The organism is Peptacetobacter sp. AB800 (assembly GCF_047807365.1).
In the GTDB taxonomy this organism is placed as follows: domain Bacteria; phylum Bacillota; class Clostridia; order Peptostreptococcales; family Peptostreptococcaceae; genus Peptacetobacter.
Window position 1 is genome coordinate 1 of the sequence record NZ_JBLOUI010000015.1, and the last position, 47,979, is coordinate 47,979.

Genomic DNA, 47,979 nt, shown 5'->3' on the forward strand with positions numbered 1-47,979 from the left:
TAATTGTGGAGCTAAATTTGAATACAAAAAAACTGACAACCGTTAGGTGTCAGTTAAAGGTACTGTCATAAGAACACCTTTTAAAGGTGTTCTATGGCAGTATTTTTTTATTGAATTTTATAGGAAAATATTTTCTTTTGTTAATTTTTTTCTTGCGTTAAGAAAGTATAAAGATAAAGTATAAATCTTGATACAATCTTAATCCTAAAGACACTATCTTTAATCCCGTTTTTATATATAAAAGTATAAAATTATATACATGATAAAGAAAAAGAAGATATTAAAAAATCTTCTAAAAAAGTAGGAGGTAATTGAAATGATGGATGTAATAATGATTATACGGCTTTTAGTTGGAATTATATCTATTAAACTATTTGCTGATTGGTGTGAAAAACAAATACAGAAATAATAAAATTTATGAAAAGTAACAATTAGTATTTTTAGATGGAGGGAGAAAAATGATACTTTTAGTAGTTGTAATAGTAGCCTTATTAGCATATTTACTTTATGCTTTAATAAACCCAGAGAAATTTTAACAGAGGACATTATAGATTAATTATTAGATTCTAACTTAGATAGAAAATAAAATATAGTGATTAAGATATTAAAACAGGAGGAAAAAATGTTACAGAATATATTATTTTTAATAGTGTTTATGATATTAGTAGTTCCTATGGGTAAATACTTATATCAGGTTGCCAATTGTGAAAAAGCATTTGGCGATAGAATATTTAACAAAGTAGATAATACTATCTATAAAATATTTAAAATAGATAAGGAAGAAATGAACTGGAAACAGTATGTTTTAGCTCTTATCATGACAAATGCAGTTATGATATTTGCAGGATATTTAATTCTTAGAATACAAGGAATAGGACTTTTTAATCCTAGTGAAATTGGAGGAATGGAAGAAAGTCTTTCATTTAACACAATAATAAGTTTCATGACTAATACAAACTTACAGCATTATTCAGGTGAATCTGGATTATCATATTTAGCTCAAATGCTAGTAATAATTTATATGATGTTTACATCAGCAGCTACTGGCTATGCAGCTTGTATGGCATTTATAAGAGGTCTTGCAGGAAAGAAAAAAACTTTGGGTAACTTCTACGTTGATATGGTTAGAATAACAACAAGAGTTTTAGTTCCACTTGCATTTATAGTAGGTGTTTTACTTATATCTCAAGGTGTGCCTCAAACACTTGGCGGAACAGAAACAGTAAGAACAATTGAAGGTAATTTACAAGATATAGCAAGAGGTCCAGTTGCAGCTCTTGAATCTATAAAACATGTTGGTACAAACGGTGGTGGATTCTTTGGAGCAAACTCTTCTCATCCATTTGAAAATCCAACAATTGTATCAAATATGATAGAAATGCTTTCAATGATGATACTTCCAGGAGCTTGTGTTATAGCTTTCGGATATATGATCGGAAATAAAAAACAGAGTAAAGCAGTATTTGGAGCTATGGGAATAATATTCTTAGTAGGTCTTTTAATATGCTGGACTTCTGAAAAAGCAGGTAACCCAGAATTAGCAGCAGCAGGATTAAGCCAAGCTATGGGTAATATGGAAGGTAAAGAGCTTAGATTTGGTATAGATCAATCGGCTTTATTTACAACAGTAACAACATCATTTACTACAGGTACAGTAAACAATATGCATGATACACTTACTCCACTTGGAGGACTTGTTCCAATGCTAAATATGATGTTAAATGTAGTATTCGGAGGAAAAGGTGTAGGGCTTATGAATATGTTAATGTATGCAATACTTACAGTATTCCTTTGTGGATTAATGGTTGGTAGAACACCAGAATTTTTATCAAAAAAACTAGAAGGTAGAGAAGTTAAGTTAGTTGCATTATCAATAATAGTTCATCCATTATTAATATTAGCATTTTCTGCATTAGCAGTTGCTATTCCGGCTGGACTTGAAGGTATAACAAATGGAGGATTCCATGGATTATCTCAGATTCTTTATGAATTCTCATCAGCATCAGCTAACAATGGTTCAGGCTTTGAAGGTTTAGCAGATAATACTTTATTCTGGAATATGACAACTGGAGCAGCAATGTTCTATGGAAGATATTTAGCAATAGTTATACAGTTAGCTGTTGTTGGATCACTAGCAAATAAAAAACCAGTAAATACTAGTGTAGGAACATTAAAAACAGATAACTTTACTTTCACAATACTTCTTGTTGCAATAGTTTTAATAATAGGAGCATTAACATTCTTGCCAGCTCTTGTATTAGGACCAATTGCAGAACACCTAACTATTTGGGCGTAATAAAATAGACGAATATGTAAGGAGAGTATAAAGGAGATATAGATAAAAATGAAAAACAATGGAAATAAATTTTTAACTAATGATATTCTTAAAAGCTCTATAGTAGAAGCTTTTAAGAAGTTGAATCCAAAATATATGATGAAAAATCCAGTTATGTTTGTCGTTGAAGTAGGTACTGTAGTAGCATTTTTACTTACATTAATGCCAAACTTATTTGGAAATGATGGTTCAGGAAACATAAGAATATATAATGCGGCGGTTACAATTATATTATTTATAACTATATTATTTGCAAACTTTGCCGAATCAGTAGCAGAAGGTAGAGGTAAAGCTCAGGCAGATACATTAAAGAAAACAAGAAAAGATACAATGGCTAGACTTATTGATGAAAATGGAAATGAAAAAATGATAAGTTCAAGCGAATTAAAAAAAGGTGATGTGGTTTTAGTTAATACAGGAGAAGTTATACCAAATGATGGAGAAGTTATAGAAGGTTTAGCTTCAGTTGATGAATCAGCAATAACAGGTGAATCTGCTCCAGTTGTTAGAGAATCAGGTGGAGATTTTGCATCAGTAACTGGTGGTACAACAGTTGTAAGTGACTGGTTAAAAATAAAAATAACTACAAATCCAGGGGAATCATTCTTAGATAAAATGATTTCTTTAGTTGAAGGTGCTTCAAGACAGAAAACTCCAAATGAAATAGCATTAAATACAGTATTAGTTAGTTTAACTTTAATATTTATGATAGTTTTAATAACTTTATACCCAATGGCTAATTACACAGGTGTTCAGATACCAGTATCAACAATGATTGCTCTTTTAGTTTGTTTAATACCTACTACAATAGGTGGACTACTTTCTGCTATAGGGATAGCAGGTATGGACAGAGTTACAAGATTTAATGTAATAGCAATGTCTGGTAAAGCAGTTGAATCTTGTGGTGACGTTGATACAATGATACTTGATAAAACAGGTACAATAACTTACGGAAATAGATTAGCAGCTGATTTTATCCCAGTGGCTAATATAGAAAAAGAAGAATTAATAAACTTTGCAACGTTAAGTTCACTAAAAGATGATACTCCTGAAGGAAAATCAACAGTAACTCTTGCAAAAGACATGAATTGCAATGTAGAAAAATTAGAAGAACTTGCAGAAGGTGCTGAATTTATAGAATTCTCAGCTCAGACAAGAATGAGTGGTCTTGACTTAACAAATGGTGTAAAAATAAGAAAAGGGGCTTTCGATAGTATAAAAGAATATGTTAGAAATTTAGGTGGAGAAATACCATCAGATCTTGATGAAAAAGTAAATGAAATAGCAAAACTTGGAGGTACTCCTCTAGTAGTTGTAGCAGATAATAAAATATACGGTTTAATATATTTAAAAGATACTGTTAAACCAGGGTTAGTAGAAAGATTTGAAAGACTAAGAGAAATTGGTATAAAAACTATAATGTGTACAGGTGATAACCCTCTTACAGCCGCTACAATAGCAAAAGAAGCAGGTGTAGATGGATTTATCGCTGAATGTAAACCAGAAGATAAAATAGAAGCAATTAAAAAAGAACAGTCTGAAGGTAAAATTGTTGCAATGACTGGTGATGGTACAAATGATGCTCCAGCACTTGCGCAGGCAGATGTTGGACTTGCAATGAACAGTGGTACAACATCAGCAAAAGAAGCAGCAAATATGGTAGATTTAGATTCAGACCCAACAAAAATACTAGAAGTTGTTGAAATAGGTAAACAGCTTTTAATAACAAGAGGTGCATTAACAACATTCAGTATAGCTAATGACGTTGCAAAATATTTTGCAATAATACCAGCTATATTTACAGTTGCAATACCTCAGATGGAAATGTTAGATATAATGAATTTAGCAACTCCATTTAGTGCAGTTTTATCAGCACTAATATTTAATGCGATAATAATTCCTTGCTTAATACCTTTAGCAATGAAAGGTGTTAAATATAGACCTATGTCTGCACAGAAATTACTTCTTAGAAATGTAATAGTATTCGGTGGTGGTGGAGTAATCGTCCCATTCATAGGTATAAAATTAATAGACTTATTAATAGCACCACTTTTAATGATGATAGGTCTTTAAAAAAGAAATTTATGGAGGAAAAAAATGAAAGGGTTAAAAAATATATTAAAAAATGCAATTTCATTAAGTTTAGTTTTAATACTAGTTTGTGGGATAGCTTATCCAATGGCTTTAACAGCCACTGGACAAGTGTTATTCAAAGATAAAGCAGAAGGAAGTTTTATAGAAGTAGATGGTGAAAAAGTAGGAGCAAAAAACATAGGGCAGCAATTTACAGAACCATATTTCTTTAAAGGAAGAGTGTCTTCTGTTAATTACAATACTTATACAGAAAAAGATAAAGAAGATGGAACATACGAAGGACCATCTTCAGGAAGTTTTAACTATGCTCCATCAAATCCTGAACTTAAAAAAAGAGTGGAAGCTAGTATTGATGAATTCTTAAAAAATAATCCAGAAGTAAATAGAGAAGATATACCAGCAGATTTAATGACAGCATCTGGTTCAGGATTAGATCCTAATATAAGTGTAAAATCAGCAGAAATTCAGGTTCCGGCTATATCAAAAGCAAGTGGAATATCAGAAGAAAAATTAAATAAAATGATAAAAGAAAATACAGACTCTAAATTTTTAGGAATATTTGGTGAAGAAAGAGTTAATGTATTAGAATTAAATATAGATGTTTATAAAAGTATGAATAAAAAATAAATAGAAAAAAACAATATTATATAATGATTGAAATACTCCATTTTATAAATAACACAATAATATATAAAATGGAGTATTTTTTTGTTTATATATAAAAAAATAAAATTAAATTAATTTATACTTAATAAAATATAATAAATATGAAAAATAACAGAATAGCTAAATTTTCTAATAATTAAGAAAGTGATTACAAAAAATATATTTTATATATTAATTGAAAATAACATTTGAAACACATTTAGAAATATGATATTTTAGATTAGGTGCGATTATTTAAATGGAGGGAGTATAAAGTAATGATTGATGTAAGTAAATTTTTAGTTAATGAAGCAAATGAATGTTTATTATGTAAAAAACCAAGTTGTAGAACAAACTGTCCAGTTCATACAGACATACCTGGCATAATAAACCTATTTAAAGAAGGTAAAATGGAAGAAGCAGGACAGATACTATTCGAAAACAACCCAATGTCAGCAATATGCGCAATGGTTTGTCCTCACGAAGATCAGTGTTTCGGTCACTGTATAAAAGGAATCAAAAAAGACCCAGTAGAATTCTATAAAATAGAAGAATTCATATCAAGAGAATATTTAAAAACTGGAAAAATAACTATAAAAGAAGAACCTAAAAACCAGAGAGTTGCAGTAGTTGGTTCAGGTCCAGCAGGTTTAACTATAGCTACAGAATTAGTTAAAAAAGGATACAAAGTAACTGTATTCGAAAAAAATGGTAGAGTTGGTGGTATATTAAGATACGGTATACCTGATTTCAGATTACCAAGAGAAATAGTTAAAGACATGATAAGAATATTAGAAGAAGCTGGAGTTGTTTTCAGAACAAATACTGCTATAGGTCAGGTTATAACTATAGATAAATTATTCTACGATGGATACGATGCTGTGTTCATAGGAACTGGTACTTGGAGTCCAAAGAGATTAGATATAAAAGGTGAAACATTAGGTAACTCACTATATGCAATAAACTACTTAAGATCACCAAAGAGATATAACTTAGGTAAAAAAGTTATAGTAATAGGTGCAGGAAACGTTGCGATGGACGCTGCAAGAAGTGCTAAACGTTACGGAGCAGATGAAGTAACAATAGCATACAGAAAAGACTTCTGCGATATGAAAGCTTGTAAAGCAGAAATAGAAGAAACTAAAGAAGATGGAGTAGTATTTGATACATATAAAGCTCCTATAGAAATAACTGAAGAAGGTGTAATATTCGCTGATACTCACAGAGTTAAAGGTGAAGACGGTAGAGAATCAGTTGTTATGATAGAAGGAAGCGAAAAATTATACGAATGTGATTCTGTGCTAATAGCTATAAGCCAGACTGCAAGAAATACAATCGTTAAAAACAACCCTGAGTTAGAAGTAAACAAATGGGGACTTTTAGTAACTGACGAATACGGTGAAACAACTAGAGAAGGTGTATTCTCTGGTGGGGACGTTACTTCAGGACCAAGTACAGTTATAGAAGCTGTTGTTAATTCTAAAAAAGCAGCTGAATCTATAGACAGATACTTAACTAGTAAAAGAAAATAAATTTGTAAAATAGAGGGACAAGAGTATAACTACTCTTTGCTCCAGGCTTCAGCGCCCCACACTGTTAGAGTAACACATTTAGCAGTTGTGGGGCGCTTGCAGTATTGTCGCTTTAGAGTAGTTATAACTCTTGTCCTTAGTTTATAAATTTGTTTGAAGCAAAAATGCTGCTGTTGAATATTTTGTAAAGAATGTTCGACAGTAGCTTTTTTACAATCAATTAGATATAAAATTTGTTAAATTTGAACACATATTAAATTATGATATAATAATAGTTGAAAGGAGTGGATACAATTTGAAGAGAGAAATTTTTGAAAGACTAGTAAAATGGAAAAATAAACCAGATGGTTCTAGAAATGTTTTAATGTTAAAAGGAGCTAGACAGGTAGGAAAGACATGGCTTCTTAAAGAACTAGGTGAAAAATGTTTTGAAGATTATGTATATATCAATCTAGAAAGATATGCAGATACACTAACAATTTTTGAAGAAACTCTAGATCCACACATAATAATAGAGCAATTAGGTCTTATATTTGAAAAGAAAATAATTCCTGGGAAAACTCTGATTATTTTAGATGAAATACAGAGTGTTCCAAGAGCATTGTTGCTTTTAAAATTCTTCAAAGAAGAAGCTCCAGAGTATCATGTATGTTGTGCGGGTTCCCTTCTAGGGGTTCGGCTACATAGTGGAATAAGTTATCCAACTGGATGCTTAGAAACTATTTATATTCGCCCTTTGAGTTTTAAGGAATTTTTGATTGCAAGTGGGAAAGAAGAAAATGTAAAATTTATAGAAACAGCATCTTTGGAAAAACTGGAAAGTATGTCATTTGAACACTTAGAGTATCTTCTAAGAGAATATATGTTCATTGGTGGTATGCCTGCAGCTGTTCAAACTTGGCTAGATACAAAAGATTATGTAGAAGTAAAGAATATTTTAGCAAATATAGAAGATGACTATAGATCTGATTTTTCTAAATATACAGATGCTATTACAAGTAAAAAAATAACAGAGGTTTGGGAAAATATTAGTAAACAGTTGAGTAAAGAAAATAAAAAATTTATTTTTGGATTGATTAGAAACAGTGCAAGAGCTAAAGATTATAGCTTGGCAATTCAATGGTTGACAGATTCTTCTGTTATACAGAAGGTAAATTGTATAAATACGCCTAAATTGCCTTTGAGTGCGTATAAAGAAACAGATGTATTTAAAATTTTTGTTAATGATATAGGATTGCTAACAGTTTTAAATCAAGTTTCACCAAAATTAATTTTAAAAGGAAATGAGTTATTCTCTGAATATAATGGAGCATTGACTGAGCAATTTGTGCTTCAAGAATTATATAAATTTGATGATGTAGCATATTGGGCAAAAGATAATCACGAAGTAGATTTTGTAATTCAAAATGATTTAGACATAATTCCTATTGAGGTAAAAGCTGGAACAACTGTACATACAAAATCTCTAAATTATTATAAGGATAAATATAATCCAAATTTAGCTGTAAAAACATCTTTAAGAGGGTTTAAATATCAAGATGGAGTGCTCAATATACCACTTTACATGATTTGGGCACTAAAAAATATATTAGATAAAATTCCAGATAATTCGATAAAAAAAGCAAATATATTATAAAAACAATGGCTGTTACAAAATTTTGTGGCAGTCTTTTTTATTATATATGTTATATACAAACAATGTTATAATAATATTACAATAAAGGCGGTGTTGAGATGTTAAATATTTACTTTGGAGATAAAGAGGGAAGCAAATATATTTATAATCCCGATTCATATTTTGACCATTGGTATGATCCAAATTGGCTGGTAAAAGATTTATCTAAGGAGATAATAAAGGCTGTAGATAAATCTGAAGTTATAGGACCGAATTTAATTCAAAGTCCTGTTTTTGGAGCGATGTCCCCAGATAGATTGTCTGGTGGTACAAAGACTTTGATATTAATAGATAATGATGATGAGCATATCTTCAATGCAGTGCATTGTGGAAATAACTGTGCTAAATATTTGTTAAAAATAGCAGAAAATAAGGATATCACAATTCTTTTAGAACATATAATTGATTTTGGGAAGAAATTTGAAATAAAGATACTTAACACTGGCAAAGTTGTTAATAATTTTGATGATTACTTCAGAGAAGCTAGAATTGCGTTAAACGGTGAATAAAAAATAATTGTAAAATATGATAAAATTTTAGTGTTTTCTATTCACATACAATTCAAATAGTGATATAATATTTTATACATATTATATAAAATAAGAAAGTATGAAATATAAAATTGCTAAGGAGTTGACAGTTATGTTAATGTTTTGCGAAAATCTAGACAGACAGACAGACAGACAGACAGACAGACAGACAGACAGACAGACAGACAGATAAGCCTGTAGTTTTATTATGCAATTTTTTAATAAATATATATAGAGGATACAGTTTTTGTTAGATACAATTACTGTATCCTTTTTTTGTTGTTCTTAGCGTTTTATGTTTCAAGGGAGGGTGTTTGTATGAATAAGAATAGAAATAAGATTGCAGCTATGATGATGGTTGCAGCAATTACAGTTAGCTCAGTTGCTATGCCTTCTGAGGCTTTAAATTTAAATGAAAGGGAAGATTTAAAAGTAGACTATAATTTTAATGATAGACAAAATAATGATTTAGTTGAAATTAATACAACAAACTTTCCAGATTATGAATTTAGAGAATATATAAAGGCTATAGCTGATAATGATAATGATGGTTTTTTATCTCAAGAGGAATTAAATGGAGTAACATCTATATGTCTATATAGTAATCAAGGACAAGATTTAACAGGTATAGAATATTTCCCAAATGTAGAAAGAATAGAAGTGAATGGACTTGGATTGACAGAACTAGATTTATCGAATAAGCAAAAATTAAAATATTTAGATTGTACTGGGAATAATCTAACATTACTAAATCTTAGTAATACGCCATTATTAGAAGAATTGTACTGTGGTGGGAATAATTTAACATCGTTAAATCTTAGTAATACACCATTATTGAAAGAATTATACTGCGGTGGAAATAATCTAACATCATTAGATATAACTAAATGTATAGAATTAACTAAGTTGGCTTCTTCACATAATACTTTTGAATCAATAGATTTATCAAAGAATATAAATCTTGTAGAGTTATCATTAAATGAAGACAATTTAAAGAGTATAGATATATCAAATAATAAAAGTTTAAAAGTATTAGAGTATGGTGTTATAGATGAACCGAATTCACTTGAGAGCATAAATTTTGGAAATATAAATTCATTGGAAACAATAACAATAAATAGAAGTTGGATAGAATCTCTGGATTTTAAAAATATGTCCAACCTAAAAGAATTAACTATAACAAGTAGTCCCATAAAAGAATTAGATTTAAGTGGATGCACTAGTTTAAAAGAAGCTTATATATATTATTGTGGTAGATTAGAAAGTTTGAATTGTGGAGCTAGTATTAACTTGACTAAATTAGATTGTTCAGCGAATAGAACTCTTAAAAATTTAGATGTAAGTAACAATATAAATTTAAAAGAATTAACTGTTGCGTACTCAGGAATTGAATATCTAAATTTAAAAAATCAAGCTACTCTAGAAAAAGTATATATAGACGGAAGTAAGGTAAGTAAAATAGATTTAAATCCAAATGTAAGTAATAGTGTAATAGATGGTGAATTAGCAAAACCAGATGGTGGAAATGGTGGAGGAACAACAAAACCAGACCAGAAACCAGAAGAAAAGCCTGATGAAAAACCAAATAAAAAGCATGAAAAAATAATTGGTTCTGACAGATATGAAACAGCTGCAAAAATAGCCGATAAAATGGGTTCATATAATACAGTGATACTAGTAAACTCAGATAAATCAATGGCTGATGGCTTATCAGCAGCATCATTATCTGGAAAGAAAAATGCGCCTATACTATTAGTAAAACAAGATAAAATACCAAAAGCTACAATGGATAGAATAAACAAAGCAAGTAATGTTTATATAATAGGTGGAGAAAATGCTATATCTAAAAATGTAGAAAAACAGTTAAAAGAAAGTGGTAAAAAAATAAATAGAATATCTGGAAAAGATAGATATGACACTTCTAAAAAAATAGCTGAATTATTAGGTGGATATGATAAAGCATTTATAGTTAATGGAGCAAAAGGTGAAGCTGATGCTATGTCTGTATCTGCAGTTGCAGCAAAATATGGTGCTCCAATACTATTAACTAATGGAAAAACTTCTATACATGATAAAAAATCAGGTGTTAAATACTATGCTATAGGTGGAACAGCAGTTATAGATAATAAATTAGAAGAAAAATATTCAGCTGAAAGAATGGCTGGAAGTGATAGATATGATACAAATTCAAGTGTTATAGATAAATTTTATAGAAAGTCAGAAAAAGTATACTTTGCAAAAGGAGATACTTTAGTGGATGCATTAACAGCGTCTGCACTAGCAAAAGATAATGGTATAGTCTTAGTGTCTAAAAATAGAAATCATTCAGAACTTGATGGAAAAGATACAGTACAAGTTGGTGGAATGAATTTTGAAATAGACTTCGAATAAAAAACAAACTAAAAAGTGCTACTATGATTAACCTCATGGTAGCATTTTTTTATTTGAAGCAATTTTAAAAAGTTCTCCAACCTTTGTATAATCGCTGTCGCAAGATGCTTTTTAATCAGCCGTATATTTTGTGTAATCACAAATTAATTTGCATCGACAATTCTGCAAACGCCTCGCAACTGCTAAATGTGTTACATAAAAGTGCGAGGCGCTGAAGCCTGGAGAGCAAATAATTGTGATTGCGCAAAATAGGCTGTTAAAAAGAAATTGTGATGACTTTTATTGACATATGTCATAAACAGAGTATAATTATAGTTGTAAGTGACATATGTCGATAACTTAGGAGGTGTTTTATGCCTAGACCAATTAAATGGAGAAATGTTTGCGGTCTTCCAGAAAATGAGAGATTTGGACCGATAGACGCTCCTGAATCAGAGAGAAAATTTATAACTATGACTGTAGATGAGTACGAAACAATAAGATTAATAGATCTTGAAGGTTTCAATCAGACTCAGTGTGCAGAGCAGATGAATATCGCGAGAACTACAGTACAGGGAATTTACACAAGTGCGAGAAAAAAACTTGCGGAATCTCTTGTAAATGGTAGTGTTTTAGTTATAAAAGGTGGGGAGTACGTCCTTACAGAAGGCTCAGGAATGGGCTGTATGCGAGGATGTAAGAAATGTAGAAAGAGAAAGATGATGGAAAAAGAACATCAAGAAAAATAAAATAAAGGACGTGTAAAATTATGAGAATAGCTATACCAGTAGACGAAAAAAATATAGATTCAGAGGTTTGTATATCATTTGGACGTACACCATACTTCCTAATATACGATACAGAAAACGGAAACGAAGAAATTTTAGACAATAGTGCAATAGCAGAATCAGCAGGTGCAGGAATTAAGGCATCTCAGACAATAGTAGATGCTGAGGTTGAAGTTTTATTAACTCCAAGATGTGGTGAAAATGCAGCCGAAGTTCTTGAAGCTGGAGAAGTTAAGATGTATAGAACATTTAAAGGAACTGCAAGAGAAAATATAGAAGCTTTTAAAGAAGGAAAATTAGAGGAATTAACTGAAATCCACGCTGGATTCCACGGACATGGTGCAAACTAGTATGAATATAGCAGTACTTAGTGGAAAGGGTGGAACAGGAAAAACCCTTCTTTCAGTAAATATGGCTGCAGCATCAAAATCAGCTACTTATATAGATTGCGATGTTGAGGAGCCAAATGGATATTTGTTCTTTAAGCCAGAAGAAATTGTAGAAGAAAATGTATCTGTAAAAATTCCTGAGGTCGATAAAGAACTTTGTAGTGGTTGTAGAAAATGCGTGGATTTCTGCAAATTTAATGCACTTGCATTTATAAAAAAGGCACCGATTGTGTTTGGAGATATTTGCCATTCGTGTGGAGGGTGCTCGCTACTATGTCCAGAAAATGCAATTACTGAAAAAGATAAAGTAATAGGAAAAATAGAAAAAGGAAAATCTCAGGGAATTGATGTTTATACAGGAATTTTGAATACTGGCGAGGTGTCAGGAGTTCCTATAATAGAGAAATTGCTTGAGGAAAATCGTGCAACAGATAATGAAAAACTTTCTATTATAGACTGCCCTCCAGGAAGTGCGTGCATAGTAATGGAAAGTATAAAAGATGCTGATTTTTGTGTGCTAGTTGCTGAGCCGACAGCATTTGGAGCACATAACTTAGAAATGGTATATGAGCTAGTTAGTTTATTTGGTAAACCATTTGGGGTAGTGCTAAATAAATGCTTAGATGGAGAAAATCCTTCAGAAGAATTTTGCAAAGAAAAGGGAATAAAAATTCTTGGAAGAGTTCCTTTTGAAAAAGAACTTGGAGAGCTAAATTCAAATGCAAAAATAGCAGCAAGAGAGAGCGAAAAATACAATAATTTGTTTAAAGATATACTTGAAACAGTGAAAGGAGAGGTGCAACGTGAAACAGCTTCTTATACTGAGCGGTAAGGGTGGAACTGGGAAAACTACTGTAGCTAGCTCATTTATAAAGCTTTCAAATACAAAAGCTTATGCTGATTGTGATGTGGATGCTCCAAACCTTCACCTTGTAGCAGGTAAAAAAACTGAGCCTAAGAAGGAAGCGTACTATGGACTTCCAAAGGCAGTAATAGATCAAGATAAATGCATCCAATGTGGGAAATGTATGGAAAACTGTAAATTTGACTCTATAATGGAGAAAGATGGAGAGTTTTCTGTAAAGATATTTGGCTGTGAGGGATGTGGTGTGTGTGAATACGTATGTCCTTCAAATGCAATAAGTATGGAGAAATCTCCTGCAGGAGATACTATGCTTTATAAAGATGAAGATAGAGTATTTTCAACAGCCAAGTTGTACATGGGAAGTGGTACATCTGGAAAACTTGTTACAGAAGTTAAGAAAAATATGAGAGATAATGCAGCTGACGATGTAGAAATTGCCGTTATCGACGGATCTCCAGGAATTGGATGTCCTGTAATAGCTTCTTTAAACGGTGTGGATGCACTTCTGATAGTTGCAGAGCCTTCTATTTCTGGGATGAGCGATATGGAGAGAATTATAACAACTGCAGCGAGATTTAGAGTAAAAACTGCTGTATGTGTAAATAAATTCGATACTAATATAGAAAATACAAATAAAATAGAAGAATTCTGTAAAGAAAATAATATTTCTTTAGTAGGGAAAATTCCTTATGATACAGAGGCAGTTAAGGCGATAAACAGTGGAAAAACTATAGTTGAGGTAGATTGCCCTTCTGGAAATGCTGTTAGAGAGGTATATAAAAAGGTTGTTGATATGCTTTCTGAAGAAACGGAAAAAGTTTCTAAAGGGAAGGATTACGAAAACGTAATAACATTATAAAGTATTAATTGTAGTATATTATGAAATATTAATAATATAAAATATTTTGGGAAAAGAGATGTTAAACTATGATAATAAAAACACTTTGCGAGAACACATCTGTAAATGAAGATATAAAGGCTGAGCATGGGCTTAGTTTTTATCTTGAGTTAAATAATGGAAGAAAGCTTATGATAGACACAGGTCAGACAGACTTATTCTATGAAAACGCTGAAAAAATGGGAGTAGATGTATCTGATGTGGAATGTCTTGTGATTTCACATGGGCATTACGACCACGTTGGAGGATTGAACAAATTCCTTGAAGTGAATAAAAAAGCAAAGGTTTATGTGCACGAGCTTGGATTTGACGATTATTTTTCTAAGAGTAGCGGAGAAATAAAATACATTGGAATGGATAAAAATCTTGAAGAAAATACTAAAATTGTAAAAACTAAAGGTATATTTGAAGTTGATGAAGATATTAAATTATTCTCAGATGTAACACATGAAACTCCATTACCTGCTTCAAATTCAGGTCTTTTTATGAAAGAAAATGGAGAAATAGTTCAGGATAAGTTTTTACATGAGCAAAATACAATTATAAAAGAGGATGGGAAGTACGTCCTATTTACAGGATGTTCACACAATGGAATAGTTAATATACTAAAACAGTTCTACAAAAATGAAGGAAGATACCCAGATTTCGTGATAGGAGGATTCCATTTTTCTTGGAAAAATGCAGATGCAGATGCTGATTTTAGCTATGTAGATGAAGTAGGAAAATTCCTATTAGAAACAGGAGCTAAGTTCTACACAGGTCATTGCACAGGAATTCCAGCATATGAAAGACTTAAAGAAATCATGGGAGATAAGATTGATTATTTAGCCTCAGGATCTGTTGAGACTTTATAAATAAATAAATAATTTAAATTCAGTCGCAATTTTACGACGTTATTATATGGAGGTATTAAGATGTTAAAAATAGCAGTAGCAAGTGAAGAAAAAATGGTAGCAGGACACTTTGGTCATTGCTCAAACTTCAATATATTTGATATTGAAGACGGAAAAATAGTTAAAGAAGAATCAATAGCAAATCCAGGACATAAACCAGGATTTTTACCTAATTTCTTAAATGATATGGGTGTTAAAGTTGTTATATCTGGTGGTATGGGCGGTGGCGCCATAGAAATATTCAACGAAAAGAATATAGAAGTTATAACTGGTGCAACTGGTGAAGCTAAAGCTGCAGTAGAAGCTTATGTAGCTGGAAACTTAAAATCAACTGGAAGCGTATGTAACAAACATGAACATCATGGAGAATGCGGAAATCATTAATGAGAGAGAGGCTGTTGCAAGGATTTGCAGCAGCCTTTTTTGAGGGCTTTGAACAACATATTAATTCCCTTCCAGGCTTCGGCGTGGTGTGTGATATATAGTTTGTTGAAAAACAATCTCACGCCTGCAGATTGTCAGTGGAATTTAATATGTTATTCAAAAGCCCAAAAGGTTACTTGCAAAATCCTTGCTAACAGCCATCATCTTATTTGCTGATTTCTAATATAAAGAATAAGTTTATAAATGGTATAATTAGGGTATATAATGAGTATGTTAATGAAATAGTAAATTTATGAAATTTGTTTTATATGGAGGGATACGATATGTTAGAAGTAGGTACTAAGGCACCAGATTTTACATTGCCAGATCAGAATGGGGATATGCATAGTTTAGCGGATTATAGAGGTAAGAAGGTTCTTTTATATTTCTATCCAAAGGATAATACACCTGGTTGTACTAAACAGGCTTGTGGTTATAGTGAGAGAGCACCTAAGTTTGAGGAAAATGGTGTTGTTGTTCTTGGAATTAGCAAGGATAGTGTTGCATCACATAAGAGATTTGAAGAAAAACAGGGACTTTCTTTTACAATTCTTTCAGATACAGAGTTAGAAGCAATACAGGCTTATGATGTTTGGAAAGAAAAGAAGAATTTTGGCAAGGTTTCAATGGGTGTTGTGAGAACTACTTATCTTATAGATGAGGAAGGGGTAATCGTTGAAGCGAATGGCAAGGTAAAAGCTGCTGAAGACCCAGAAAAGATGCTAAATTTAGTAGAAAATATGTAATTAGATAAAAATATTGTAAGTAAATATACGATAAATTAAAACACTTCACAAATTTGTGAGGTGTTTTTATGTGTATATGGATATATTAAAAGTAGAAGGATAATAGAAGTGATAATTTTTGATTTTAACTTAAAAAATTGACTTTTAACATTTGTTAAGTTAAAATGAAATAAATTAAGTTAAAAGGAGTGGATTGGTATGATTACTAGTTTATTTGGAATTGATGTAAGTTATGAAAATTGGGATAAAGAAGACTTATTACCTCTATATATTGCAGGAAGTTATATGTTTTGGAAGGCGTCTATATATGATATACGTTTCATTATAATTGAGCCAAAGGAAGATTTAGTAACCCTTCCAGCATTAAAAAAACAAATATTAAAAATACAAGAGATAGATAATGTGCCAGTTGTTTTGAAGATGAAATCAGTATCTAATTATAGAAGAAAAAGTTTAATAGAGAGTAAGATTCCATTTATTACTGACAGACAAGTATTTTTGCCGTTTATAGGAACTTTGCTAGTTGATGATAAAATAATTGAAAAGCCAATTGAAAAGATTGATAAGTTTGTTTTTTCAACACAATTATTATTTTTATTTTATACTTATAATAGAAATAAAAAGATGTATATTTCTGAAGCAGCAAAAATACTTCCATTTACAGCAATGACATTGACAAGAGCTGTAAAACAATTAGAATCAACAGGTATGTTTATAACGTCGAAGGATGGTGTGAATAAGATAATTGAATCAAAATATGAGAGAATTGATTTATTTAAAAATGGTAAAAAATATTTATTAAATCCAGTTATAAAGTCAGGTTATATTGATAAAGAAAATATAACAGATGATATGGTTTACGCAAGTGAAACAGCATTATCAGAGAAGACAATGTTAAATCCAAGCAAAGTTGTAACTTATGCAATAGAAGGAAAGAAGTTTGATAAAAAGAGGTTAATGGATGAATTAATAGATCCACAAAAGCAAGTAAAACTTGAATTGTGGGCATATAATCCAAAGCTATTTTCTAATGATGAAACAGTCGATAATTTATCACTTATATTATCTTTTGAGGAAAATAATGATGAAAGAATCGAAGAAGCAATAGAAGAGATATTAGAAAGAGAGCTGAAAGAATAATGGTTAATGGATTTACAAAGTTTAAAGAAGCGTTTCAAGGATTTGAAAAAGAATATGTAGTAATTGGTGGTACAGCATGTGATTTGATTATGGAAAATGAAGCTCTTCCATTTCGTGCAACAAAAGATATTGATATTGTTTTAATTGTAGAAGCAATTACTGTAGAATTTGGTAAAAAATTTTGGGAGTATGTAAAAGAGGCTGAATATGAGCATATAAATAAAAGTTCAGGAAAAGCACAATTTTATCGTTTCACATCTCCAAAAGCAAAAGAATACCCTTATATGATAGAAATATTCTCAAGAAATCCAAATTATATAGTTCTTCCAGAAGAAACAAAACTTACACCAATTCCATTTGATGATGAGGTATCAAGTTTGTCAGCGATTCTTCTTAATAAATCGTATTATGAACTTTTAAAGAATGGGCAAATGATTTTAGATGGAATACCAGTACTTAAACCAACATGCCTTATTCCGTTTAAAGCAAAAGCATGGTTAGATTTAAGTGAGCGTAAACTAAAAGGTGAAAAGGTTGATAGTAAAAATATAAGGAAGCATAAAAATGACGTATTTAGGCTTGCACAGCTAATAACAAAGAATACAAAACAAGAACTAGAGAAAGAGATTGCAGATGATATGAAGCAATTTTTACATAAAATGATGAATGAAGATGTAGATTTGAAAAGTATTGGAGTTAGAGGAGTGAATAAAGATACAATTATTCAGATTTTGTATGATTGCTTTGGGTTATAAAATAATTAAATAAAATGTATAAAAAAGGAACAAGAGAAGTAACTGTATAAGCCATTCTATTGTTCCTTTTTATATTATTCTATTTCTTTAAATCCGTTTCCTAATACTTCGTGTACGTCTGTCACGATTAAGAAAGCTTTTGGATCTATTCTTTTTACTAATTTTTTAAGTCCATTTTCCTGTCTTTTATTATTAAGCACAACAAGGAATAAGTCTTTATTCTGGTTAGTGTATCCACCTCTTGCATTTATTATAGTTAACCCTCTATCAAGTTCACTAGTTATTGCAGATCTTAGTTCTTCTTCTTTTTCGCTTATTATGAAGAATGCTTTTGAACTTTCAAATCCTTCCATTACTATGTCGGCGATTTTAACTATTATGAAAAGTGCTAATCCTGAATAAAGAGCAGTTTCTATACTTCTGTTTACTATACCAGCTGAGATAACTACCATACCATCAAGGCAGCTCATAAACTGAGTTGGTTTTAGGTTAGGGAATTTTTTACTAAGTATAAGTGCTATTAAATCCGTTCCTCCAGTTGAAGCATCAACTTTGAACATTATACCTAGTGCAAGTCCGATAAGTACAGCACCTGCTATAGCTGATAGTAGTGCGTCGTGTGTTAAATTCATACGAGATAGTCCATCAGTAGCCTGAACCATAAATGAGAACAGTAAAGTACCGAAAAGAGTTTTCATTGAGTTTTTAACACCCATTATTTTGAAAGTAAGTAGAACAAGTGGTACACCTATGATAAGCATTATCACAGATACTGGTATTCCAGTAACTTTGTTTAAAACTACTGATAGCCCACTTAATCCACCGGGAGCTATTGTATGAGGTTTAAGGAATGCGTTTATCCCAACACTCATTGATATACATCCTAAAATAAGACCGAAAAATTCTAGTATTGCTGATTTTTTACTTTCTTGCATTTTCTTCCTCCTAAATATTAAATTTTCTCTTAAATAACAATATCATTATAACATAAATGTCAGAATAATAACATTCTAAAATTAAAATATTATGGCTAATTTTTATAAAAAAATAAAGTGATTATCAGTATACACTTATTATTTAAAAATAGAAATAAATTAGAAAATTTAAAATTTATATATATTTATAGTAAAATTATATTGATAGCAAATTAAAATAATAAAAATATAAATAAAAAATTAAAAATATGATACAAAAGAAAATTTGTGGGTATAAAAATAAACAAGTATCGATATAGATTACATCGATAATATTATAGAAAAAAAGTATTTAAAACTTCACTCAAAATAGCAATTATGGTATAATATTTGAGTAAAGTTGTTTAGGACATACCTCGGTGGGTATTAATAGACTACAGACAATTAATAATTGAAAGGGGATTAACACAAAATGAAAATAACAGTTCCAGAAACAGCAGCGGAAACTTTAAAATCTATATTAGCAGAAAATCCAAATCAGCCAGATAACATAAGAGTATTCTTCCAGGGAGTATCTTGAAGTGGTCCATCTTTTGGTCTAGCTTTAGATCAGGTAGAAGATAACGACTTAACTTACGAACATGAAGATTTAAAATTCGTAATGAGTAAGGAAGAACACGAAGCTTACGGAGATATAGTAATAGAAGATACAGGATTTGGATTCAAAGTAATACCAGAATCAATGGTAGGACAGGGATGCAGCTGCGATAGTGGTTGTGGTGGATGTTGCGAATAATATTTCGCACAATGCCAACTTATGCATATAGAAATATTTGTATAAGTAAATAGAGAAAAACTATAAATAAAGCGCGAATTATAGAAAGATGTCTTTTTTACAAAGGCATCTTTTTTTATTTTTGAAAAAGTATTAATATATGGTATAGAGTGTAATTCTAAAAAATAACTATTTTGGAGGTAACAAAAATGAAAATAACAGTTCCAGATACAGCAATAGAAACTTTAAAATCTATATTAGCTGAAAATACTGATAAACCACAGAATATAAGAGTATATTTCCAGGGAGTTGCTTGTAGTGGTCCATCTTTCGGATTAGCTTTAGATGAAATGGAAGAAGGAGATGTTTCTACAGAAGTAGACGGATTAACTTTTGTAATGGCTCCTAATGAATATGAAGTTTACGGAGATATAGTAATAGAAGATACAGGATTTGGATTCAGAGTAATACCAGAATCAATGGTAGGACAGAGCTGCAGCTGCGACGGTGGTTGCGGTGGATGCTGCGGAGAATAATCTGTAGACAATTAAATAGTGTAGTTTATTTTGCAAGAAATATAACTATATATCCTAGTTTGAGATACCTTGATAGAAGAGATTTTATCAAGGTATCTTTTTTATTGTGTTTAATATATAAGATATAAATTAAAAGCAATACTTTAATTTGTATTTTAGTTTTAATAATTATGATATAATAGAAAAGATAAATACGATTAAAATTGGAGGAGTATAGATGAGAAGAAGAAAGAAAAAAGGTGCTGATATAAAACTTCTTAGCTACACAGACTGCGTATTCCACGAAAACGTAGAAGAAATGGCTGGAAAATGGCACGAAAGATTTGGAAACGAAAATCCAATACATATAGAAGTTGGGACTGGAAAAGGACAGTTTATAACTACATTAGCTGAACTAAATCCAGATAAAAATTACATTGCTATGGAAATAAAGGAAGAAGTATTACTTCATGCTGTATACAAAGCAAAAGAAAAAGGCTTAACAAACATACTATTTATATGGGGAGATGTAAAAATGCTTCCTGAATACTTTGATGTTGCCGAACTTGCTAGAATATACGTAAACTTCTGCGATCCATGGCCTAAAAACAGATGGGCAAAAAGAAGACTAACTCACTCAGACTTCTTAAACATATACAGAAGAGTATTAGACGAAAATGGAGAAATACACTTCAAAACAGACAACGAAAAACTATTTGAATTCAGTTTAAACGAAATTGCTGAAAACGACTGGAAACTAAAAAATATATCTCTAGACCTTGCAAACAGCAATTACGAAGAAAACGTAACTACTGAATACGAAGACAAATTTATGGCTCAGGGAATGAAAATATACAGACTAGAAGCAGCCAAAAGAAAATAACTCATAATAATAAAAATGGACTGTTGCATATTTTGCAGCAGTTTTTTTATTCTGATTTAAAATAATCCCCCTCTTAGTCTCCAGGCTTCGACGCCTCGTCCATTCAACTAACACACTTAAATGCTACGAGGCGTCTGTAGATTGTCGAATTAAGAGGGGGATTTATTTTAAAATCACTCTAATAATAACTGCAAAATATTTACAACAGTCCATTTTTATATATTCCTCGTTTCCCAACTAACAAGTAGTAGATAAGATTTAACAAGTTTCTAAAAAGGTAAGAAACGAATTAATAACAATAATGAAATATTATTTTTCAAAAGCGATATTCTAAAAAAACTATTGCAAAATTATTTTAGCAGCCATTATTTTGTGAGCAATCACGAATTAATTTGCATCGACAATTCTGCAAGTGACAATATTATTATTTTGGTATAGCAAGCTTCTAAAAAAGGGTAAGAAACGAATTAACACAACAATCTGCAGAACTTTGCAACATTTTGAAAGCATAGCTTGAAAAAGCAAAGTTCGAAGCCTGGAGTGTTAATCGTTCTTACCCTTTTCTCATTAGAAGATTGCTTCTCTTTTTCTCATAGAGAACAATCCAAATAGTATTATTAGACAGTGCACCGCATACAATACAATTCTAACTTTTATCACTTCAAATCCAAAGATCAATTCCGTAGAAGATGACGGTGGCAGAATAGCTAAAATTGCTGCAATAAGCATAACTATTGGGTTGATAACTATCTGTTTATCCGATCTAAAAATTAAAATCTTACCAGCCCAAATAAAAGTTAGCACAAAAAATGCTATCTTCAACACAAAATCTATAGTTTCTAACATCACAAATACATTCCTTTCGTAAAATAACATTAAAATCATACCTAATATATAGCATATTTCACACAATAAATTCTCTAAAAAAATAATACCGCACAAAACACACATACTATAAGAAGTATAATAAATAAAAATTGAAAATTCAATACCTAAAGCAGAATAATTGTACAAATAACTAAAATTAAAACACAAATTAAAAATAATTTTAAAATCTAAAATAAAGCTCAAGTGGAATGAAAGAGAGTTTTTTATTTACTAGTATTAGTTTTTATGATATATTATTAGTACTAGGTACTAATAATAGGAGGTAAAAATGAATTTTAAAGAGATAAAAGAGCTTTTAACGCTTATAGACAATACAAAACTTGAATACGTAAAACTAAACACTTCAGACATAGAGCTTGAGGTTTCAAAGAAAGTTGTTGGAAATATAGAAATAGGAACAAAAAACACTTTGACAGTTGAAAATAAAGAAAATAACACAGAAAAAGTATCAGCTGCAATGAATAATACAGACAAAGAAAACAACATAATAAACACAAACGATACTTTAGAAAATGAATTATCAAAAGAAGAAGATACTATTGATTTCACAGGAGAGAATTTAAAAGAGGTAAAAGCGCCACTTATCGGTACTTTTTATGAATCTCCAGACCCAGATTCTCCATCATTTGTAAGTGTTGGCGACCATGTTGAAAAAGGAGACACACTTTGCATAGTTGAAGCTATGAAATTAATGAACGAAATTAAAAGTGAATTTACAGGAAAAGTTGTAGAAATAAAAGCTGCAAATGAAAGCATGGTAGAGTACGGACAGACTTTATTTGTGATAGAGGAAGACTAGAAGGAGAGAAAAATGAAAACTTTGAATAAAATACTAATCGCAAACCGTGGGGATATAGCTGTTAGAATAATTAGAACTTGTAGAGAAATGGGAATAAAAACAGTAGCTATTTACTCAGATGCAGATAGAGATTGTATACATAGATTTTTAGCTGATGAGTCTATTTGCATAGGTCCAGGCAATATTGCAAAAAGCTATAACAACATAGACAACATATTATACATTGCAGAAAAACTAGAATGCGATGCAATTCACCCTGGATTTGGATTTTTATCTGAAAACCCAGAATTTGTAAGAAGATGTAAGGAAAAAAACATAATTTTCATAGGTCCATCAGAAGAGCAGATGGTGCTTATGGGAGATAAATCAAAGGCGAGAAGTACAATGCAGAAGCTTGGAGTACCTGTTGTCCCAGGGTCTAAGGCTGTTTTAAAAGACAAAGAAGAAGCTAAAAAAATGGCTGAGGAAATAGGATACCCAGTTATGATAAAAGCATCTGCAGGTGGTGGCGGAAGAGGAATGAGAATCGTTCACCAAGCAGAAGACTTAGAAAAATCATTTGAAATAGCTAAATCAGAGGCAATTTCATACTTCAAAAACGGCGATTTATACATGGAAAAATTTATCCAAAACCCAAGACACATAGAAGTTCAGGTATTTGGGGATAAATTTGGAAATGCTATACATCTAGGAGAAAGAGATTGCTCAATGCAGAGAAGAAATCAGAAAATGATAGAAGAATCTCCAAGTTGCTATTTAAACGATGAAGAAAGAAAAGGATTATATGAAAGTGCATTAAAAGCTGTTAAAGGTACTAATTACGAAGGAGCCGGAACAGTTGAATTTATAGTAGATAAGGATAAAAACTTCTACTTCATAGAAATGAATACGAGAATTCAGGTTGAACACCCAGTAACTGAGATGATAGTAGACAAAGATTTAATAAAACTTCAGATACAGATTGCAGCAGGCAACCCAATTCCATTCAAACAGGAAGATGTTTTAATGAGAGGACATGTTATAGAATGTAGAATAAACGCAGAAAATCCAGAAAGTGGATTTACACCATGCCCTGGAGAAATTGAGGAGATAAATATACCTGGTGGATTTGGAGTGAGATTTGACACATTTGTATATGCAGGATACAGCATACCTCCGTTATACGACTCAATGATTGGAAAATTAATATGCAAGGCTGATACAAAAGAAGAATGTGTAGCAAAAATGAACGGCGCATTAGATGAGCTGATAATCGACGGAATTAAAACTAATATAGAATTCCAAAGAGAGTTAATAAATTCTGATGAATTCCTAAACGACACACACGACACAGGATTTATAGAAAGAAAATTAAACGAAAGATAGGTGATAGATAAGTGTTAAATGGATTACAGCTTTTTAAAAAAGAGAAACAAAAGAATAAAGCTAAGAAAAAAAACGACAACTACACATCTATCCATATAAAAATTCAAGAAAAAGAAGAAACTAAAGAGGATGGAAATTACATAGCAAACAACCACGAGTCTAATAATATAGACGATAGATTTTGGAGTAAGTGTCCAGAATGTGGTGAGTACACATTTAACAAGGATTTAGAGGAGAACTTATTTGTATGCCCAAAATGTAATAAGCATATGAGGATGAATGTAAGAGATAGAATAGAAATGCTTACAGATAAGGGTACATTTATTGAAATAAATAAGGAAAGTGATGTAGTGGATCCTCTAAAATTCCCTAATTACATTGAAAAAGTAACATCGTACAAAGAAAAAACTCACGAATCAGAGTCTGTTATAACAGGTGTTGGAAGAATTAATGGAATTAGATATGTGCTTTGCGTTATGAATCCCGCTTTTATGATGGGTAGTATGGGATCTGTCACAGGGGATAAGATTTCGTATGCATTTGAATATGGTGCAGAACATAATATTCCAGTTGTTGTTTGCAGTGCATCTGGTGGTGCAAGAATGCAAGAAGGAATGATGTCTTTGATGCAAATGGCAAAAACTTCACGGGCTGTTACAAAACTTGCTGAAAAAGGGCAGCCGTATATCTCAATTTTGACAGATCCTACAACAGGTGGTGTAAGTGCCAGCTTTGCAATGCTTGGAGATATTATAATATCTGAGCCAAAGACGCTTATTGGATTTGCAGGAAAAAGAGTAGTTAAACAGACAATAGGTAGAGAGCTACCTGAAGATTTCCAGACTGCTGAATTTATGATGGATCATGGATTTTTGGATATGATTGTAGAGCGAAAAGATTTAAAAGATACAGTGTATAAAATTTTGTACATGCATAAGAGGAAGTAAAAATGGAAAGAAATGTAGAACAGATAAAGAAGGATATAAAAAATTTAAAGGAAATTTCTAAAACGAGTGGACTAGATTTTTCTGATAAGATAGTGTATTTGGAGGAGATTTTAAAAGAAGAGGAATCTAAGAAATTTAAAAGTCTAACTCCATACGAAAAGGTGAGTGTAAGTAGGGATATAAAAAGACCTACTGCACTTGACTATATAAACAGAATTGTGAACAATTTTATCGAGCTTCATGGCGATAGAGGGTTTGCAGATGATAGGGCTATTGTCGGCGGTATTGGAAAAATAGGAAAGTACTCTGTTACTGTAGTTGGAAATCAAAAGGGCAGTAGTACAGAGGAAAATATCTACAGAAACTTTGGTATGGCAAATCCAGAAGGATACAGAAAAGCTCTTAGACTTATGAAGCAGGCAGAGAAGTTTAATCGTCCAATTGTGACATTTATAGATACATCTGGTGCATACTGTGGAATTGGTGCAGAGGAAAGAGGTCAAGGTGAGGCGATTGCGAGAAATCTTATGGAAATGAGTGCACTTAAAGTACCTGTTATTGCTATAGTTATAGGTGAAGGTGGAAGTGGTGGTGCACTTGGAATTGGAGTAGGCAACGAAATTTGTATGCTTGAGCACTCTGTCTATTCTGTAATATCTCCTGAGGGTCTTTCAAGTATATTATTTAAGGACTCTTCAAAAGCAAAGGATGCTTGTGAATATATGAAGATGACTGCACAGGATTTAAAAGAATTAAAAATAATAGACCACGTGATTGATGAGCCTGTTGGTGGTGCTCAAAATGATCCAGATAAAGTGGCTGCAGATATGAAAGAATATATAATTGATAGATTAAATTATTATACTAATTTTAGTGAAGAAAAGATTAAGGATCACAGATACGAAAAATTTAGAAATATAGGAAAGTACTTCTAAGAAATCAAAATTTGCTAATCTTTTGTTATTATGAAAGCATATGAGATATAGACAAACTTCTCTCCAGGCTTCGACGTGTGTGTAGGTAAAACACTTTGTTGTAATTAAAACCCACGTCTGCAGATTGTCGAGAGAGTTTTGTCTATATAACTCATATGCTACATACTATCAATAATTTTAGCAAATTTTGATTTGAGTAATTTACTACAAGCTAATAAATTATTAAAAATAAGGTGAAAATGTAACAAAAGAAGTTTATAATATGTTTATGATACTTTTGAGGGAAGGAGATTAAATATATTGAAGCTTTTTTTGTTTGATGGGTTGTTTAATGCTGCCTATTTTATACTGGGTACGTTTTTGTTGGGGCTTATATTAAACTTCATTGAAGATAGAAATATAGATTATTTGCAAAATGGGCTTGGGCGCAAGGGAATTTTGGTTACTGGAATTGTAGGAGTTCCAATACACGAGATGAGCCATTTTTTAGCGTGTAAGTTGTTTGGGCACGATGTCGAAAAGGTAGAGCTTTTTAGACCTACAAAGAGCAAGTCTGATGGAGTGCTTGGGAGAGTAGTTCACTCGAGAAATAAGGGTAATGTCTACAAGATGATTGGAGATTTCTTTATAGGAACTGCACCGGTTATAATAGGAAGCTTTATCGTGTACGTGTTGATAAAATTCTATTTAGGCAGCGAGTTTACGATATTTAATATGATTATAGATATTGAGAAGAGTTTAGAAATGATTGAAAACCTGGATTTATTCAAGTTTATTGTGCATATAGTTATGGCTGGGATAAATACACTGTTTTTAATTATAAGTTCGCCATCGCTATTTTCTATAAAAGGAATAGTTCTTTTATTTGCGATTTACTCAATTTGCATACATTTGTCGCTTAGTAGAGCAGATATAGAAAATAGCAAGAGTGCAATTCCTATAGTTGTGCTTATAATCGTGCTTTGTACGGTTATTTTTGGACTTATGGGGATAGATTTTAGTGGAAAGTTTATAAGATTGGTTACTTATATGTTCCTGATTATGACGACTTGCATAATAATATCTATACCGGTGACTGTATTATCAATGATGATATCTGCAATTTTCGGCAGATTTAGATAAAAAATAAAAAGAGTTAGGCTGTTACAAGATTTTGTAGTAGCTAACTCTTTTTATTTTGCAAAAATTTAATGTGTTTGTGATTAAGATAGTATTCCGTATTTTATATCTTCTAGTATGTTAAATTCTTTGTTTTCTTTTACGATTTCTATGAATTTTTCAGCGTATTCAGGCAGTTTTCTGTTTTTATGGTATACAACAGAGAATGATCTGTTCCATTCTTTAGTTTTGTTTTTAAATGCGTACATTTCACCGCTTTTGATTTCTTTTTCAAAGAGTCTTAAAGAAGCTACAGTTACGCATCCGTCGTTAATTACAGCCTGTTTGATGACTTCTGGAGAGCTTGCTTCCCAAGTTGCATTTATTTTTAATTTGTGTTTTTCAAGGTATTTTTCAAAAAGTTCTCTTGTTCCGCTTCCAGGTTCTCTAAGGACAAAGTTGACATCTTTTAAATCAGCAAATGTGATGTGCTCTTTACCGTAGAATGGATGATTTTTTGAACATAGAAGCACCAAGATATCGTCCACTTCTGGTATGGAGATTAGCTCCTTGTTCTTAACTTTACCTTCGACAACAGCCAAATCAAGCTCTGATTCAAGGAGAAGGGATTCTATATTTTTAGTGTTATTCATTCTTATATATGTTTCAACGTTTTTAGTATTTTCCTTAAATTCAGCTAAAACTTTAGAGATAAAGTTTGTTCCAACAGTTACAGTTACGCCTATTCTAAGAGTTTTAACGTCTTTAAAAGCATTCATACCTTCTTCTAATTTGTCAAATTCTGCTAAAACATTTTTAGCGTATTCTAAAAGTTTCTTGCCAGCTTCAGTTATGTATAATTTTTTAGAAATTCTATCAAATAATAATACGCCGTAGTAGTCTTCTAGTTCTTTAATTGCTTGGCTTACTGCAGGTTGAGATATGAAAAACTTTGACGCTGCTGTACTCATTTTTCCATTTTCAGCGACACTTACAAAAATTTTTAAATGTCTTATTGTCATAGGAATTCCTCCTTGAATTAATGAATGATTTATAACTTAATTATAGCATAAAGATTACAAGTAACTATAAGGAAATCTTATTGAGAAGATAATTTAATATAATTTTAAACCTATATGAAAAAGTGTTATATTAATAAGTAGAGGCTTTTTAGGTAACAAAATTATTAATAAGGAAATTTTAGACTATAAATTGGGAAAATATTAAATTTTTTAGGAGGCATTTGTATGGCAACTTTAACAGTAAGTAAGGCAGAGGAAACTAGAGTAAAAGCTTTAGGATTTTTTAGCAACAAAGGAACAGATAATTTTTCAGGAAGAGTAATTACAAAAAATGGTAAGGTAAGTGCAGAGGTTCTTAGAAATGTAGCCGAAGCAGCAGAGAGATTTGGTAATGGAGAAGTTTTAGTTACTACAAGATTAACTTTTGAATGTCCAGGAATACCATTTGAAAATATAGAGCCATTTATGGAATTTTTAGCAGAAAAAGGGCTAGAAACTGGTGGATCAGGAAAGAGAGTTAGACCAGTTGTATCTTGTAAGGGGACAACTTGTCAGTATGGGCTTATAGATACTTATGATTTATCAGAAAAAATACACGACGAATTCTATTCAAAATGGCATGATGTAAATCTACCTCACAAGTTCAAAATAGCTGTTGGTGGATGTCCAAATAACTGCGTAAAACCAAACTTAAACGATTTAGGTGTTATAGGGGCGAGAGTTCCAGCTATAAATTTAGATAAATGTAAGAGCTGTAAAAAATGTGCTGTTGAGGCAGTATGTCCAGTTGGAGCAGCTAAATTAGTTGATGGAACTATGGTTGTAGATTACGATAAATGTATAAACTGTGGTAGATGTATAGAAAAATGCTATTTCAAGGCAATGGATACACAGAAACAGGGATACAAAGTTTACGTTGGAGGAAGATGGGGTAAACAGATTTCTCATGGTAAATTATTAGGAAAAATATTTACAGACGAAGCAGAAGTAATGAAAACTATAGAAAAAGCAATATTATTCTTCAGAGAAAATGGAAACTTTGGAGAAAGATTTGCAGTTACTGTAGAGAGAGTAGGATTTGATAAAGTTGAAAAAGAACTTTTAAGCGATGATATACTTTCAAGAAAAGAAGAAATACTAGCAAGAGAATTTTAATTTCATAAATTCATAAAAATTAAAATAGTTCTATTTTAAAACTCTAAATATGAAAATTTCAATGTTTATTTGTATTTTAACTTGTAAAAATTTTAATATAAAGTAAAAAAGACTAGACTTTTTAACCGAATACATTTAAAATAAATACAGGTGTTAAATAAAGTAAAATTTAAGTAATACATTCTAACTCTAAATATTTTTAAAAGATTGTTAGAAATTTGTTAAAAGTTTAAATGGAGGAATTGATATGTTAAAAAGACCTAGAAGACTTAGAATAAGCAAAGCAATGAGAAATTTAGTAAGAGAAACTAAAATAGATGTAGACGATCTTATATACCCACTATTCGTTGTTGAAGGTGAAAATATAAAAGAAGAAATACCTTCACTTCCAGATGTTTACCATTTTTCAGTAGATATGTTAGAAGCTGAGATAAAAGAGATAGTAGAATTAGGAATAGAACACGTTATAATGTTCGGTATACCAGGTGAAAAAGATGCTTGTGGTTCAGAAGCATTTGCAGATAATGGAATAGTTCAGAGAGCAGTTAGAAAGATAAAAGAAGTAGCTCCAGAGATGAACGTAATAACAGATGTTTGTATGTGCCAGTACACAAGCCACGGACACTGTGGAATATTAACAGAAAAAGGTTATGTTGATAACGACCAGACATTAGAATATTTAGCTAAGATAGCAGTTAGCCATGCAAAAGCAGGTGCTGATATGGTAGCTCCTTCTGATATGATGGACGGAAGAATAGGTGCTTTAAGAAATGCACTTGACGAAAATGGTTTTGAAACAGTAGGAATAATGGCATACAGTGCAAAATATGCTTCAAGTTTCTATGGACCATTTAGAGATGCTGCAAACTCAGCTCCATCATTTGGAGATAGAAAAACTTATCAGATGGATCCAGCAAATAGCACAGAAGCTTTAAGAGAATGTGCTTTAGATATAGAAGAAGGAGCAGATATAATAATGGTTAAACCTGCACTTTCTTACTTAGACGTTATAAGAAGAGTTAAGGATAATTTTGATATGCCACTTTGTGCATACAATGTTTCTGGTGAGTATTCAATGCTTAAGTTAGCAGTTAAGGAAGGGCTTTTAAATGAAGATGCTATAATGGAAGCAGTTACTTCAATAAAAAGAGCTGGTGCGGATATGATAATAACATACTTTGCAAAAGATATCGCTAAGAAAATAAAATAATTAATGTTGGGATATAGAAAAGAAGGGAAGTAGTCAAAAGGACTCCAGGCTTCAGCGCCTCGCACTTTAGAGTAACACATTTCAAAGTTGCGAGGCGCTTGCAGAATTGTCGTTGTTTTGACTTACTTCCCTTCTTTTTTATACCAATAATTAATTATGTTTATAGTTCTGTCGCTCGTACACGGTGGGGGGACTGGTTTGAAGTTAGATATTTTGAGAAAATTGAGAAAAAAATGAAGAAAGATTATTTATAGGTCTGTGGTATAATTTACATAAATAAAATATATATTATGGGAGTTGACTTATATGATAAAGAATAAGAAGGATTTTGTTGTTTGGGGAGTGACGTTTATTTCTTTGGCACTTCTTCAGCTAGTATTGTGTTTTGCTAGAGATTTTGATTATTATCCTGTTATGATGACGTCCTTGATGTTTATGTTCGGGTTGAATGGGATAGTTAATTCAATGTTTGATGAGAGCGATAAGGAGCAACTATATAGTTGTTAAAAATATAGTCAAAAATATACATATATAGACAAATATATTTTTACAAAAAGCTCCCTACATTCATAACGAGTGTAGAGAGGCGAGAAATCGCCCAAAACTCCTTTAATTGCTGGAAGTTCCTAAAGCTAGTTAAACTACAACGTAGAATTGAAAAATATTCAAGCGTGAATGTTGTGAAAGCAGAAAAAATTAACTAGATAGCATAAGGTTAAATCCTAAGTGCTTTAATAATGGATAATCAGCAGCCAAGATCCGAACAGGATAAGGTTCAACGACTAGGCAAATGCCGTACATCACAAGCTATTGGTGGTGGAAATGGGGAGCATCTAAAAAATTAGATGGTGATATAGTCTGTGCTTAATGGAAACATTAAGAAGTTCGTGAATAAAATTAAAAATCGTATTTTAATTTATCTATTCTGAGAGCTGATTGGAAAGTAGCGATTCCGATTGAACACTCTAAAAATATATACGGATGTATTTTAGAGATAACGACCGTATTTTTTATTTATTTAAAAACTTAAAAAAATTTTTATATTATTTGTATAATATAACTTCGATTTGTATATAATATAATTAGAAAGATAAATTTGTTATAGAATTGAGGTGAGGTAAATGAAAAAGACAATAACTAAAACTGTAAAACAATATTCCTATGAAGTTGATGATTATAAAATTGAAGAACTATTAAAAATAGGAAAGGAATACAAAAATGTTAAAAATTACGTATATTCAAGATATAGTGGAATAAAAAGTCTTTTAATCATTGAAAAACCTCGAAAAATCAGAGATGAATGGGTAAGTACAAAGTTTTATGAACAGTGGGATTTACCAGCTAGATATTGGAAATTAGCATTACAAGATGCAATTGGAAATATAAAATCTGGTTGGTCTAATACAAAAAATGAAATTAGGACTGCTGTTTATAATAATGAACATTTATCTACTGATGACAGATATTATATAAATTATATACTATCAGCAAATAAGCTTTATTATAACGTATTAAACAATATAAACTTTGATATTCCTAAAAAATTTAAAGGGAAAAACTTAAATATTAAATATTTGAATAACTTGATAAAAAGATACACTAGAAGATATAAAGGGAAAGTTCCTTATACGAACAAAATAAATTCTTTTTCTATAGATACAGGTTTATATAGATATTCAAAAAATAAATTAAACGAAAATTATATCTATATAGCTTCAATGGAAACAAGAAAAAGAGTACCGATTAAACTAAGAGATTCAAATAAATACAATAAAATACTTAAAATCAAAATTATAGATAATGTAGTGAGAATAAATATTCCATTAGAAGTGGAATCAAAGGAAAATACTAACGAAAATATTATAGGAATAGACAAAGGATATAGATACTTGCTTGCAACGTCAAATGGAAATCTGTATGGAGAAAAACTGAATTATTATTTAAGTAAAGAAACCGAAAGGTTAAGTGATAAAAATGCTAATAGAAATAGATTTTTCGCACTTAGAAGAAAATACCTTGAAGAAGGTAACACTAAAAAAGCAGATAATATACTTAAAAATAATTTAGGAAAGAAAAAATACAGAAAAAACAAAAATAAACACAATGAAACAGTTAAATCTTACATCAACAAAAATATCAATGAATTTATAAAGTCAGAAAAGCCGAAGGAAGTTGTAATGGAAAATTTAGATTTTGTAAATTGGGATGACAGATATCCAAAATCTGTAAAAAGAAAGTTATCTAGATGGATTAAAGGCTACATAAAAGATAGACTTGAATACAAATTCAAATTAAATAGTATTGAATTTACATACATAAATCCAGCATATACAAGTCAAATTTGTAGTAAATGTGGAAGATTTGGTGTAAGAAATGGAGATTCATTTGTTTGTGATAATTGTGGAGAAATTCATGCAGATATAAATGCAAGTAAAAATATTTTAGATAGAAAATATGATAAAGAAATAAAGATGTTTACAAGTTATAAGAAAGTTAAGGAAATACTAGAAAGTAGAATTGCTGATATAAAGTAAAAAGATATGTTAAAAGTATATTTTGTTTAATCACGAATATATTTTGTATTTATCCAACTGTTGATAAATAGAGGGTGTATTTTATCGATGACGGGGGTTAGATAAAATACTTTAAATAAATAAAAAATACGGTTGTGGGATAATCGAGATAAAAATTTTTATCGAGATAACTGGCTCAACCAAGACTTAAAACTATCAAAAGATAGAATAAGAGCGAAATATCTAAAATGAGTACATTTGTATATATTTTTAGAACCAGGGCAATGTTATGATAATTACTGCTAACAAAATTATTACAGGTGATGGGAAAACGGTTTTAAATAATTCTGCTGTATGTATAAATGAAAGAGGAATAATAGAAACAGTAGGAACATTAGAAGAAGTAAAGACTAAATATCCAAACGAAGAAGTAAAAGATTTTGGAGATGCTACAATAATGCCAGGTATGTTCGATATGCATGCACATCTTGGATACTGGTATAGTCAGCCAGATAGCTTTAACTACAACGACCAGATGATAATGATGTATGCACTTCAGCATGCACAGGCTGCATTTACAAAAGGTATCACTAGTATAAGAGATTGCTATTCTCCACATGGAGTATGTAAAACTCTAAAACTAGCTGAATCAAAAGGATTTATAACTATACCAAGAATAACTCATGTCGACGCTGGAATGTGTATGACTGGTGGACATTGTTGGGATGAAGTTGTACAGGTTGACGGTCCTTGGGAAATCAGAAAAGAAATAAGAAAACAGATGAGAGATGGTGCAGAATGGATAAAACTTCTAACTAGCCACCGTTCACATATACCTGAATTTACTCAGGAAGAATTAGATGCAGCTGTTGACGAATGCCACAGAAGAGGAATAAAATGTGTTGTTCATGCAGGAACACATCCATCAATCCAGATGTGTATAGATGCAGGATTTGACACAATAGAACATGGAACATTCTTAACTGTTGAACAGGCAGAACAGATGAGAGATAAAGGAATAGCTTGGACTCCAACGATATTTGCATACACTTACTTATATGAAGTATGTAAAAAGAATATAGAAGAAGGAAATGCAGATGTATTCAATGATCCTGTTGCAGCTAAAGAACAGAGAGATTACGCATACTATGAACCAGCTTATGAATCATACAGAGATAACTTCAAAAAATTATACGACACAGGTGTAACTGTATGTACAGGTAGTGATATGGTAATGTATGGAGCGCCAGTATTACCAATAGCTGAAGAAATGAGCTACATGGTAAAATACGGAATAACTCCAGTTCAGGCTGTGCAGACTTCAACTTCAAATCCAGCAAAAGTTCTTGGAAAAGGCGATGAACTTGGATTAATAGAAGAAGGATATATAGCAGATATAACAGTAGTGGATGGTGATTTAAGTCAGAATATAGATTGTATAAAAAATATAAACACAGTTTATCTAAATGGAAAAGCTGTATACTCTGATGGAGTAAGATTTATATAATAATTAAAAATTAAATTTTGTGAAATATAAAAATCATTTATAAAATATAAAGACTCTAAGAGCAGTTTGTAATTGCTTTTGGAGTCTTTTTTTAGAAATAAATTGCGAGTAGTTCATATTGACATATATCGATATATTAAATATAATATAAACTATCAGGAGGGATAGAAATGAACTCACTACATACAAAAGAAATAAAAATATTTAAAGCATTAGGCGATGAAAATAGAATAAAAATATTAGAAATACTTAAAGATGGAGAAAAATGTGCTTGTAAGCTACTTGAAGAACTGCAGATAAGTCAGTCTACACTTTCTCACCACATGAAAATACTTTGTGATTCTGGAATAGTATTTGGTAGAAAAGAAGGTAAGTGGATGCACTACAGTATAATAGAATCTTCATTTGATTCAGTGTTTGATCTTTTAAGTGATTTTGCAGCATCAGCCAAGTTAAATGCAGATAATAGCTGTGATTGTGAGAAATAATCATAGTATGTGAAAAATAGTCATATATATAATAGAAGAAATTAAAGTCATCTATATTTAGGATGGCTTTTAAAAAGATTTATATATCGATACATATAAATATATAGATTTAAAATTCAAATATAAACAAAGAAAGAAGGGAAATTATGTTTATACAAAATCAAATCTTGGGAATGAAATGGATAAGTACCCTAGTAGGAATGGGACTAGATAAATTGGGGCTTGATAGCAATTCTACAGTATATGGAATACTTCAATTCTTTATATACGATGTGATTAAAATATTTATATTGCTATCTGTGTTGATATTTGTAATATCATACATTCAAAGCTATTTTCCACCAGAAAAAACGAAAAAGATATTAGAAAAATTCAAAGGAATAAAAATTAATATACTTGCAGCACTTTTGGGAACAGTTACGCCATTTTGCTCGTGTTCATCAATTCCGTTATTTATAGGATTTACGAGTGCAGGGCTTCCTTTGGGAGCGACATTTTCATTTTTAATATCCTCTCCACTTGTAGATTTAGGATCACTTGTGCTTTTAATGAGTATATTCGGTACTAAAATAGCTGTTGCGTATGTAATAGTAGGGTTAATTCTTGCTGTAGTAGGTGGATTGATTATAGAAAAATCTAATATGGGGGATGAGATAGAAGAATTTATAAGAAAAGCTCCAAATGTTGATTTAGATATAGAAGAGCCTACAACAAAGGAAAGAATATCTTTTGCAAAAGAAAAAGTATTAGAAACAGTTAAAAAAGTTGCTCCATATATATTTGTAGGTGTTGGAATTGGAGCGATTATACACAATGTAATTCCAGCAGAGTTTGTGGAAAAAGTGCTTGGAGCTGAAAGATGGTACTCTGTACCTATAGCAACTGCGGTTGGAGTTCCAATGTATGCAGATATATTTGGAACAGTTCCGATAGCAGAGAGTCTATTTGCTAAGGGAGCGGGACTTGGAACAGTTCTTTCATTCATGATGGGAGTTACAGCGCTATCTCTACCATCTATGATAATGCTTAGAAAAGCGGTAAAACCTAAATTACTTGGACTATTCTTTGCTATTGTAACTATTGGTATAATATTAATAGGGTATTTATTCAATGCATTTGGATATATGTTGATATAGTGTTGAATATGTTGATAAAATTAGTTGAAAAATAATAAAATTTTGAGGTGAAGATATGGGACTTTTTGGATTTGGAAAGAATAAGAAAAAAGATGATATAGAAAAAGAAGTTATAAAAGAAGAAAATACTAATATAAGCAATGAAAAAGTTAGCATTAAAGTGCTTGGAGAAGGGTGCGAAAAGTGCGATAAAGTAAATGATAATGTAAAAGAAGCTGTTGAAATATTAAATCTTGATGCAGATATTGAAAAAATAGAAGATTTAATAGAAATTGTTACCTATGGAGTTATGTCTACACCAGGTATTGTAATAAATGAAAAAGTAGTATCTGTTGGAAAAATACTGAAAACCGATGAAATAGTTGAGCTGCTTAAAAAGAATATATAGATAAGAGGTGAAAATATGCTAAAAATAGCTTTTATCTGTGTTCATAATTCTTGTAGAAGTCAGATTGCAGAGGCTCTTTGTAGAAAATACGCATCAGATGTATTTGAAACATACTCAGCTGGAACAGAGCTTAGAGAAATAAATAAAGATGCTATAAGATTAATGAAAGAAATATACAATATAGATATGGAAGAAAATCAACACTCTAAACTGATGAAAGATATACCAGAGGTAGATTTAATGGTTTCTATGGGATGTGGAGTATCTTGTCCAATAATAGGAAGAAAGTTTGATGAGGACTTAAAACTTGAGGATCCTACAGGAAAAGGTGACGATAAATTTAAAGAAATTATCTCAGAAATAGAAAAAGATATAATTGAATTAAGAGAGAAATACAAAAAATATCAAAAGGTAGAGCACACTTTTGAGCCTGTATACGATGAAAATTCAAAAGTATTAATACTTGGAAGTTTTCCATCGGTAAAATCAAGAGAGCAGAATTTCTACTATGGACATCCTAGAAATAGATTTTGGCAAGTGATTTCAAATCTTACAGAAACAGAACTTCCAACTACTATAGAAGAAAAAAAGGAAATGCTATTAAAAAATAACATAGCAATTTGGGACGTTATAAAATCTTGTGTTATCAAAGGTTCTAGTGATAGCAGTATAAAAAATGTAGTTGTAAATGATATAACTGAAGTTGTAAAGAACAGTAAAATAGATAGGATATTTGCAAATGGAGATAAATCTTTTAAATTATACAAGAAATATTGCTCAGATGTAGGTATAGAGATTGAAAAATTGCCTTCTACAAGTCCAGCAAATGCAGCTTTTTCTATAGAGAAATTGGTAGAAGATTGGAAAGTAATTAAATAAAAGTAAAATAAAATTGAATATAAATAAGATGCTGTTACAAGTATTTTGTAGCAGCTTTTTTATTGAGAGGACTATATGTGCCAAGAGTGAAAAAATTATAAAAAAGTTGTAAAATAATACTGTAAATAAAAAACTAAAAAGGGAAGTGTAAAAAATGTTAAGAATTGATGAAAAGCTAAAAAATCTAGTACCAGATTGTATGGTTGGAGTAGTTGAAGCGGAGGTAAAAGTAAAAGAAAGTTCAGAAGAACTTGTAAAATTATTAAATGAAGAATGTGAACTACTTACAAAAAGCATAAAGTTAGAAGATTTATCTTCAGAAGAAACAATAGATGCAAATAGAAAAGCATACAAAGCTTGTGGGAAAAATCCTTCAAGATACAGAACATCTTCAGAAGCGCTTATAAGAAGAGTACTTCAGGGAAAAGGAATATACTTTGTAAATAATATTGTAGATATAAACAACCTAATATCTATGAAAACTCAGTTCTCAATAGGATCTTATAACACAGAAAACATAGGAGAAAATATAGTATTCACTGTAGGAATAGAGGGTGATGAGTACAAAGGTATTGGAAAAGATATTGTAAACGTAGCTAATATGCCAGTTCTAGCTGATGAAGAAGGAAAATTTGGTAGCCCAACAAGTGATTCAAGAAGAGCTGCTATAGATGAAAATGCGGAAAAAATAATGATGTGCTTATTCTCATTCTCAGGAAAAGATAAATTAGAAAGTGGAATGAATGAAATAAAAGGACTTCTTGAAAAATATGCCGATGGAAAAAATATAAAAACTAATATAGTAGAATAATAATGAGAATATAGTCTATGTAAAATTTAGGTTGGATTGAAATACATAATAAACTATAAAAAATATAGAATAGGATTTAGAATTATGATTAATTACTTTTGTTACGATACAGAAATAGGAACGATAAAAATATCTGAAAAAGACGGGAAGATAATCGGACTTGTATTTTCTGATTATAAAAAAGAAAATGAAATAGAAAAAGAAACAGATGCTATAAGAAAAACATATCTACAATTAAAAGAATATCTGTCTGGAAAAAGAAAAAACTTTGATATTGAAATAGAGATGATAGGAACTGAGTTTCAAAAGAAGGTATGGAAAGAACTTTTAAATATTCCATATGGTGAAACTAGAAGTTATAAAGATATAGCGATTGCAATAGGGAATGAAAAAGCTTGCAGAGCTGTTGGTAATGCAAACAACAAAAATCCAATAGCAATAATAGTTCCATGTCATAGGGTTGTTGGCAGTAATGGAAGTATGACTGGATATGCAGGAGGACTTAATATAAAAGAAAAACTACTAAAAATAGAAAAATACAATATCAAAATATAAGATAAATTCTATCTTTTGAAAAATAAATAATTTTAAAATTCTAAACAAATTGCTACTGAGGTTATTACTTAGTAGCTATTTTTATTGAATTGATTAGATATGACAACAATATAAATTCGTGATAGTATAATAAATATAGTGTGTAATTATAAGTAATAAAATATTTTCAAAAAACAATAACTATTAGGAGGGAGATATAATGACAGTTGCAGAGCAAAGAGAAGCTGCCCGTAAATTTATCAATAGATGGTCTGGTAAAGGAAAAGAAGATGAAGATGGACGTTCTTATTGGATTGATCTTTTAACAAATATTTTTGAAATGGATAATATCACAGAACGTATAAATTTTGAGAAAAAAGTTATAGTTAACGGACATACAAAGCGTATAGATGTTTATATACCAGAAACTAAAGTTCTTATTGAACAAAAGAGCTTAGGAATAGGGTTAGATCAAAAGCTTAATAATTCTGGTGATATTGATTTAACACCATATGAACAAGCAAAAAGATATAATGACAATTTACCATATGATGAAAAAGCAAGATGGATAGTTACATCTAATTTCAGCGAAATATGGGTTTATGATATGAATGAAAGAGTCCCAAAAGCTCTAAAAATAGAATTAACAGAACTACAAGATAAATATCAACTTTTAGACTTCTTAGTAAAGAAAGAAGTAAAATCTATCTCTAAAGAAATGGAAGTTTCAATTAAAGCTGGTGATATTGTTGGCTTAATTTACGATGCTTTTTTGAAACAATATAAAATTCCAGAAATTAAGGAAAAAGACGAAACTACTGAACAAAAGGAAAAAAGAGAGAATAAACTTAAAAGTTTAAATGCACTTTGTGTAAGAATAGTATTCTGTTTATATGCAGAAGATGCTGGAATATTTGGTAAAAGAAATATGTTTCATGATTATTTAGCAGCCTATGATGTTAAGGATTGTAGACGTGCGTTAATCGAATTATTTAAAACATTGGATACTCCTATTGAAGAAAGAGATGAATATTTAGAAGAAGATCTTTCTCAATTCCCTTATGTTAATGGAGGATTATTTGCAGATGAAACAATTGAAATACCTCAATTTACAGAAGAAATTAAAAAAATGCTTTTAGAAAATGCATCTGAAGATTTCAACTGGAGAGATATATCGCCTACAATCTTTGGAGCTGTATTTGAATCAACACTAAACCCAGAAACTAGAAGAACTGGAGGAATGCACTATACTTCAATTGAAAATATACATAAAGTAATAGATCCGTTGTTTTTAGATGATTTAAAATCTGAATTTGAAGAAATAAAAAAAACAAAGGTTCAAAAAACAAAATATAAAAAATTAGATGATTTTCAAGATAAATTGGCTGAATTAACTTTTTTAGATCCAGCATGTGGTTCAGGAAACTTTTTAACAGAAACATATTTATCCCTTAGACATCTAGAAAATGAAGTTATCAAAGAAAAAATTGGTGGTCAGATAACTTTAGGTGATGAAGCGCATAACCCTATAAAAGTATCTATTCAACAATTTTATGGGATTGAAATTAATGACTTTGCAGTTACGGTAGCAAAAACAGCATTATGGATTGCAGAATCACAGATGCTTGAAGAAACAAAAAATATAGTCTATGGATTTGATGATGACTTCCTGCCATTAAAAAGCTATGTAAATATAACTGAGGGAAATGCACTTAGAATCGATTGGAAGGATGTAGTACCTCCAGAAAAATTATCGTATATAATGGGAAATCCTCCTTTTGTTTATAAAAAAACTAAAGAACAAGTGGAAGATATGGCATTAATTTTTGGAAAAGGTAGTTCAGAAACAAAACTTGATTATGTATTATGTTGGTATTCAAAATCTATTGATTATATGTTATATAGTAGAGATAGAAAAATAAAAACTGCATTTGTGTCAACAAATTCAATATGTCAAGGAGAAAGTGTTCCAACATTTTGGAAAAATATGAGTGATAAAGGAATTGAAATTTGTTTTGCTCATCGTTCATTCAAATGGAGTAGTGAATCGTCTAATAGTGCTACAGTTGTTTGTGTTATTGTTGGATTTTCTATAGCTCCATATATTGGGAAAAAATATATTTGGGAAGGAAATAAAAAAATAGAAGCTAAATATATTAATGCATATCTATATGATGCAGATGATATATGGGTAAAAAGTAGAAAAAATATCCCACCCAAAGGTTTTCCTAAAATGATAAAAGGTAGTGAGCCGAGTGATGGTGGGAATCTTTTCCTTGAATCAGAAGAGGCAATAGAAATTCAAAAAAAATATCCTAATATTGCAAATTATATAAAGCCTTTTGTAGGAGGAGATGAATATATAAAAAATATAAAAGGAGTATATTCTAGATATTGTATTTGGTTGTTAGATGGTAATCCAGCAGATTTTTCTAAAATTAAAGATTTTAAAGAAAGATTTGAAAAGATTAAAGAAAAAAGATTAGCAAGTAGTGCAGAACGTATAAGAAAAAAAGCTGATTATCCATATTTATTCTGCCAAATACGTCAACCAAATAAATCATATCTTTTATTTCCAAGACATTCTTCTGGAGAAAGAAGATATATTCCTATAGGATTTATGTCATCAGAAATTATCGTTGGAGATGCTTGTTATATGATTCCGGATGCAAGTTTATGTTTATTTGGAATATTAACATCAAATGTACATATGGCATGGATGAGAATTTTATGTGGAAGATTAGGAACTGGATATAGATATTCACCACTAATTTATAATAATTTCCCATTCCCATATATAAGTGAGGAAAATAAGAAAAAAATTGAAAAAACAGCACAAATGATTTTAGATGCACGTGATAAATTTACTAACAATACGTTAGAAGATTTATATAATCCATTAACAATGCCACCAGAATTAAGAAAAGCACATATAGCAAATGATAAAGCTGTTATGGCAGCATATGGATTTAATACAAAAATGAGTGAAGAAGAATGCGTATCTGAATTAATGAAAATGTACAAAAAATTATCCGACGAAAAATAAATTAATAGAAAATATATGGACTGTTAGCAAGATTTTGCAAGCAGTCCTTTTATTATTAAGCTTTTAATATTTTACTAGCTTATAAAGAGTGGAATAAATCAAAATTTGATAAGATATTTATAATATGTAGCATATGAGTTATATAGACAAAACTCTCTCGACAATCTGCAGACGTGAGTTTTAATTACAACAAAATGCTTTACCTACACGCACGTCGAAGCCTGGAGAGGAGTTTGTCTATATCTCATATGCTCCCATAATAACAAAAGATTAGCAAATTTTGATTTATCCACTCTTAACAACTAGTAAACTCATAACAGATTATAAAAAAAAGACTGCTGCAAAAATTGCAACAGTCTTATATTTCTATTAATTAAGCTAATATCATTTTAGTTAAGTCCATTGGATCAACTATTTCTCCGTCTTTGTAAACTCTCATGTTTCCTGAAGCTATTTCGTCTATTAATATAACTTCGTCATTGTAGAATCCGAATTCGAATTTTATGTCGTATAATTCTAATCCTTTTTCTTCTAAGTCTTTAGCAACAACTGCAGTTATTTTTCTAGTTCTTTCTTTCATCTGATCGAACTGTTCCTGAGTCATTATTCCTAAAGCTTCTAATCCTTCAGAAGTAACTAATGGGTCACATCTTTCATCGTCTTTTAAAGTAACTTCAACGTAAGCATCTAATTTAGCTCCGTTTTCTATGTATTCTCCATATCTTCTTATGAAGCTTCCTACTGCTCTGTAACGGCATATAACTTCTACACCTTTACCGAAAACTTTAGCTGGTAATACTTCCATAGTTGATTTTTCTATGTCAGCGCTAACGTAGTGAGTTTTTATTCCTGCTTCTTTTAATAATTCAAAGTAGTGAACAGAAGTTTTTAAGTTTTCTCTACCTATACCTTCTATTGTTAAACCTATTGAGTTTTCACCTGGATCGAATACTCCATCTTTACCAGTACAATCATCTTTGAATAATAATTCAAAATTACCGTTGTCTAATTCAAAAACGTCTTTAGTTTTACCTGTGTATACTTTTCTCATGCCTTTTCCTCCAATGAATATATAAAAATTAATTATAGTCTTTTTTACTTAATCCGAAAAGCGTTCGGATTTTGAGGGTGTTTTTCCCTTTTGCAAAATCTATTATAACACAAAATAGTCAAAAAGTTGAACTTTTTTTAAAAAAAATTAAAAAAAGTTCACTGAATATAAATCTGTTCTTCTATGTTTTAATAGTGGAAGTTCACTTCTTACTTTTTTAGTGTACTCTTTATCTATATCCGCATATAATATGCATTCGTTTTCATCTGCAGCAGCTATTATATTACCCCAAGGGTCTGAAACCCTAGAGTTTCCAAAAGCTACGTAAGATGCAGATTCATCTCTAGCAGGTGCAGCGCCCACAAAATAAACCTGATTATCAAGTGCTCTCATTCTTATAGAAAGTTCCCAATGAGCAGGTCCAGTAGTCATATTAAATGCTGCAGGAAGGATAATAAGTTCGGCACCTTCCAAAGCCATTAAACGAGAAAGTTCGGGAAATCTTATATCATAGCAAATAGCCACACCTATTTTTCCGAACTCTGTATCGACAATAGTAACATTATGTCCGGAAGAAAGTGTATCAGACTCTTTAAAAGAAACCCCACCTTCTACATCTATATCAAATAGATGCATCTTTTGGTGTTTTCCAATAAGTTCCCCTTTTCTATCAAATACGAATGAAGTATTGTAGATATTCCCATTTTCTAGTTCGGGAATACTTCCACCTACTAAGTAGATAGAATTTTTCTTTGCTGCACTACTTAAAGCTTCAGTAGTTTTTCCTGGATATTCTTCAGCGAATACTGGAAAGTAACTATTTTCATAAGGGCAGTTAAACATCTCTGGTAAGACTATAATTTCAGCACCATTGTTAGCGGCTTCATCTATCATCTCCAATGCGTGAGATATATTTTTATCTTTATCATCACAAACTTTCATTTGGCAAACTGCTATTTTCATTTTTACCTCCTTTAAAAGAGTAAAATATTTTTGAATTTTTGAAATTTATATATTATCTGTATTATATCATAGAAAAAGTCTTGTAACTGTTGATTTTACACAAAAATAAAATTTTTGAGTGAATAATTTTCTGAAACTATAACCAAAAACTATAGCTAAATATGTAATCTATAGAAATGTATAATTTATGCCGAATTGTAGTGATAAATGTTGTATAATTGTCTAGAGTTGTTAAAAGAAATTATTCAATAAAGATAAATTTATTGTTTAAAGTTGTGTAAAAAAAGTAAATAAAGGAGGGAAAAAAATGGAGAGAGATTTTGAGGATATAGACAGAATCCTCAACTTTGCTGCTGAGGCTGGGAGAAATATGCTGAAATGTGGCGGTGAAATATATAGAGTAGAGGATACAATTCAAAGACTATGTATGGCATTTGGGATAGATAATGCCGAAGTATTTGCAACGCCGACTACATTATTATTATCGGTGTATAAGAATAAAAAAGTTTATTCAGTTGTTAAAAGGATAAACGAGAGATCTACAGATTTGAATATGATGAAAAAAATAAACGCATTGTCTAGAAATATAGCATATGAAAATCTAAGTATAGATGAATGTGAAGAGAGATTAGAAGAGATTTGCAAAAAAGAAAGTTACTCCCATACAATAACAATACTTGGGGCAGGACTTGTGACATCTTGTTTCTCTATCTTATTTGGTGGTGGAGAAATAGATTTTATAATGTCGTTTTTAGTTGGAATGGTTACAAAGATTTTACAAGAATATTTATCTAATAAGAGTCTTAACGAATTCTTTGTAAATATAATTTGTGCTGCTTTTATTGCTATGGCATCTGTTATATGTGTAGAGGGCGGAGTTTTAAAAACTATGGACTACATAATAGCAGGGGTTATAATGCTTCTAGTTCCTGGTTTTGCACTTACAAATGCGATAAGGGATATATTGGATGGGCAGTTAGTTGCAGGTACAGCAAAATTATCTGAGGTTGTATTTATAGGTACATCAATTGCAGTTGGAATGGCATTAGTCCTAAACTGGTACTTGAGAGGGGGATTCTTTTAAATGATAAGGATATTAATTGAAACTGTAGCTGCATACGGTGTAGCTGTAGGGTTTGGAATTTTATTCAATATAAAAGGTAGAACCCTTAGAGTAGCTGGTGTAGGTGGAGCTATAGGTTGGTTTGTATATAAAATAACTTCTATATATATGGGATTTGCACCTGGGGCTGCTTTTTTTGCGGCAGGTATATCATTTAGTGTATACTGTGAAATCTGTGCAAGGGTGTATATGATTCCGGCTACAATACTTAGTGCCTGTGCATTAATCGTGCTTGTGCCGGGATTTGGTGTGTATCGTTCAATATATGAATTTATACTTGAGCACTATGTTACAGCAGGAAATGTTATGACAGAAACCCTGGCATCTGCTGGAGCATTGGCACTTTCATTGGTGTTTGTTACATCTATATTTAAAAACTTCCACCTTGCTAAATTCTTAAAAAAATTCAATATAACATTAAAGAAGAAAAATATATAGAGGAATATAAAATTTATACATCAAATATACTAAATTAACCTAAAAATAACTAGATTAATGTATGCGAAGGGTATATAATATAATTCTGATATTAGAAAATGAGAAGGGAGGATAAACAGTGATAGAAAGAAATTTTTACAAAGATAGAAAAGCTAAATTGTATCATCATAATGAAGAAGAAATACATCTGAAGTCATACCTATTTGGCAATGGGATAAGATTAGTATCAGTATTGGCTGGTATAACGTGTCTAGCATTATTCTTTGAAAATAGTAGAATGGACAATACAAGTATAGTTGTACTTTATGTACTTGCTGCTGTATTAACTGCTAGATTTACAGAAGGATATATTTTTGGAACAATAGCTTCGGTATCATCAATGTTTATATATAACTTTTTCTTTATAAACCCTCGTTATACATTTGCTGTAGAACAAAAGATGTATACACTTTCTTTTGCCGTTATGGTTGGAGTTTCTTTGCTAGCTGCAGGTATAACATCTAAGCTTAAAAAGAAGGTCGAGGCTGAAAAAATACAAGCTAAGAAAATGGAGATGCTGTATCGTACAGATGGATCGTTCTTAAAAGCTAGAGATAGAGAACAAGTTGTTGAAAACTGTGGAGAAAACCTTGTAAACATACTTGGAAAGACAATATTAATAACAATAGCAGATGAGAGAAGAAACCTTATGGAGCCTCATGTGTATATATGCAATAATAACGGAAGCGAAAATTTATTTAAATTAGTAAAAGAAAGAGAAATTATAAAAGAATGTTTTAGAACTGGTAAGACTAAAGGAGTAGGTGTAAAAGTAAATACTTCTACATATCAAAAAACAGGTATAAAGGAAGAAGGAAGTAATGCATATTATGTTCCAATAAAAGGAAATTACTTGACTCTTGGTGTTATCGGTGTTGCATGCTATAAGAGAGAAATTCTTTCTGATGAGGAAAAGAAAATTATCAAGGTTGTAGCAGAACAAACTGCAATTGCTCTTGAAAGAGAAAATATTTATGCAAGAAGACATCGTGCTATTATCGAAGGAGAAGGGGAAAAACTTGTTCAGAAGATTAATAGAATTACAGGAAGTGATTATGCTACTCTTGATGATTTCTTGTATGACAATAGCACAGTAAATAAGGTAAATGATGAGAATTAGATATAAAGCAGAGAGAAAATTTTTCTCTCTGTTTTTTTATTCACGAAACAAGTATAATAGACTTAACAAAGAAAATAAAATTTCTAAAAATTAAAAGTTGGGGGATGTTAAAAATGCTACTACTTAACAAATCAGACATAAAAAAAGTATTTACAATGAAAGATGCAATAGAAGCTGATAAAAAAGCGTATCAGGCATTCAGTGAAAAAGATGCTGTAGTTCCAATAAGAACAAATTTAGGAACAGTAAGAGAAGGAGAAAGCATGTTATTCATGCCAGGATATGTAAAATCATTAGATTGTGCAGGGATAAAAATAGTATCAGTATTCCCTGGAAATGCTGAAAAAGGAAAACCAGTTGTTCCAGCGACAGTTATATTAATGGATGCAACTACAGGTGAAGTTATATCTGTGATGGATGGAACATATATAACTCGGGTTAGAACAGGTGCGGCTTCAGGTGCAGCAGTTGATCTTCTTGCTAAAAAAGATGCAAAAGTTGGTGCATTAATAGGTACAGGTGGGCAGGCTCCAGCTCAGTTAGAGGCTATGCTTGCAGCTAGAGAACTTGAAGAAGTTAGAGTGTTTAGCAGAAATAAAGAAAAAAGAGAAAAATTTGCTGAAGATATGTCAAAAGAATTAGCTTCTTATGGAGCAAAAATAGTTGCTGCAGATTCTTCAGATGATGCAATAAAAGATGCAGATGTTATAGTATTAGCAACTACATCAGAAGTTCCAGTTATAGATGGTGATCTTGTAAAAGAAGGAGCCTTGATAAGTGGTGTTGGTTCATATATGCCTAATATGCACGAAATAGATGAAGTTAGTATAAAAAGAGCTTCTAAAATATTCTGTGATTCAGTAGATGCAGTACTAGAAGAAGCAGGATGTATAATAACTCCTCTTAAAAAAGGAATAATATCAAAAGAAAATGACTTAAATAAAGAACTAGGCGATGTTGTAAGTGGAAAAATACCTGGAAGAGAATCAGATGACGAAATAATAATATTCAAGAGCGTAGGAATCGGAGTACAGGATGTTGTAACAGCTCAGATGATTTACGATAGAGCTATAGAAAAAAATATAGGAACAAACTGGGAATAATACATAATTATTAATTAAGCTCCACATCATCCACTATATCTTAAGAAAACATTAGAATTTGAAGAATTTGATGTTGAAGGATATATTAATAAAAAATTAAGAAGATAGACGTAAAAAGGAACACCCAAGTTTTACTTGAGGGTTCCTTTTTTAGTATGACGGGCATGCTATTAATCTGTGGTGAAAGTCCATAAAAGGCGTAGCTACCGACGAACTTGATAGCGACTTGCAAGGTTTGTGCTGCGAAGCATAGGCG

Annotated in this window: 45 protein-coding genes and 2 pseudogenes; 42 read left to right on the top strand and 5 right to left on the bottom strand. The window is 30.9% G+C overall.

Annotated elements, in window-relative coordinates; genetic code table 11:
• Positions 1 to 458: 458 nt before the first annotated feature.
• The 17 genes from kdpF to ACK2WN_RS06055 all read left to right on the top strand — a co-directional run bounded on the left by kdpF (position 459) and on the right by ACK2WN_RS06055 (position 18,078).
• Entirely contained in the window at positions 459 to 536 is a 78-nt protein-coding gene (kdpF, locus tag ACK2WN_RS05975; protein WP_071585597.1) for a K(+)-transporting ATPase subunit F, read from the top strand.
• 86 nt (positions 537 to 622) lie between these two features.
• Entirely contained in the window at positions 623 to 2,296 is a 1,674-nt protein-coding gene (kdpA, locus tag ACK2WN_RS05980) for a potassium-transporting ATPase subunit KdpA (RefSeq protein ID WP_416155084.1), read from the top strand.
• Between the two features lie 48 nt (positions 2,297 to 2,344).
• Positions 2,345 to 4,408, top strand: coding sequence for a potassium-transporting ATPase subunit KdpB (gene kdpB / locus ACK2WN_RS05985; protein WP_329998186.1), 2,064 nt, complete (start codon positions 2,345 to 2,347; stop codon positions 4,406 to 4,408).
• A gap of 24 nt (positions 4,409 to 4,432) precedes the next feature.
• A complete protein-coding gene (gene kdpC / locus ACK2WN_RS05990) occupies positions 4,433 to 5,056 on the top strand; it encodes a potassium-transporting ATPase subunit KdpC (protein ID WP_416155085.1) in 624 nt (207 codons plus the stop codon).
• Between the two features lie 296 nt (positions 5,057 to 5,352).
• Positions 5,353 to 6,606, top strand: coding sequence for an NAD(P)-dependent oxidoreductase (locus ACK2WN_RS05995; RefSeq protein WP_416155086.1), 1,254 nt, complete (start codon positions 5,353 to 5,355; stop codon positions 6,604 to 6,606).
• Positions 6,607 to 6,901: 295 nt separating this feature from the next.
• Entirely contained in the window at positions 6,902 to 8,242 is a 1,341-nt protein-coding gene (locus ACK2WN_RS06000; protein WP_416155087.1) for an ATP-binding protein, read from the top strand.
• A gap of 98 nt (positions 8,243 to 8,340) precedes the next feature.
• A complete protein-coding gene (locus ACK2WN_RS06005) occupies positions 8,341 to 8,790 on the top strand; it encodes a DUF4869 domain-containing protein (RefSeq protein WP_416155088.1) in 450 nt (149 codons plus the stop codon).
• 339 nt (positions 8,791 to 9,129) lie between these two features.
• Positions 9,130 to 11,202: a cell wall-binding repeat-containing protein gene (locus ACK2WN_RS06010; protein WP_416155089.1), complete on the top strand. Its 2,073-nt coding sequence runs from the start codon at positions 9,130 to 9,132 to the stop codon at positions 11,200 to 11,202.
• Positions 11,203 to 11,555: 353 nt separating this feature from the next.
• Positions 11,556 to 11,930: a DUF134 domain-containing protein gene (locus tag ACK2WN_RS06015; protein ID WP_329998177.1), complete on the top strand. Its 375-nt coding sequence runs from the start codon at positions 11,556 to 11,558 to the stop codon at positions 11,928 to 11,930.
• A 20-nt stretch (positions 11,931 to 11,950) separates the two neighbouring features.
• Entirely contained in the window at positions 11,951 to 12,319 is a 369-nt protein-coding gene (locus tag ACK2WN_RS06020) for a NifB/NifX family molybdenum-iron cluster-binding protein (protein WP_006440420.1), read from the top strand.
• A gap of 1 nt (position 12,320) precedes the next feature.
• Entirely contained in the window at positions 12,321 to 13,190 is an 870-nt protein-coding gene (locus ACK2WN_RS06025) for an ATP-binding protein (protein WP_416155090.1), read from the top strand.
• Entirely contained in the window at positions 13,162 to 14,082 is a 921-nt protein-coding gene (locus ACK2WN_RS06030) for an ATP-binding protein (protein ID WP_416155091.1), read from the top strand. The genes ACK2WN_RS06025 and ACK2WN_RS06030 overlap by 29 nt, the downstream gene beginning before the upstream one ends.
• A gap of 68 nt (positions 14,083 to 14,150) precedes the next feature.
• Positions 14,151 to 14,975: an MBL fold metallo-hydrolase gene (locus ACK2WN_RS06035; protein ID WP_416155092.1), complete on the top strand. Its 825-nt coding sequence runs from the start codon at positions 14,151 to 14,153 to the stop codon at positions 14,973 to 14,975.
• A gap of 60 nt (positions 14,976 to 15,035) precedes the next feature.
• Positions 15,036 to 15,398 (top strand): NifB/NifX family molybdenum-iron cluster-binding protein, encoded by a 363-nt coding sequence (locus ACK2WN_RS06040; RefSeq protein WP_416155093.1) that lies wholly within the window; start codon positions 15,036 to 15,038, stop codon positions 15,396 to 15,398.
• Between the two features lie 323 nt (positions 15,399 to 15,721).
• Positions 15,722 to 16,183, top strand: a complete 462-nt coding sequence (gene bcp, locus ACK2WN_RS06045) for a thioredoxin-dependent thiol peroxidase (protein ID WP_300531415.1) — start codon at positions 15,722 to 15,724, stop codon at positions 16,181 to 16,183.
• Positions 16,184 to 16,381: 198 nt separating this feature from the next.
• Entirely contained in the window at positions 16,382 to 17,323 is a 942-nt protein-coding gene (locus tag ACK2WN_RS06050; protein WP_329998167.1) for a MarR family transcriptional regulator, read from the top strand.
• Positions 17,323 to 18,078, top strand: a complete 756-nt coding sequence (locus ACK2WN_RS06055; protein ID WP_329998166.1) for a hypothetical protein — start codon at positions 17,323 to 17,325, stop codon at positions 18,076 to 18,078. The genes ACK2WN_RS06050 and ACK2WN_RS06055 overlap by 1 nt, the downstream gene beginning before the upstream one ends.
• A gap of 74 nt (positions 18,079 to 18,152) precedes the next feature.
• On the opposite strand, the gene ACK2WN_RS06060 is transcribed toward ACK2WN_RS06055, so the two are convergent.
• A complete protein-coding gene (locus tag ACK2WN_RS06060) occupies positions 18,153 to 19,013 on the bottom strand; it encodes a YitT family protein (RefSeq protein ID WP_006440428.1) in 861 nt (286 codons plus the stop codon).
• A gap of 640 nt (positions 19,014 to 19,653) precedes the next feature.
• Here ACK2WN_RS06060 and ACK2WN_RS06065 point away from each other — a divergent pair.
• The 3 genes from ACK2WN_RS06065 to trmB all read left to right on the top strand — a co-directional run bounded on the left by ACK2WN_RS06065 (position 19,654) and on the right by trmB (position 21,165).
• Positions 19,654 to 19,788, top strand: coding sequence for a hypothetical protein (locus ACK2WN_RS06065; RefSeq protein ID WP_006440429.1), 135 nt, complete (start codon positions 19,654 to 19,656; stop codon positions 19,786 to 19,788).
• Positions 19,789 to 19,976: 188 nt separating this feature from the next.
• Positions 19,977 to 20,303 carry a Fe-S cluster assembly protein HesB gene (locus ACK2WN_RS06070; RefSeq protein WP_329998165.1) on the top strand — a complete coding sequence of 109 codons (327 nt, stop codon included), beginning with the start codon at positions 19,977 to 19,979 and terminating at the stop codon, positions 20,301 to 20,303.
• Between the two features lie 217 nt (positions 20,304 to 20,520).
• Positions 20,521 to 21,165, top strand: coding sequence for a tRNA (guanosine(46)-N7)-methyltransferase TrmB (trmB, locus tag ACK2WN_RS06075; protein WP_201415931.1), 645 nt, complete (start codon positions 20,521 to 20,523; stop codon positions 21,163 to 21,165).
• Between the two features lie 567 nt (positions 21,166 to 21,732).
• Here trmB and ACK2WN_RS06080 read toward each other — a convergent pair.
• Entirely contained in the window at positions 21,733 to 22,011 is a 279-nt protein-coding gene (locus ACK2WN_RS06080) for a hypothetical protein (RefSeq protein ID WP_300531740.1), read from the bottom strand.
• 310 nt (positions 22,012 to 22,321) lie between these two features.
• Between ACK2WN_RS06080 and accB the strand changes: the two genes are divergently transcribed.
• The 5 genes from accB (at position 22,322) to ACK2WN_RS06105 (ending at position 27,221) form a co-directional block, all read left to right on the top strand.
• Positions 22,322 to 22,852: an acetyl-CoA carboxylase biotin carboxyl carrier protein gene (accB, locus tag ACK2WN_RS06085; protein ID WP_416155094.1), complete on the top strand. Its 531-nt coding sequence runs from the start codon at positions 22,322 to 22,324 to the stop codon at positions 22,850 to 22,852.
• Between the two features lie 12 nt (positions 22,853 to 22,864).
• Positions 22,865 to 24,217, top strand: coding sequence for an acetyl-CoA carboxylase biotin carboxylase subunit (accC, locus tag ACK2WN_RS06090; RefSeq protein ID WP_329982940.1), 1,353 nt, complete (start codon positions 22,865 to 22,867; stop codon positions 24,215 to 24,217).
• 11 nt (positions 24,218 to 24,228) lie between these two features.
• Positions 24,229 to 25,164: an acetyl-CoA carboxylase, carboxyltransferase subunit beta gene (gene accD, locus ACK2WN_RS06095; protein WP_416155095.1), complete on the top strand. Its 936-nt coding sequence runs from the start codon at positions 24,229 to 24,231 to the stop codon at positions 25,162 to 25,164.
• A gap of 2 nt (positions 25,165 to 25,166) precedes the next feature.
• Positions 25,167 to 26,099: an acetyl-CoA carboxylase carboxyltransferase subunit alpha gene (locus ACK2WN_RS06100; protein WP_416155096.1), complete on the top strand. Its 933-nt coding sequence runs from the start codon at positions 25,167 to 25,169 to the stop codon at positions 26,097 to 26,099.
• A gap of 300 nt (positions 26,100 to 26,399) precedes the next feature.
• On the top strand, positions 26,400 to 27,221 hold the full coding sequence (locus ACK2WN_RS06105; RefSeq protein WP_118549698.1) for a hypothetical protein: 822 nt from the start codon (positions 26,400 to 26,402) through the stop codon (positions 27,219 to 27,221).
• 80 nt (positions 27,222 to 27,301) lie between these two features.
• Here ACK2WN_RS06105 and ACK2WN_RS06110 read toward each other — a convergent pair whose 3' ends face one another.
• Positions 27,302 to 28,219 carry a LysR substrate-binding domain-containing protein gene (locus ACK2WN_RS06110; RefSeq protein WP_416155097.1) on the bottom strand — a complete coding sequence of 306 codons (918 nt, stop codon included), beginning with the start codon at positions 28,217 to 28,219 and terminating at the stop codon, positions 27,302 to 27,304.
• A 225-nt stretch (positions 28,220 to 28,444) separates the two neighbouring features.
• Between ACK2WN_RS06110 and ACK2WN_RS06115 the strand changes: the two genes are divergently transcribed.
• From ACK2WN_RS06115 to ACK2WN_RS06175, 13 genes and pseudogenes are all read left to right on the top strand, one after another.
• Positions 28,445 to 29,374, top strand: coding sequence for a 4Fe-4S dicluster domain-containing protein (locus ACK2WN_RS06115; RefSeq protein WP_329998152.1), 930 nt, complete (start codon positions 28,445 to 28,447; stop codon positions 29,372 to 29,374).
• Positions 29,375 to 29,621: 247 nt separating this feature from the next.
• Positions 29,622 to 30,584, top strand: a complete 963-nt coding sequence (gene hemB / locus ACK2WN_RS06120) for a porphobilinogen synthase (RefSeq protein ID WP_006440441.1) — start codon at positions 29,622 to 29,624, stop codon at positions 30,582 to 30,584.
• A 306-nt stretch (positions 30,585 to 30,890) separates the two neighbouring features.
• Positions 30,891 to 31,091, top strand: a complete 201-nt coding sequence (locus ACK2WN_RS06125) for a hypothetical protein (RefSeq protein WP_416155098.1) — start codon at positions 30,891 to 30,893, stop codon at positions 31,089 to 31,091.
• Positions 31,092 to 31,705: 614 nt separating this feature from the next.
• Entirely contained in the window at positions 31,706 to 33,118 is a 1,413-nt protein-coding gene (locus tag ACK2WN_RS06130; protein ID WP_416155099.1) for an RNA-guided endonuclease TnpB family protein, read from the top strand.
• A 268-nt stretch (positions 33,119 to 33,386) separates the two neighbouring features.
• Complete coding sequence (locus tag ACK2WN_RS06135; RefSeq protein WP_416155100.1) at positions 33,387 to 34,604, top strand: amidohydrolase family protein; 1,218 nt, start codon at positions 33,387 to 33,389, stop codon at positions 34,602 to 34,604.
• A 170-nt stretch (positions 34,605 to 34,774) separates the two neighbouring features.
• A complete protein-coding gene (locus ACK2WN_RS06140) occupies positions 34,775 to 35,092 on the top strand; it encodes an ArsR/SmtB family transcription factor (RefSeq protein ID WP_006440629.1) in 318 nt (105 codons plus the stop codon).
• A 146-nt stretch (positions 35,093 to 35,238) separates the two neighbouring features.
• Positions 35,239 to 36,228, top strand: coding sequence for a permease (locus tag ACK2WN_RS06145; protein WP_416155101.1), 990 nt, complete (start codon positions 35,239 to 35,241; stop codon positions 36,226 to 36,228).
• 55 nt (positions 36,229 to 36,283) lie between these two features.
• Positions 36,284 to 36,616, top strand: a complete 333-nt coding sequence (locus ACK2WN_RS06150; RefSeq protein ID WP_329999566.1) for a thioredoxin family protein — start codon at positions 36,284 to 36,286, stop codon at positions 36,614 to 36,616.
• A 15-nt stretch (positions 36,617 to 36,631) separates the two neighbouring features.
• Positions 36,632 to 37,009 (top strand): annotated as a pseudogene (locus tag ACK2WN_RS06155) (arsenate reductase ArsC); the annotation flags it as partial.
• Between the two features lie 42 nt (positions 37,010 to 37,051).
• A pseudogene (locus tag ACK2WN_RS06160) lies at positions 37,052 to 37,495 on the top strand (DNA-deoxyinosine glycosylase); the annotation flags it as partial.
• A 154-nt stretch (positions 37,496 to 37,649) separates the two neighbouring features.
• On the top strand, positions 37,650 to 38,306 hold the full coding sequence (locus ACK2WN_RS06165; protein WP_416155102.1) for a B3/4 domain-containing protein: 657 nt from the start codon (positions 37,650 to 37,652) through the stop codon (positions 38,304 to 38,306).
• An 84-nt stretch (positions 38,307 to 38,390) separates the two neighbouring features.
• Positions 38,391 to 38,861 carry a methylated-DNA--[protein]-cysteine S-methyltransferase gene (locus ACK2WN_RS06170; RefSeq protein WP_416155103.1) on the top strand — a complete coding sequence of 157 codons (471 nt, stop codon included), beginning with the start codon at positions 38,391 to 38,393 and terminating at the stop codon, positions 38,859 to 38,861.
• Positions 38,862 to 39,060: 199 nt separating this feature from the next.
• On the top strand, positions 39,061 to 41,886 hold the full coding sequence (locus ACK2WN_RS06175) for a DNA methyltransferase (protein ID WP_416155104.1): 2,826 nt from the start codon (positions 39,061 to 39,063) through the stop codon (positions 41,884 to 41,886).
• Between the two features lie 373 nt (positions 41,887 to 42,259).
• Here ACK2WN_RS06175 and ACK2WN_RS06180 read toward each other — a convergent pair whose 3' ends face one another.
• Both ACK2WN_RS06180 and ACK2WN_RS06185 read right to left on the bottom strand, forming a co-directional pair.
• Entirely contained in the window at positions 42,260 to 42,937 is a 678-nt protein-coding gene (locus ACK2WN_RS06180; protein ID WP_270839706.1) for a phosphoribosylaminoimidazolesuccinocarboxamide synthase, read from the bottom strand.
• Positions 42,938 to 43,084: 147 nt separating this feature from the next.
• Positions 43,085 to 43,900, bottom strand: a complete 816-nt coding sequence (locus tag ACK2WN_RS06185; RefSeq protein ID WP_416155105.1) for a carbon-nitrogen hydrolase family protein — start codon at positions 43,898 to 43,900, stop codon at positions 43,085 to 43,087.
• A gap of 307 nt (positions 43,901 to 44,207) precedes the next feature.
• Between ACK2WN_RS06185 and ACK2WN_RS06190 the strand changes: the two genes are divergently transcribed.
• The 4 genes from ACK2WN_RS06190 to ACK2WN_RS06205 all read left to right on the top strand — a co-directional run bounded on the left by ACK2WN_RS06190 (position 44,208) and on the right by ACK2WN_RS06205 (position 47,723).
• The gene (locus ACK2WN_RS06190) at positions 44,208 to 44,984 is read left to right on the top strand and encodes a threonine/serine ThrE exporter family protein (protein WP_300531560.1); all 777 of its coding nucleotides are present in this window, start codon (positions 44,208 to 44,210) and stop codon (positions 44,982 to 44,984) included.
• The gene (locus ACK2WN_RS06195) at positions 44,985 to 45,461 is read left to right on the top strand and encodes a threonine/serine exporter family protein (RefSeq protein ID WP_300531557.1); all 477 of its coding nucleotides are present in this window, start codon (positions 44,985 to 44,987) and stop codon (positions 45,459 to 45,461) included.
• Positions 45,462 to 45,579: 118 nt separating this feature from the next.
• Positions 45,580 to 46,620, top strand: coding sequence for a DUF4118 domain-containing protein (locus tag ACK2WN_RS06200; protein WP_416155106.1), 1,041 nt, complete (start codon positions 45,580 to 45,582; stop codon positions 46,618 to 46,620).
• A 113-nt stretch (positions 46,621 to 46,733) separates the two neighbouring features.
• Complete coding sequence (locus ACK2WN_RS06205; RefSeq protein ID WP_416155107.1) at positions 46,734 to 47,723, top strand: ornithine cyclodeaminase family protein; 990 nt, start codon at positions 46,734 to 46,736, stop codon at positions 47,721 to 47,723.
• The last annotated feature ends 256 nt before the right edge of the window (positions 47,724 to 47,979 follow it).

Bases quoted from the DNA above. Each gene is read 5' to 3' on its own strand.
- kdpF (WP_071585597.1), top strand. From the start codon at position 459: ATGATACTTTTAGTAGTTGTAATAGTAGCCTTATTAGCATATTTACTT.
- kdpA (WP_416155084.1), top strand. From the start codon at position 623: ATGTTACAGAATATATTATTTTTAATAGTGTTTATGATATTAGTAGTT.
- kdpB (WP_329998186.1), top strand. From the start codon at position 2,345: ATGAAAAACAATGGAAATAAATTTTTAACTAATGATATTCTTAAAAGC.
- kdpC (WP_416155085.1), top strand. From the start codon at position 4,433: ATGAAAGGGTTAAAAAATATATTAAAAAATGCAATTTCATTAAGTTTA.
- ACK2WN_RS05995 (WP_416155086.1), top strand. From the start codon at position 5,353: ATGATTGATGTAAGTAAATTTTTAGTTAATGAAGCAAATGAATGTTTA.
- ACK2WN_RS06005 (WP_416155088.1), top strand. From the start codon at position 8,341: ATGTTAAATATTTACTTTGGAGATAAAGAGGGAAGCAAATATATTTAT.
- ACK2WN_RS06010 (WP_416155089.1), top strand. From the start codon at position 9,130: ATGAATAAGAATAGAAATAAGATTGCAGCTATGATGATGGTTGCAGCA.
- ACK2WN_RS06015 (WP_329998177.1), top strand. From the start codon at position 11,556: ATGCCTAGACCAATTAAATGGAGAAATGTTTGCGGTCTTCCAGAAAAT.
- ACK2WN_RS06020 (WP_006440420.1), top strand. From the start codon at position 11,951: ATGAGAATAGCTATACCAGTAGACGAAAAAAATATAGATTCAGAGGTT.
- ACK2WN_RS06025 (WP_416155090.1), top strand. From the start codon at position 12,321: ATGAATATAGCAGTACTTAGTGGAAAGGGTGGAACAGGAAAAACCCTT.
- ACK2WN_RS06035 (WP_416155092.1), top strand. From the start codon at position 14,151: ATGATAATAAAAACACTTTGCGAGAACACATCTGTAAATGAAGATATA.
- ACK2WN_RS06040 (WP_416155093.1), top strand. From the start codon at position 15,036: ATGTTAAAAATAGCAGTAGCAAGTGAAGAAAAAATGGTAGCAGGACAC.
- bcp (WP_300531415.1), top strand. From the start codon at position 15,722: ATGTTAGAAGTAGGTACTAAGGCACCAGATTTTACATTGCCAGATCAG.
- ACK2WN_RS06050 (WP_329998167.1), top strand. From the start codon at position 16,382: ATGATTACTAGTTTATTTGGAATTGATGTAAGTTATGAAAATTGGGAT.
- ACK2WN_RS06055 (WP_329998166.1), top strand. From the start codon at position 17,323: ATGGTTAATGGATTTACAAAGTTTAAAGAAGCGTTTCAAGGATTTGAA.
- ACK2WN_RS06060 (WP_006440428.1), bottom strand. From the start codon at position 19,013: ATGCAAGAAAGTAAAAAATCAGCAATACTAGAATTTTTCGGTCTTATT.
- ACK2WN_RS06065 (WP_006440429.1), top strand. From the start codon at position 19,654: ATGAGTAAGGAAGAACACGAAGCTTACGGAGATATAGTAATAGAAGAT.
- ACK2WN_RS06070 (WP_329998165.1), top strand. From the start codon at position 19,977: ATGAAAATAACAGTTCCAGATACAGCAATAGAAACTTTAAAATCTATA.
- trmB (WP_201415931.1), top strand. From the start codon at position 20,521: ATGAGAAGAAGAAAGAAAAAAGGTGCTGATATAAAACTTCTTAGCTAC.
- ACK2WN_RS06080 (WP_300531740.1), bottom strand. From the start codon at position 22,011: ATGTTAGAAACTATAGATTTTGTGTTGAAGATAGCATTTTTTGTGCTA.
- accB (WP_416155094.1), top strand. From the start codon at position 22,322: ATGAATTTTAAAGAGATAAAAGAGCTTTTAACGCTTATAGACAATACA.
- accC (WP_329982940.1), top strand. From the start codon at position 22,865: ATGAAAACTTTGAATAAAATACTAATCGCAAACCGTGGGGATATAGCT.
- ACK2WN_RS06100 (WP_416155096.1), top strand. From the start codon at position 25,167: ATGGAAAGAAATGTAGAACAGATAAAGAAGGATATAAAAAATTTAAAG.
- ACK2WN_RS06110 (WP_416155097.1), bottom strand. From the start codon at position 28,219: ATGACAATAAGACATTTAAAAATTTTTGTAAGTGTCGCTGAAAATGGA.
- ACK2WN_RS06115 (WP_329998152.1), top strand. From the start codon at position 28,445: ATGGCAACTTTAACAGTAAGTAAGGCAGAGGAAACTAGAGTAAAAGCT.
- hemB (WP_006440441.1), top strand. From the start codon at position 29,622: ATGTTAAAAAGACCTAGAAGACTTAGAATAAGCAAAGCAATGAGAAAT.
- ACK2WN_RS06125 (WP_416155098.1), top strand. From the start codon at position 30,891: ATGATAAAGAATAAGAAGGATTTTGTTGTTTGGGGAGTGACGTTTATT.
- ACK2WN_RS06130 (WP_416155099.1), top strand. From the start codon at position 31,706: ATGAAAAAGACAATAACTAAAACTGTAAAACAATATTCCTATGAAGTT.
- ACK2WN_RS06135 (WP_416155100.1), top strand. From the start codon at position 33,387: ATGATAATTACTGCTAACAAAATTATTACAGGTGATGGGAAAACGGTT.
- ACK2WN_RS06140 (WP_006440629.1), top strand. From the start codon at position 34,775: ATGAACTCACTACATACAAAAGAAATAAAAATATTTAAAGCATTAGGC.
- ACK2WN_RS06145 (WP_416155101.1), top strand. From the start codon at position 35,239: ATGTTTATACAAAATCAAATCTTGGGAATGAAATGGATAAGTACCCTA.
- ACK2WN_RS06150 (WP_329999566.1), top strand. From the start codon at position 36,284: ATGGGACTTTTTGGATTTGGAAAGAATAAGAAAAAAGATGATATAGAA.
- ACK2WN_RS06165 (WP_416155102.1), top strand. From the start codon at position 37,650: ATGTTAAGAATTGATGAAAAGCTAAAAAATCTAGTACCAGATTGTATG.
- ACK2WN_RS06170 (WP_416155103.1), top strand. From the start codon at position 38,391: ATGATTAATTACTTTTGTTACGATACAGAAATAGGAACGATAAAAATA.
- ACK2WN_RS06175 (WP_416155104.1), top strand. From the start codon at position 39,061: ATGACAGTTGCAGAGCAAAGAGAAGCTGCCCGTAAATTTATCAATAGA.
- ACK2WN_RS06180 (WP_270839706.1), bottom strand. From the start codon at position 42,937: ATGAGAAAAGTATACACAGGTAAAACTAAAGACGTTTTTGAATTAGAC.
- ACK2WN_RS06185 (WP_416155105.1), bottom strand. From the start codon at position 43,900: ATGAAAATAGCAGTTTGCCAAATGAAAGTTTGTGATGATAAAGATAAA.
- ACK2WN_RS06190 (WP_300531560.1), top strand. From the start codon at position 44,208: ATGGAGAGAGATTTTGAGGATATAGACAGAATCCTCAACTTTGCTGCT.
- ACK2WN_RS06195 (WP_300531557.1), top strand. From the start codon at position 44,985: ATGATAAGGATATTAATTGAAACTGTAGCTGCATACGGTGTAGCTGTA.
- ACK2WN_RS06205 (WP_416155107.1), top strand. From the start codon at position 46,734: ATGCTACTACTTAACAAATCAGACATAAAAAAAGTATTTACAATGAAA.